At 52.1% G+C, this 56,326-nt stretch carries 61 protein-coding genes and 3 pseudogenes (2 of these 64 only partly in view); 13 read left to right on the top strand and 51 right to left on the bottom strand.

Annotated elements, in window-relative coordinates:
• From traK to GD630_RS02680, 11 genes are all read right to left on the bottom strand, one after another.
• Positions 1–419: the 5' portion of a conjugative transposon protein TraK gene (gene traK / locus GD630_RS02730; protein WP_021824925.1), read on the bottom strand. 205 nt of this gene lie to the left of the window's left edge; only the first 419 of its 624 coding nucleotides appear in the window; its start codon is at positions 417–419; its stop codon lies beyond the left edge, outside the window.
• Positions 420–461: 42 nt separating this feature from the next.
• Positions 462–1,466 carry a conjugative transposon protein TraJ gene (gene traJ, locus GD630_RS02725; protein WP_143867808.1) on the bottom strand — a complete coding sequence of 335 codons (1,005 nt, stop codon included), beginning with the start codon at positions 1,464–1,466 and terminating at the stop codon, positions 462–464.
• A 3-nt stretch (positions 1,467–1,469) separates the two neighbouring features.
• Positions 1,470–2,099, bottom strand: coding sequence for a DUF4141 domain-containing protein (locus GD630_RS02720; protein ID WP_117795414.1), 630 nt, complete (start codon positions 2,097–2,099; stop codon positions 1,470–1,472).
• A 6-nt stretch (positions 2,100–2,105) separates the two neighbouring features.
• On the bottom strand, positions 2,106–2,459 hold the full coding sequence (locus GD630_RS02715; protein ID WP_117795412.1) for a DUF3876 domain-containing protein: 354 nt from the start codon (positions 2,457–2,459) through the stop codon (positions 2,106–2,108).
• A 78-nt stretch (positions 2,460–2,537) separates the two neighbouring features.
• Positions 2,538–5,045: a TraG family conjugative transposon ATPase gene (locus GD630_RS02710; protein ID WP_143867806.1), complete on the bottom strand. Its 2,508-nt coding sequence runs from the start codon at positions 5,043–5,045 to the stop codon at positions 2,538–2,540.
• On the bottom strand, positions 5,042–5,374 hold the full coding sequence (locus GD630_RS02705; RefSeq protein ID WP_143867804.1) for a DUF4133 domain-containing protein: 333 nt from the start codon (positions 5,372–5,374) through the stop codon (positions 5,042–5,044). Before GD630_RS02705 ends, GD630_RS02710 begins: the two co-directional genes overlap by 4 nt.
• 33 nt (positions 5,375–5,407) lie before the next feature.
• On the bottom strand, positions 5,408–5,719 hold the full coding sequence (locus GD630_RS02700; protein ID WP_117795406.1) for a DUF4134 domain-containing protein: 312 nt from the start codon (positions 5,717–5,719) through the stop codon (positions 5,408–5,410).
• Positions 5,720–5,930: 211 nt separating this feature from the next.
• Entirely contained in the window at positions 5,931–6,647 is a 717-nt protein-coding gene (locus GD630_RS02695) for a conjugal transfer protein TraD (RefSeq protein ID WP_143867941.1), read from the bottom strand.
• Positions 6,644–6,952 (bottom strand): DUF3408 domain-containing protein, encoded by a 309-nt coding sequence (locus GD630_RS02690; RefSeq protein ID WP_117795402.1) that lies wholly within the window; start codon positions 6,950–6,952, stop codon positions 6,644–6,646. Before GD630_RS02690 ends, GD630_RS02695 begins: the two co-directional genes overlap by 4 nt.
• A gap of 31 nt (positions 6,953–6,983) precedes the next feature.
• On the bottom strand, positions 6,984–7,391 hold the full coding sequence (locus tag GD630_RS02685) for a DUF3408 domain-containing protein (protein ID WP_143867802.1): 408 nt from the start codon (positions 7,389–7,391) through the stop codon (positions 6,984–6,986).
• Positions 7,392–7,393: 2 nt separating this feature from the next.
• Positions 7,394–8,155 carry a ParA family protein gene (locus GD630_RS02680; RefSeq protein ID WP_021825156.1) on the bottom strand — a complete coding sequence of 254 codons (762 nt, stop codon included), beginning with the start codon at positions 8,153–8,155 and terminating at the stop codon, positions 7,394–7,396.
• A 697-nt stretch (positions 8,156–8,852) separates the two neighbouring features.
• On the opposite strand from GD630_RS02680, the gene mobA reads away from it, so the two are divergent.
• From mobA to ltrA, 4 genes and pseudogenes are all read left to right on the top strand, one after another.
• Positions 8,853–9,281 (top strand): conjugal transfer protein MobA, encoded by a 429-nt coding sequence (gene mobA / locus GD630_RS02675; RefSeq protein WP_169757404.1) that lies wholly within the window; start codon positions 8,853–8,855, stop codon positions 9,279–9,281.
• Entirely contained in the window at positions 9,260–10,531 is a 1,272-nt protein-coding gene (mobB, locus tag GD630_RS02670) for a conjugal transfer protein MobB (protein ID WP_103004145.1), read from the top strand. The genes mobA and mobB overlap by 22 nt, the downstream gene beginning before the upstream one ends.
• 36 nt (positions 10,532–10,567) lie before the next feature.
• Positions 10,568–11,488 (top strand): annotated as a pseudogene (locus GD630_RS02665) (YWFCY domain-containing protein); the annotation flags it as partial.
• A 638-nt stretch (positions 11,489–12,126) separates the two neighbouring features.
• Positions 12,127–13,767 carry a group II intron reverse transcriptase/maturase gene (ltrA, locus tag GD630_RS02660; RefSeq protein ID WP_182505691.1) on the top strand — a complete coding sequence of 547 codons (1,641 nt, stop codon included), beginning with the start codon at positions 12,127–12,129 and terminating at the stop codon, positions 13,765–13,767.
• Between the two features lie 86 nt (positions 13,768–13,853).
• On the opposite strand, the gene GD630_RS02655 is transcribed toward ltrA, so the two are convergent.
• From GD630_RS02655 to GD630_RS02550, 22 genes and pseudogenes are all read right to left on the bottom strand, one after another.
• Entirely contained in the window at positions 13,854–14,714 is an 861-nt protein-coding gene (locus GD630_RS02655; RefSeq protein WP_007562461.1) for a DNA adenine methylase, read from the bottom strand.
• On the bottom strand, positions 14,711–15,349 hold the full coding sequence (locus GD630_RS02650) for a thymidylate synthase (protein WP_007562465.1): 639 nt from the start codon (positions 15,347–15,349) through the stop codon (positions 14,711–14,713). The genes GD630_RS02655 and GD630_RS02650 overlap by 4 nt, the downstream gene beginning before the upstream one ends.
• Positions 15,350–15,415: 66 nt before the next feature.
• Positions 15,416–15,658: a hypothetical protein gene (locus GD630_RS02645; protein ID WP_007562467.1), complete on the bottom strand. Its 243-nt coding sequence runs from the start codon at positions 15,656–15,658 to the stop codon at positions 15,416–15,418.
• 185 nt (positions 15,659–15,843) lie between these two features.
• Positions 15,844–16,329 carry a DUF4376 domain-containing protein gene (locus GD630_RS02640; RefSeq protein WP_007562469.1) on the bottom strand — a complete coding sequence of 162 codons (486 nt, stop codon included), beginning with the start codon at positions 16,327–16,329 and terminating at the stop codon, positions 15,844–15,846.
• Positions 16,326–17,627, bottom strand: a complete 1,302-nt coding sequence (locus GD630_RS02635) for a reverse transcriptase domain-containing protein (RefSeq protein ID WP_007562471.1) — start codon at positions 17,625–17,627, stop codon at positions 16,326–16,328. Before GD630_RS02635 ends, GD630_RS02640 begins: the two co-directional genes overlap by 4 nt.
• Positions 17,628–18,002: 375 nt before the next feature.
• Entirely contained in the window at positions 18,003–18,236 is a 234-nt protein-coding gene (locus GD630_RS02630) for a hypothetical protein (RefSeq protein WP_007562474.1), read from the bottom strand.
• A gap of 129 nt (positions 18,237–18,365) precedes the next feature.
• Positions 18,366–24,906, bottom strand: a pseudogene (locus GD630_RS02625) (hypothetical protein).
• Between the two features lie 25 nt (positions 24,907–24,931).
• Positions 24,932–25,120: a hypothetical protein gene (locus tag GD630_RS02620; RefSeq protein ID WP_007562482.1), complete on the bottom strand. Its 189-nt coding sequence runs from the start codon at positions 25,118–25,120 to the stop codon at positions 24,932–24,934.
• Between the two features lie 2 nt (positions 25,121–25,122).
• Positions 25,123–25,842, bottom strand: coding sequence for a hypothetical protein (locus GD630_RS02615; protein ID WP_007571287.1), 720 nt, complete (start codon positions 25,840–25,842; stop codon positions 25,123–25,125).
• Positions 25,839–26,126: a hypothetical protein gene (locus tag GD630_RS02610; protein WP_005798244.1), complete on the bottom strand. Its 288-nt coding sequence runs from the start codon at positions 26,124–26,126 to the stop codon at positions 25,839–25,841. Before GD630_RS02610 ends, GD630_RS02615 begins: the two co-directional genes overlap by 4 nt.
• A 13-nt stretch (positions 26,127–26,139) precedes the next feature.
• A complete protein-coding gene (locus GD630_RS02605) occupies positions 26,140–30,120 on the bottom strand; it encodes a hypothetical protein (RefSeq protein WP_143865089.1) in 3,981 nt (1,326 codons plus the stop codon).
• Positions 30,121–30,141: 21 nt separating this feature from the next.
• The gene (locus GD630_RS02600; RefSeq protein ID WP_005798248.1) at positions 30,142–30,606 is read right to left on the bottom strand and encodes a hypothetical protein; all 465 of its coding nucleotides are present in this window, start codon (positions 30,604–30,606) and stop codon (positions 30,142–30,144) included.
• A gap of 1 nt (position 30,607) precedes the next feature.
• Complete coding sequence (locus tag GD630_RS02595; RefSeq protein WP_032569711.1) at positions 30,608–34,255, bottom strand: viral A-type inclusion protein; 3,648 nt, start codon at positions 34,253–34,255, stop codon at positions 30,608–30,610.
• A complete protein-coding gene (locus tag GD630_RS02590) occupies positions 34,252–34,458 on the bottom strand; it encodes a hypothetical protein (protein WP_007562496.1) in 207 nt (68 codons plus the stop codon). The genes GD630_RS02595 and GD630_RS02590 overlap by 4 nt, the downstream gene beginning before the upstream one ends.
• Positions 34,459–34,496: 38 nt before the next feature.
• Positions 34,497–34,985, bottom strand: coding sequence for a hypothetical protein (locus GD630_RS02585; RefSeq protein ID WP_005798252.1), 489 nt, complete (start codon positions 34,983–34,985; stop codon positions 34,497–34,499).
• 3 nt (positions 34,986–34,988) lie between these two features.
• Entirely contained in the window at positions 34,989–35,564 is a 576-nt protein-coding gene (locus GD630_RS02580) for a hypothetical protein (RefSeq protein ID WP_005798256.1), read from the bottom strand.
• The gene (locus GD630_RS02575) at positions 35,561–35,887 is read right to left on the bottom strand and encodes a hypothetical protein (RefSeq protein ID WP_224205180.1); all 327 of its coding nucleotides are present in this window, start codon (positions 35,885–35,887) and stop codon (positions 35,561–35,563) included. The genes GD630_RS02580 and GD630_RS02575 overlap by 4 nt, the downstream gene beginning before the upstream one ends.
• Entirely contained in the window at positions 35,853–36,332 is a 480-nt protein-coding gene (locus tag GD630_RS02570; protein ID WP_007562503.1) for a hypothetical protein, read from the bottom strand. The genes GD630_RS02575 and GD630_RS02570 overlap by 35 nt, the downstream gene beginning before the upstream one ends.
• A 28-nt stretch (positions 36,333–36,360) precedes the next feature.
• Positions 36,361–36,750 (bottom strand): hypothetical protein, encoded by a 390-nt coding sequence (locus GD630_RS02565; protein WP_007562505.1) that lies wholly within the window; start codon positions 36,748–36,750, stop codon positions 36,361–36,363.
• Between the two features lie 15 nt (positions 36,751–36,765).
• On the bottom strand, positions 36,766–37,230 hold the full coding sequence (locus GD630_RS02560; protein ID WP_007562507.1) for an N-acetylmuramoyl-L-alanine amidase: 465 nt from the start codon (positions 37,228–37,230) through the stop codon (positions 36,766–36,768).
• A gap of 6 nt (positions 37,231–37,236) precedes the next feature.
• Positions 37,237–38,436, bottom strand: coding sequence for a BACON domain-containing protein (locus GD630_RS02555; RefSeq protein WP_117737026.1), 1,200 nt, complete (start codon positions 38,434–38,436; stop codon positions 37,237–37,239).
• A gap of 7 nt (positions 38,437–38,443) precedes the next feature.
• On the bottom strand, positions 38,444–39,484 hold the full coding sequence (locus tag GD630_RS02550; RefSeq protein WP_022199168.1) for a head maturation protease, ClpP-related: 1,041 nt from the start codon (positions 39,482–39,484) through the stop codon (positions 38,444–38,446).
• A gap of 203 nt (positions 39,485–39,687) precedes the next feature.
• On the opposite strand from GD630_RS02550, the gene GD630_RS02545 reads away from it, so the two are divergent.
• The 6 genes from GD630_RS02545 to GD630_RS21650 are packed head-to-tail and all read left to right on the top strand — an operon-like array spanning position 39,688 to position 45,030.
• Positions 39,688–40,131, top strand: a complete 444-nt coding sequence (locus GD630_RS02545; RefSeq protein WP_117833822.1) for a helix-turn-helix domain-containing protein — start codon at positions 39,688–39,690, stop codon at positions 40,129–40,131.
• A gap of 11 nt (positions 40,132–40,142) precedes the next feature.
• Positions 40,143–41,675 carry a hypothetical protein gene (locus GD630_RS02540; RefSeq protein WP_007562515.1) on the top strand — a complete coding sequence of 511 codons (1,533 nt, stop codon included), beginning with the start codon at positions 40,143–40,145 and terminating at the stop codon, positions 41,673–41,675.
• 21 nt (positions 41,676–41,696) lie between these two features.
• On the top strand, positions 41,697–42,122 hold the full coding sequence (locus GD630_RS02535) for a phage protein Gp36 family protein (RefSeq protein ID WP_007562516.1): 426 nt from the start codon (positions 41,697–41,699) through the stop codon (positions 42,120–42,122).
• A gap of 12 nt (positions 42,123–42,134) precedes the next feature.
• Positions 42,135–43,487, top strand: coding sequence for a phage portal protein family protein (locus GD630_RS02530; protein WP_143865088.1), 1,353 nt, complete (start codon positions 42,135–42,137; stop codon positions 43,485–43,487).
• A gap of 38 nt (positions 43,488–43,525) precedes the next feature.
• On the top strand, positions 43,526–44,281 hold the full coding sequence (locus GD630_RS21655) for a hypothetical protein (RefSeq protein WP_455550315.1): 756 nt from the start codon (positions 43,526–43,528) through the stop codon (positions 44,279–44,281).
• Positions 44,248–45,030, top strand: a complete 783-nt coding sequence (locus tag GD630_RS21650; RefSeq protein WP_455550314.1) for a toxin glutamine deamidase domain-containing protein — start codon at positions 44,248–44,250, stop codon at positions 45,028–45,030. Before GD630_RS21655 ends, GD630_RS21650 begins: the two co-directional genes overlap by 34 nt.
• Here the strand turns inward: GD630_RS21650 and GD630_RS02520 are convergent.
• On the bottom strand, positions 44,992–45,240 hold the full coding sequence (locus tag GD630_RS02520; protein WP_007562519.1) for a hypothetical protein: 249 nt from the start codon (positions 45,238–45,240) through the stop codon (positions 44,992–44,994). The two genes, GD630_RS21650 and GD630_RS02520, sit on opposite strands and share 39 nt — an antisense overlap.
• Before the next feature lie 68 nt (positions 45,241–45,308).
• On the opposite strand from GD630_RS02520, the gene GD630_RS02515 reads away from it, so the two are divergent.
• Together GD630_RS02515 and GD630_RS02510 are read left to right on the top strand one after the other, a co-directional pair.
• Positions 45,309–45,932 (top strand): hypothetical protein, encoded by a 624-nt coding sequence (locus GD630_RS02515; protein WP_182505654.1) that lies wholly within the window; start codon positions 45,309–45,311, stop codon positions 45,930–45,932.
• Positions 45,933–45,936: 4 nt separating this feature from the next.
• A complete protein-coding gene (locus GD630_RS02510) occupies positions 45,937–46,398 on the top strand; it encodes a hypothetical protein (RefSeq protein ID WP_007562523.1) in 462 nt (153 codons plus the stop codon).
• Here the strand turns inward: GD630_RS02510 and GD630_RS02505 are convergent.
• The 15 genes from GD630_RS02505 to GD630_RS02435 form a co-directional block, all read right to left on the bottom strand.
• Complete coding sequence (locus GD630_RS02505) at positions 46,381–46,650, bottom strand: hypothetical protein (protein WP_007562525.1); 270 nt, start codon at positions 46,648–46,650, stop codon at positions 46,381–46,383. The two genes, GD630_RS02510 and GD630_RS02505, sit on opposite strands and share 18 nt — an antisense overlap.
• A gap of 110 nt (positions 46,651–46,760) precedes the next feature.
• A complete protein-coding gene (locus GD630_RS02500; protein WP_007751532.1) occupies positions 46,761–47,423 on the bottom strand; it encodes a DUF3164 family protein in 663 nt (220 codons plus the stop codon).
• 18 nt (positions 47,424–47,441) lie between these two features.
• The gene (locus GD630_RS02495) at positions 47,442–47,639 is read right to left on the bottom strand and encodes a hypothetical protein (RefSeq protein WP_007562529.1); all 198 of its coding nucleotides are present in this window, start codon (positions 47,637–47,639) and stop codon (positions 47,442–47,444) included.
• Positions 47,626–47,811, bottom strand: coding sequence for a hypothetical protein (locus GD630_RS02490; protein WP_007562531.1), 186 nt, complete (start codon positions 47,809–47,811; stop codon positions 47,626–47,628). Before GD630_RS02490 ends, GD630_RS02495 begins: the two co-directional genes overlap by 14 nt.
• A 6-nt stretch (positions 47,812–47,817) precedes the next feature.
• Positions 47,818–48,240, bottom strand: a complete 423-nt coding sequence (locus GD630_RS02485; RefSeq protein ID WP_007562532.1) for a hypothetical protein — start codon at positions 48,238–48,240, stop codon at positions 47,818–47,820.
• Position 48,241: 1 nt separating this feature from the next.
• Positions 48,242–48,475, bottom strand: coding sequence for a hypothetical protein (locus GD630_RS02480; protein WP_007562534.1), 234 nt, complete (start codon positions 48,473–48,475; stop codon positions 48,242–48,244).
• 18 nt (positions 48,476–48,493) lie between these two features.
• On the bottom strand, positions 48,494–48,964 hold the full coding sequence (locus tag GD630_RS21560) for a DUF4406 domain-containing protein (RefSeq protein ID WP_007562536.1): 471 nt from the start codon (positions 48,962–48,964) through the stop codon (positions 48,494–48,496).
• The gene (locus GD630_RS02470) at positions 48,964–49,185 is read right to left on the bottom strand and encodes a hypothetical protein (RefSeq protein WP_007751522.1); all 222 of its coding nucleotides are present in this window, start codon (positions 49,183–49,185) and stop codon (positions 48,964–48,966) included. Before GD630_RS02470 ends, GD630_RS21560 begins: the two co-directional genes overlap by 1 nt.
• Entirely contained in the window at positions 49,166–49,828 is a 663-nt protein-coding gene (locus tag GD630_RS02465) for an AAA family ATPase (protein ID WP_143865086.1), read from the bottom strand. The genes GD630_RS02470 and GD630_RS02465 overlap by 20 nt, the downstream gene beginning before the upstream one ends.
• Positions 49,797–50,054, bottom strand: a complete 258-nt coding sequence (locus GD630_RS02460; protein WP_007751518.1) for a hypothetical protein — start codon at positions 50,052–50,054, stop codon at positions 49,797–49,799. The genes GD630_RS02465 and GD630_RS02460 overlap by 32 nt, the downstream gene beginning before the upstream one ends.
• A complete protein-coding gene (locus GD630_RS02455) occupies positions 50,051–50,932 on the bottom strand; it encodes an AAA family ATPase (RefSeq protein WP_143865085.1) in 882 nt (293 codons plus the stop codon). Before GD630_RS02455 ends, GD630_RS02460 begins: the two co-directional genes overlap by 4 nt.
• Positions 50,933–50,968: 36 nt before the next feature.
• Positions 50,969–53,074, bottom strand: a complete 2,106-nt coding sequence (locus GD630_RS02450; protein ID WP_032558185.1) for a hypothetical protein — start codon at positions 53,072–53,074, stop codon at positions 50,969–50,971.
• An 11-nt stretch (positions 53,075–53,085) separates the two neighbouring features.
• Positions 53,086–53,466, bottom strand: a complete 381-nt coding sequence (locus GD630_RS02445; protein WP_007758937.1) for a hypothetical protein — start codon at positions 53,464–53,466, stop codon at positions 53,086–53,088.
• Between the two features lie 61 nt (positions 53,467–53,527).
• Positions 53,528–53,794, bottom strand: coding sequence for a hypothetical protein (locus tag GD630_RS02440; protein ID WP_143865084.1), 267 nt, complete (start codon positions 53,792–53,794; stop codon positions 53,528–53,530).
• Between the two features lie 146 nt (positions 53,795–53,940).
• Positions 53,941–54,150, bottom strand: coding sequence for a hypothetical protein (locus GD630_RS02435; RefSeq protein ID WP_117878785.1), 210 nt, complete (start codon positions 54,148–54,150; stop codon positions 53,941–53,943).
• Between the two features lie 133 nt (positions 54,151–54,283).
• On the opposite strand from GD630_RS02435, the gene GD630_RS02430 reads away from it, so the two are divergent.
• Positions 54,284–54,967: a S24 family peptidase gene (locus GD630_RS02430; RefSeq protein ID WP_143869356.1), complete on the top strand. Its 684-nt coding sequence runs from the start codon at positions 54,284–54,286 to the stop codon at positions 54,965–54,967.
• Positions 54,968–55,379: 412 nt separating this feature from the next.
• Here GD630_RS02430 and GD630_RS02425 read toward each other — a convergent pair whose 3' ends face one another.
• Together GD630_RS02425 and GD630_RS02420 are read right to left on the bottom strand one after the other, a co-directional pair.
• Positions 55,380–55,622: a hypothetical protein gene (locus tag GD630_RS02425; RefSeq protein ID WP_007751495.1), complete on the bottom strand. Its 243-nt coding sequence runs from the start codon at positions 55,620–55,622 to the stop codon at positions 55,380–55,382.
• 397 nt (positions 55,623–56,019) lie between these two features.
• Positions 56,020–56,326 (bottom strand): annotated as a pseudogene (locus tag GD630_RS02420) (MFS transporter) (its annotated part continues 458 nt past the right edge of the window); the annotation flags it as partial.

Raw genomic sequence — 56,326 nt, 5'->3', positions numbered from 1 at the left:
ACGCTGTCCACTTTCAGCACCTGATTGATGTTGCCTGCGATGATGCGGTTGTAGTAACCCTTCTCCGCAAAGTCCGAATAGTAGTTGTACACGCTGCGGTCGGCCAGCAGCAGCGCCCGCTTCACGTTGTGCTCAATTGCGCTCTTCTCCGGCGAGAGCGTGAAGAACAGCTCATGGAAGCGGCGCACATGCTCCCTCGCCTCCGCCGGACGGTTCTGCGACAGGTCCTGCGAGAGGGCCAGCATCAGCGACTTCCCGTTGTCCAGCACATAGATTTTCTCCCGCTGCTTCTCCGCAAAGCGGTAGGAACTCCACACGCTCCACACCGTCACCACGGCACACAAGGCGAGGAACACCATGCTGAACAGGCGAATCTGCCTGAACGAGGTCTCGATGTTCTTTAATGACTTGAATTCCATTTTCTTGTTTTCTCCTTGTTTTGATGTTACACATACTTTTCTTTATCTCAGCAGTTTCCCGACACGTCCTGCCACATTGCCAGCAGTAGCACCCGCCACACTGCCGGCGAAGCCGCCAGCCTTGCCAGCCGTCTGGTTCACGTTGCGCCCATAGTTGCCCATGCCTCCGGCTTGGATAATCCAGCCCGACACGGTGGGGATGGTGAAGTAGCCGATGATGCCGATGATCATGAACACGATATACACCCCGTCGCTCGAATCCAACGAGAAGTTCGGGTCGGCCTGCATCCGCTCGATGTCGCTCTGTAGCATCAGCACCTGTATTTTGGCCAGTATGGTGCTGAACATGTCCGACACGGGCAGCCACAGATACACCTGCACATAGCGGCATATCCACTGCGTCAGCGTGCTCTGGAAACCGTCCCACACCGAGATGGCGAAGGCTATCGGCCCCAGTATCGACAGCACTACGAGGAAGAACGTCCTCAGTGTGTCTATCACGAGGGCAGCGGCCTGAAACAGCAGTTCCAGCAACTCGCGGAAGAAGTCGCGCACGCCCTTCTTCATCTGGTACATGCTCCGCTCGATGTACATCCCCGCCATGGTGACAAGGTCGTCGGGCGACCATCCCAGTTCCTCCAGCTGCTTGTCGAACTCCTCGTTCGACACTAAGTAGGCCGTCTCCGGGTTGCGCTTCATCGCCTCGTACTCCAGCTTGTCCTTCTGCTCCCGGTACTCGTTCATGTCCAGCGTCTCCGCCTCCAGCATCTTGGCCGTGCCCTGCACAATCGGCGAGAGCACTCCGCTGAGCGTGCCCAGCACCACCGTGGGGAAGAACATGATGCACAGCCCTATGGCAAACGGACGGAGCATCGGGAACACGTCTATCGGTTCGGCATGCGCCAGCGACTGCCATACCCGGTAGGCCACGTAGAAGAGTGCGCCCAGTCCGGCGATGCCTTTCGCCACACCCGCCATGTCCTCGCACAGCGGCATCATCTCGTCGTAGAGCGACCGCAGTATCTGGTGAAGGTTCTCGAAGTCCATAGGCTACCAGTATCTTTCGTTGGCACTGCCGTAGAGTCCCATCACGCGGTCGAGGTCGTTTTTCTTCTTCGCCCGCAGGTAGCTCACGCTGATGTTCTTGTTGGTGTAGTAGCTCACGAGGTTGCGGTACCGCTTCATCTTCTGGTAACAGCCCTCCACCACGTCCATGCGGTCCTTGTCCGTCATGGAGAGCGTGGTGATGTTCACCACGTTCTTCAGCTCCGTCAGCACGTCGTTGCTCTCCTCCAGCAGCTTGGTATAGCCGAAGGCGATGGCTGAGAGTTCCTCCACCGTGAAGTTCTCGTCGCGCATCATCTTCTGGAAGCTGTTCACGTAGATGTCCGTGATGTCGCCCACCATCAGGATGGTCTGCTGCACCTTGCGGGCATCCTTGACGAGGTTGTTCACCGACTTCAGGGCATCGTAATACTTCTTGCCCTGCTCGTAGATTTTCACTGTCTCCTGAAAGTTCTTGACCATGTGGGTCGCCGTTGTCGATGTGTGCGCCACGTTCTTGGAGGTGTTCACGATGCTTTGCGCGATGTTGGACGGGTCGATGACCGTCCACTGTGCGCTTGCCTTGCCCGCCGTCAGCAGGCACAGGCAGATAAGGATTGTCATTCTTGCTTTCATTGCTCGCTATTGTTTGGTCTGTTCCTGTCTTACTCTTACATAGTCCCCGTTGGGCGAGAAGGTCAGCACGTCCGTCTCCTCGTTGTAGGATACGTCGATGCGGAATCCCGTATTCATGAAGAGGTTGCCGTTCTCCATCTGCAGGAGGTAGGTCTGCGGTTTCAGCTCGCGTCCCAGTCCCTTGCGCTTGAACACCGTCACCTTGTATGCCTTGCCCTCCTTATAGATGAGCACGTCGGGCTTACCCTCCACGCTCTCCCAGTTGCCGCAGAGGGCGGGACGGTCGTCCCTTGCCGCCTCACTGCACGACTGCATGGCCATACTCGCCATTCCCAGCACGATGCCGCAAAGGAGCAGCATCTGCCTGCTTGTTGTCTTCAATCTTCTTCCCATGTTCTGAATCATTGTTGAATGTGATAAAATTGGTTGTGATAAATGTCATGTCTTGCTTGTCCTTCTTTTCTCCGCCAGTTGCCGGATGGCGGCTTCGATGTCGCCGCCCAGTTGCTCCGCCAGCCGATAGACCTCCACCTTCTCCGTTTCCTCGGTGGTGTAGGCAAGGTATTCCTCCGCGCTCACCTCGGTGGCATAGACCGCCGACTGCGTGCCGCCCAGCCCGATCCACACCTCCTTGTAGAGCCGTGACGGGTGGTTGGCCATGTTGATGGAGAGAATCTGCGACTTCTCCTTCTCAGTCAGTCCGAGCAACGCCTGTATCTGGTCGAACTTGTTCATGTACTTCCGTTGGTCGAGCAGTATCTTGCAGTCGGAGTTGTTGATGATGCTCTCCTTCACCACGGGCGAGGATATGATGTCGTCCACCTCCTGTGTTACCACGATGGCCTCGCCGTAATACTTGCGCACGGTCTTGTACATGTACCTCAGGTATTCCGCCATGTTTGCCGAAGAGAGAGCCTTCCATGCCTCCTCCACAATCAGCTGCTTGCGCACGCCCTTCAATCGGCGCATCTTGTTGATGAAGGCTTCCATGATGATGATGGTCACGACTGGGAACAGCTCACGGTTTTCCTTGATACTGTCAATCTCGAAGACGATGAACCGCTTGCCGAGCAGGTCGATGTTCTCTGTGGAGTTGAGCAGGAAGTCGTAGCGACCGCCCCGGTAATACTGCCGCATGGTGGTGAGCATGTTGTCGATGTTGAAGTCGGACTTCTCCACCTTTATCTCCCGCTCCGCCAGCTCGCGGCGGTAATCGTCGCGCATGTACTCGTAGAAGGTGTTGAACGAGGGCGTGATGCTCCTGTCTGCCCTGATGCGCTCGATGTAGGCGTTCACCGCACTGCCCAGCTCGCCGCTCTCCGTCTTCGTCACCTTGTCGTCCTCCGACTTCCAGAGCGTCAGCAGCAGCGTCTTGATGCTGTCCTTCTTCTCCACGTCGAACACATAGTCGTCGGTATAGAACGGGTTGAACGAGATAGGCTTCTCCTCCGTGTAGGTGAAATACACGCCGTCCTCGCCGTGTGTCTTGCGCCGTATCATCTCGCACAGCCCCTGGTAGGAGTTTCCCGTATCCACCAGCACCACGTGCGTGCCCTGCTCGTAGTACTGGCGCACAAGGTGGTTCATGAAGAACGACTTGCCGCTGCCCGACGGACCCAGCACAAACTTGTTGCGGTTGGTGGTGACGCCCCGCTTCATGGGCAGGTCGCTGATGTCGAGGTGCAGGGGCTTGCCCGTGAGCCTGTCCACCATCTTGATGCCGAAGGGCGAGAGCGAGCTGCGGTAGTTGGTCTCCTCCGTGAAGAGGCACACGGCCTGTTCGGTGAAGGTGTAGAACGACTCCTCCGCAGGGAAGTCCGCCGCATTGCCGGGCATCGCCGCCCAGTAAAGCGTGGGGCAGTCGATGGTGTTGTGGCGCGGCATGCACTCCATGCCTGCCAGCTGACTGCCCACGTCGTTCTTGATGTGGCGCAACTCCTCCGCATCGTCGCTCCACGCCATGACGTTGAAGTGCGCCCTCACTGAGGTCAGCCCGTAGGAGTGCGCCTCGTTCAGGTATTGCTCTATCCACTCACGGTTGATGCTGTTGCTCCTACTGTATCGGGAGAGCGACTGCATGTTACGGGCGGACTTCTCGAACTTCTGCAGGTTCTCCTCGCTGTTGTCCAGAATCACATACTGGTTGTAGATGTGGTTGCAGGGCAGCAGCAGTCCCACGGGACTGGCGAAGGAGAGGCGGCAGTCCGAGCGGTCGGTGGAGAGTTTCTCGTACCTGACATCGGTCGCCACCTTGCCGGGCAGGTCTTCCGCATCGGATAGGGTGTGCAGGCACAGGCGGTTGTCGCCGATGCGCATCTCCCTTGCCGAGAGGCCGATGTCCTGCAGTGTCCTGTCGCCTTCGGGCATGAGGGAGAAGTAACGCTCTATGAGTCCGGCCTTGTCCCCCGTACCGACAAGCTCATCGGTGGTGAGGCGGCGCAGCCTGATGAAGCCGCTGTCGTTCATGATGCGGGCGAACTGTTCCGTAGCCTCCATGAATTTCTCCGCCGTCTCCCTGTCCAGTTCCTTCGGGATGATATGCCCACGGCACAGCGTGCTGAAGTTGCTCTGCATACGGTTGCGCTCCTTCGTGGTCTTCGTCAGGAAGAGGTAGCAGGTGTGCTTCAGGTAGGGACGCTCGTTGAAGTGACGCTCAAACGAGCGGCTCAGGAAACTCATGTCGTCCTTGTGCAACTCCGGCTTGTACTGTTCCTTGATGAACCAGTCCTGCTTGTGGACGATGGAGTAGTCGGGCAGCACCTTGATGGCCTTGCACCAGCAGCCGTGTATGGCCTCGTATTCCGCACCCGTCACGGTGTAGAGTTCCGGCAGCTCCACCTCGTAGGCGACCGTGAGGTCGGCATCCTTCGAGACGATGCAGCCGTGCTCCACCGCCAGCAGGGGGAACTTGTTTTCCAGTGTCGTCATTTTGGATATGTTCCTCATTCTTGTTTCGTTTTCTGTTTGTTCTTGAATAATCGGATTATCCGCCGTCGGTTGATAAGGTATCGGGGATGGTTGCGTGCCGCTCCCAGCTTCATCAGTCCGTGCTCGCCGTACCGGGCGTTCAGTGCGAAGGTCTGCCATACGAGGATGGACGACGATGCCGCACCGAAGCCGATACATATCCACTGGCCGATGCCGACCATGTAGAGGATGACGAAGAGGATGAAGAGAGACAGCAACCCACCCGCGAAGATGAAGAGGTATTGCGCCTTCAGACCCTTGAACTCAACCGGACGGCCGATGCCCTTGTTGATGGGGTATTCAGCCATTGTGTGTTCCGTCTTGTTACGCCTTATTATATATTAAAGGAAGAACGAGCGCAGGATGGTGGCTGCCACGATGAGGAAGATACACGCTCCGAACCAGCTTGCGGCGGTCTTGGAGGTGTCGGGGTCGCCCGACGAGAACTTGCCATAGACCTTCACGCCGCCGATGAGTCCGACCACTGCGCCGATGGCGTAGATGAGTTTCGTGCCGGGGTCGAAATACGAGGTGACCATGGAGGTGGCTTCGTTGATGCCTGCCAGTCCATTGCCCTGTGCGAATGCGGTTGTGCTTGCAGCGATGAGGAGTGCTGCCGAGAGGATTGTTCTGATACTGTTGTTCTTGTTCATATTGATGTTCTGTTTTGTGCCCTTGAAGGGTGGATAGTCCTTGTCGGGCGGGTTGATAATGATTTACTTTATTCGGATATAGTGGTGTCGCCCTTTTGTTTCCACGGACTTAGGCTGTCCGTTTGCTGTCTGGCTGTACCTTGTACCGCTCTGCCGCTTTGTTGTTGCATTACTTTCTATTCATTCTTTTTTTCGTTGCAATGGTTATACGTTATACATAGTCCCGGATGTTGAAGTCCTCCAGTTTGTCGGGGATGACGAAATCCTTCTTCGGTTTCTTCAGGCGAATTTCCATCAGTCCCTTGATGCGGATACTTACTTCCGTACTTCCGGCCATCAGCTTCTCATAGAGTTCCGTGTCCTCCAGTTCTGCGAAGACCTCCCTCGCTTTCTGCTGTTCCTTGCCCGACGGGTTCTTCTTGGTGGCTATGTGGACAGCCTCACCAATCTCGTCAAAGCTGAAACCAGAGGCTCGCGGACGGTCGCTTTCCTCTTCCGGCTCATCATCCGAATAACCCAGCTCGTCTGGTGAAAGGCTATTGAAAGCCTCGTCGAGTTTCTCGTCCGGGATGCGAGCGGAGTCCGTTTCTTGCTCGCTGTCTTCGTTTTCGCTTTCAAAGGTAATGTCGTTTTCCGACATATCTACACCTTTTTCGGGAGTGGAATCCTTTGGCACAGGGGTGGCAGCGGTTGGCCTCGGAGGCTGCATCTTGAACTTGCTTTTTCCAATAATCTCATTGTCGGAAACTGGAGAAGGGGACTTCGTTGGTCTTTCCTCTGACGTTTCATGAAGCGACATCCATACATCGGCAATGCCTCTCAGGAGTCTTGCCGCCTTGGTGTCGGCTATGCGGTCTGCAAGAAGCAGCAGGACAAACCAGACATTGCAGACAATGGACACGGAAAGCAGGATATAGGTGATGCTCATAATCTTGCCTTCAATGCTTCGTTCAATACTTCGTTGAAGGTCGTCCCCATGTATGCGGAAGTGCTCTTCCCGCACGATTCTTTAGATGTAAGGCACTCCGCTTGATTGCTCTCACGGAATTTGAGTTCCAGCACATTCTCCACGAAATCGTCCACGGTACATTTACCGTCTCCCATGACTTGGATGATTTGCTCGAGCTTGGCATAAGTCGTCGGACTGATGGCCACAGGCATGGCATTCTCCTTGTTGATGCCATTGCTCTTCAAAAACACGTTACGGTAATTGCTCACTTGATTCTTCTTCATTGTCTTGAAATTTTAGATGTTAATACTGTTGTTAAATCAAATTGTCTCTTTGTTTCTTGTACAGTTCGTTGATGCGGTCCTTGTGCTGTTGCAGGTGGAACCGCAGGACGGTGTCGATGTATCCGCCCACTGTCGTGTCCTCCGGGGCGATGCTGTTGACTATCTTCAGGATGACGCTGTGGACATCCCTGCTGATATACACGCACTGCCGGGTCTTGATTTCGTTGCGACCGAGATATAGCCCGATATAGTCATCGTCCTGCTGTTTCTTTTTGCCGCCCGCATCGCGCCTCGTTGGAGCGTAGGACTTTTCTTTCTGTCCTTGCACGGACTGTTCTTGTACGGGAGGAGGCATCTGTTCCTCGCTTCTTTTCTTTCCGATGGAGGCAATCAACAGTTCCTCGTCAATGCCTTCCGTATTCACTTTTCTGCTTGCCATAATTACGGGTTGTTTATGATGTTACTGATTTCCTCTGCAAATTCCTTGATGCCGCTCCCCTTCAGCAGGGCGGAGTCCATCGGGAAGATGGTGGAACGGAACACGCCCTTCCGTTCTTCCGAAAGGTCACGGCGGTATTTCTTGCTGTCGGGCAGTCGTGTGGATAAGACTGAAAGCCCCATCTCCGCCATCACGTCCTCATAGACCTCATACAGCCCGTTCTTCTCCCTGCCGTCAACCATCGTCCAGAACAGGTGGAAGGCTTTTGTCTTCGCCCTGCCTGTCGTCATCAGGTTGTCCTTGAACATGGTGGCGAACTGGAGCGTGCTCTCCACCACGAAACGGTCTGCACTGACTGGGGCGAAGATGTAGTCCATCTGCGAGAGCGTCTTGACCACGCCATTCGCCTTCAGCGTGCCGGGCATGTCGAAGAACACCACATCGGGCTTCACCTCCTCGTTTGCCAGCAGTTTCTCCGCATCGTCCAAGGCGTTCACCGCATCGCTCTCCACTATCGGATAGGCATGCTTCTTGATTTTGCGGAAATGGTCGCAGGCCAGTGCCTTGAAGTAGAGGCTTTCCTCTATCAGTTTCAACTCGCGCTCACGCAAACCGTGAATGCTGTGCTGCGGGGCATCGCAGTCCACCACCGCCACATTCAGCCCCATCACATTGTGAAGGTAACTTGCGGCAAGGGCAGTGACGGTGGATTTGCCGATGCCTCCCTTCTGTGTCGCAAAGGCGACGAAGATTTCTTTACTCATGTCTTCTCGTTTTTGAATGATTACTTACTCGTTTTATTGTCTCTCTATGGGATTGCATCCCGGTGTCTTCATTTATGCGGATGATTGGTTTGTCGCTTCAACGGCTTTCCCCTTATCCGGTTCTTCGCCTGTTTGAATCCCCACTGAATGACGGCATGAAGTCATTGCGTCATTACATATGCGCTTCATCGTATCAGTGGATTGCCGGACCTTTGAAAATCCGCTTTTCCGCTTACCCGTCAAACCGGTTACGCATGGATTTGAACAGTCGGTTTTCTACGTCCGCAAATCATCCGTGAACTGAATCACGATGCAAAAGTATAGGCATTTTTTCATATCCGTATCACTTTCGGAATGAGTGGCAGCGAGTGGCACAGGGTGGTAGCGGTTGGCACAGCAAAAACGCTGATTCAGAGGCGAAAATAGCCGTAATTTTGCACCCAAGCGACAGGGCTTGCCCTTGGAACACTACCACTGGGTTATCAGGCAACACACCAATCCGTCCAGAGGCGGATTTTTATTGGCATTAGCCAATAGCAAGATGTCTTTTCAGTTACTCAAAAGGATTTGAGTTACCCGAAAAGCTCTTGCCCCACTGGCGGGGGACGGGCTCTTCCTCCGAAGTCGGGAAGCCTGATGAAAACCGATGCTTGGAGTTGGGAAAGGGGTCTTGACGTGAAACCACTAAATCCAATCAATGATGCAGAAAGAGAAAAGAAGGACGGGGCGATGCCCCAAGTTGGACACGAAGACGCACTGCGTGATGGTGCGTTTCGACGACGGCGAGTGGAACAGGTTCCTCGCCATGTACGAGAGATCGGGTGTCTATGCCAAGGCGGTGTTCCTGAAGGAGCAGTTCTTCGGCAGGACATTCAGGGTCGTTACGGTGGACAAGGGCTTGGTGGACTACTACACCAAGCTGTCGGATTTCCATGCGCAGTTCCGTGCCATCGGCACGAACTACAACCAAGTCGTGAAGGAACTGCGGTCGCATTTCTCCGAGAAGAAGGCTATGGCGTTGCTCTACAAATTGGAGAAATGCACGGAGGAACTGGCGGCGTTGAGCCACAGGATTGTGGAACTCTCAAAAGAAATGGAGGCGAAATGGTCACCAAAATCAGTTTAGGAAAGTCGCTCTACGGTGCGCTCGCCTACAACGGTGAGAAGATCAACAAGGAGCAGGGACGGCTGTTGGCCACCAACCGCATCTTCAACGACGGGAGCGGCACGGTGGATATTGCCAAGGCGATGGAGGGCTTTCTCGCCTTCATGCCCGCCACGGTGCGCACGGAGAAGCCTGTGCTGCACATCTCCATCAATCCGCATCCCGACGATGTGCTGACGGACACGGAACTGCAGGAGATAGCACGGGAATACCTCGACCGTCTGGGCTACGGCAACCAGCCTTATATGGTCTATAAGCATGAGGACATCGACCGCCACCACCTGCACATCGTCACCATCAACGTGGACGAGAGCGGAAGGCGGCTCAACCAGGACTTCCTTTTCCGCAGGAGCGAGCGCATACGCAAGGATTTGGAACGGAAGTATGGGCTTCATTCAGCAGAACGGCGAGGCGAGCGCATAGAGCGTCCGCTGTGCAAGGTGGACGTTGCGGCAGGCGACATTAAGAAGCAGGTGGGGAACATCGTGAAGGCGGTGAACAGGCAGTACCGCTTCCAGTCGCTGGGCGAATACCGTGCGCTGCTGTCGCTGTACAATGTGACGGTGGAGGAAGCGCGGGGCATCGTGCGTGGACGGGAATACCACGGGCTGGTGTTCTCCGCAACGGATGATGCGGGCAACAAGACGGGCAATCCGTTCAAGTCCTCGCTCTTCGGCAAGTCCGCCGGATATGATGCGCTGCAAAACAAGTTTGCACGCTCCAAGAAAGAGATAAAGGACAGGAAACTCGCTGAAATGACAAAGCGCACCGTATTGGCGGCTTTGGAGGCAACGCACCACCAAGACCGCTTCATAGCCCTGCTCAGGGAAAGAGGCATCGACACGGTGCTGCGCCATACGGAGGACGGGCGCATCTACGGTGCCACCTTCATCGACCACCGCACGGGCTGTGTGCTCAACGGCTCACGCATGGGCAGGGAACTTTCAGCCAATGCCTTGCAGGAACACTTCACGCTGCCATACGCCAACGAGGAGCCAATAACGATGACTGTACCTGCGGAAGAGAGTGTGCCTACTGAAGATAGAAATGCAGTCAGGCCAAAGGCAGAAGAATACACCGACGACTTCCACATCTCAGGTGCAGGGCTTTTCTCGCCCGACGGCTCGACCATCGATCCCGAAGAAGAGGCGTTTATCCGTGCCATGCAGCGGAAGAAGAAAAAGAAGAAGCGTAAGGGACTGGGAATGTAACATCGTATTTTTTATTCACTTCAAAACAAAGGAACAATGTCACAAGAAGACGATTTGAGGGCACTGGCGAAAATCATGGATTTTCTGCGTGCCGTGAGTATTATACTGGTAGTGATGAACGTGTATTGGTACTGCTACAGTGCCATACGGCTGTGGGGAGTGGACATCGGTGTGGTGGACAGGATTCTGATGAACTTCAACCGCACGGCGGGGCTGTTCCATTCCATCCTCTACACAAAGCTGTTCGCCGTACTCCTGCTTGCCCTTTCCTGCCTCGGCACAAAGGGCGTGAAGGGCGAGAAAATCACTTGGAGCAGGATTTGGACGGCACTGGCCATAGGCAGTGTGCTGTTCTTCCTCAACTGGTGGATATTGGCACTGACACTGCCCACGGAGGCGGTGGCTGGACTGTATATCGCCACCATCGGCACGGGCTACGTATGCCTGCTGATGGGCGGGCTGTGGATGAGCCGTCTGCTGAAGCACAATCTGATGGAGGATGTGTTCAACACCGAGAACGAGAGTTTCATGCAGGAGACAAGGCTGCTGGAGAACGACTATTCCGTGAACCTGCCCACACGCTTCTACTACCGCAAGCGTTGGAACAGAGGCTGGATCAACGTGGTCAATCCCTTCCGTGCCTCCATCGTACTGGGCACGCCGGGCAGCGGCAAGTCGTATGCCGTGGTGAACAACTTCATCAAGCAGCAGATAGAGAAGGGGTATTCGATGTATGTGTACGACTTCAAGTTTCCCGACCTCTCCATGATTGCCTACAACCATCTTTTGAACCACCCGGAGGGTTACAAAGTAAAACCGCAGTTCTACGTCATCAACTTCGACGACCCTCGCCGCAGCCACCGCTGCAACCCCATCCATCCGGACTTCATGACCGATATTTCGGATGCCTACGAGAGTGCCTACACCATCATGCTCAACCTCAACCGCACGTGGGTGTGACCTGTAAAGTCACGTAATTGATTGTTAGACAGTGATATTAATTGCATGATTTAACCCGCTGTTCCGTCAGCGGTAGCCTACTATAAGGTGCATCTCCAGTGATGGGTTGTGCCAAGCTTATAGGACAAAGTACACTTTCCGAAAGGACAAGACTGAACCGTGAGGGAATGTCAAGGACGGTTAGTATCATACCGTTGAGTGGCGAGGCTGGATAGCATGGTTAACGTAAGTGAACTGACTTTAGCCGTCGTAAGGTTTGAAGGAGCGCAAGATACTTTAGCTCTCACCAAAAGGTAAGCAGTCGGATAACCCTTGCCCATGTTGGGGTTACACGGACACAGCACTGCCGGCGGACTTGGCAGAACCTAAACTATCCGTTTGTCAATTACGTGGAACAGGGCAAGCCTGTATCTCTCTCGTAAGAATGCGAGTAAGCGAACCGCAAGGCAAGCCGAATGGGTGCAGGTATGAGATAACGGAAAAAGCGAATGCCACCCTGTAATGGGGTGGATACGGATTGAATCAACATCACGGGTTGTTATTGGTGACATCATCCGACACGAAAGTGGGCAGACTTCCGTATATGGTAACTCTTTACAAGATAACTTTTAGAACTTTCAAAAGGAGGAAAGCAAATGAACGAAACTAAAACATCGTGTGCGCCTGCTGACAGCAGGAATCTAACTTGGGACGGCATGGACTGGTCCAAGTGTGAAGCCTATGTCCGAAAGCTACAAGCGCGTATTGTAAAGGCTCAAAAGGAAGGCAGACATAACAAGGTGAAAGCCTTGCAGTGGATGCTGACCCACTCTTTTTACGCCAAGGCATTGGCGGTAAAGAGGGTTACTTCCAACAAAGGGAAGAAAACGTCTGGAGTAGATAAACAGCTTTGGGATTCTCCCAAGCGCAAGTACAAAGCAATCGGTGAACTGAAACGTCGTGGTTACAATCCGCAGCCGCTTCGTAGGGTTCACATCAAGAAAAAGAACGGTAAACTCCGACCGTTGGGAATACCGACAATGAAAGACAGGGCGATGCAGGCATTATATCTCATGGCATTGGAACCGATAGCCGAAACGACAGGCGACCGCTTTTCTTATGGTTTCCGCAAGAAACGCAGGACAATGGACGCTATCCGTCAGATTGATACGGTTCTAAACCGCCAGCATTCCCCCGAATGGATTTTGGAGGGAGACATTAAAGGCTGCTTCGACCATATCAGCCACGACTGGCTTCTTAATCATATCCCTATGGATAAGACGATACTCAGAAAATGGCTGAAATGTGGAGCTGTATTCAATGGCAAACTATTTCCGACAGAAGAGGGTACACCACAAGGAGGTATCATATCACCGACACTTGCAAATATAGCACTTGACGGACTTCAACCACTCTTGGCTGAAAGATTCAAAAGATTATGGCGCAACAATAAGACATTCCACTACAAGGTAAACCTTATTCGTTATGCGGATGACTTTATAATCACAGGTCGAGATAAGGAGCTATTGGAAAACGAAGTCAAACCTATCGTGATAGAATTTCTCAAAGAAAGAGGGCTGACCTTATCCGAAGAGAAAACTACCATTACGAACATATACGACGGTTTTGATTTCTTAGGTTTCAATGTGAGGAAGTTTGGCAAAAGGCTATACACATCCCCGTCCAAAGATGCACAGAAACGCTTCAGGGCAAAAATCGGTGACATCGTTAAAGGACATAAAATGTGTAAGCAGGAATCGCTGATACGAATGCTTAATCCTGTAATCACAGGTTGGGGCAACTATTACCGATATGGTGCATCAACCGATGCTTTTCATGGTTGTGACAATCACATTTACAATCTCACGAAGAAATGGGCTTTACGTCGCCATCCAAAGAAACGCAAGTCTTGGGTTGCAGACAAATATTGGCATGAAATTCGGGGGCGTAAATGGACGTTTGCATGGAAATATGAAACCAAGAGCAAGAAAGTGAACTACCTGACCCTTAAAAGGTTGTCGGATATACATTATACCCCGTACAAGCAAATCAAAGGTGAGGCAAACCCTTTCGACCCGGAATACGATGATTATTTCTTTCAGCGAAAGGAGCAACAAATGCTGGAATCTCTCAAGGGACGTAAGTATAATCCGCAAATCCAAATTTCCGCAGAATCCGAAACGAAGCGTTCGATTTTCAGGGAAAAGGACAAAACGAAGCGTTCAAAAAAGGAAAGCGCGCAACACTCAAAAAGCCGAAACAAAAGTTTTGTAATGACCTCTGTTTCGGCTTTATAATTTCATAAAAAATGGCTTTATAACGGCATTAAAATAAGGCTCAAAAGTTTGGCCTTCTACTTGAAAAATTGTATCTTTGTTCAGTGCTAAGCAGCTGTTTTATGAACTAATTTTTCCTGTTTCTTATACAGCATCATGTCTGTATATTCGGCAGAATAATTCATGTGGGCATTGAATTCCTTTTTTGTACAACCCTCAAAAGGATTGCCAATGGTTTTGTTTGCTCCAATCCATTCACACAGTTCAAGTATGGAGGATTTATTGGATGTGAAATAAACGAAGGAATGCTTTTCGAGTATCTTTAAAACATCCAAATAATCAGACAAGCGCCAATACATATTGTACGTACCAACATCAGTGGAAAGATAAGGCGGATCAATTAAAAAGACGACTCCGGGAACATCCTTATATTGGTTGAATACTGCTTTGTAGTCGCATGATACAATTTCAAGCCCTTTTAAGTAGTCAGAAGACTCCGGATAACCGGTCTTGCGAATGTTGTTATAAAGGACTTCCTTGCGCATTTCGGCTACAGACAATTTATACTTCATGGAGAACATAAGTGAGGATGATAAGGTTATAAAATCCACGTACCCAACATTTAGTTCTTCTTCCTCGATACGTTTAAAAATGCGTTCTCTAAGTTCCCCTTTAATTGGTTTATGTTTGGGTATCGAATTACCCACCAGCTCCCTAATATCGGCAAGCAGTTTATTTGTCTGTGGGATATTTTTCAGTCTGAACCGGTAGTTGTCGAAGTCATTGTAGACAACAGTAGCATCGGGCTTGCTTCTTTTGGCTATATGCGAAAGAAGTCCGGAACCGCCAAACAAGTCCACAAACACGGTATCTTCAGGGAACTGTTCCAAAACTTTAATAAACTCTTTAGCAAACATTCTTTTTTGGCCTACAAATGGCAGTGGTGCAGATAAATTCATATTCTTCATACGTTCAAGTCAAATTTAATGTTTTCAACTCCGGATAACAGTTCCAGAGTCCGGTCAATGTTATTTTCATATATATGCACATTTCCAAGGTCAAGGGTTATGGACTTCAGGGGAAGCTCCACCTGCCTTGCCATCAGATAAAGATGATAAATATCAGCCGGAAGCCCAAGGTTCGCATCAGAACTACGCTGATATGCAGATAGCACCAATTCTCCCTCATCAATTTGGAACTGCACAAGACTCAGGCAGGGTGCCTGGTTGCTTTCCACCCCGGTTTCTCCAAGAAACAGGACATAATTCTTGCTGTTGCGCTTTTCCCGGTTAATCCTGGTTATGAGGGGTGGAAGCTTTTCAAAGTAAGTTGGATAGCTGTTTACAAGGGTATGGCCGCAATAATCCCACCAGGTAATCCCTGCCTCTTTGTATTTTTCCACATCCCGGACTCCTTGCATAAACAGTTTCAATTCCTCTTTCAGCTTTTTCCTGGCTATCCCGTGGCTTTCAAATATGTCAAGTAAATCAGCGGGGGTTAGCATGAGCCTTTCGTTTAATAGATACTTGATACGCCCTTTCCTATTGGTCTGGATTTTGCCCGTTTGGAGTATCTTGTCTAATGTCTGGTAATACTTATTCATGAGCTTTATTTTTGGTTGTACAAAGGTAGCTCTACCGGACAACACAAGGCATCCCCGGCACATCAATCACACTGCACCGAGCGTGCAGTGCTTTCCAAACCGTTTGATAACATCATACACCTTACGTTCGCTTACCGAATATTTATTTGCCAAAAACGCCACTGCATAAGTGGTCTTTTCACCTTGTTTTTTCATGACCTCATACTCCGTATATAAGTCTATGAATCGAAGGTCATCCTGCTTGCCGCCCAAACTTATAAGCATTTCAAGCGGTTCTCTGTTAAATTTAAGTGCTTCAAACAATGTCATATCCAATCATTTTTGTACTTTTGCAATGCCAATCATTTATTTAATGCGTAAAAACGCCACGAGAGTGCGGCAGAGGGCATTGCCCCCGGTCGCGCACTCTCGTGGCGTTTTGTGTTAATAAATGATTGGCGTCTATATTAACAGGCCGGGGGCTTTTTTTATCCCTCCCCCGAAGGGATTGTCAATCACTCAATCCGATATAATTCCAAATTGAACTTGTCCTTTTTTTCCCAGCCTTCAGCCAGAACTGTCTGAATGAATCCTACTGCTTTTGTATAGAAATCTTTCAGTTCTTCTAACTGAGTAAAAGTATGGTATTCCGGTTGTTCATCCGAACCAAACTTAAACGTCACTGGCAGGGTTTCTCCGCCCGTCTGAACGGCCAAATCGTATGCTGCCTTATAGTTGTACTGGTTCTCCACAGAAAGCCATACATGGGCACCATTATAGGCGAATCCGGATAGGATAGCCGCATCAGTCTGGCTGTTATACCAGGACATAACCAATGTGTGGATTTCCTCATCAGTAGGCTTATGCCCGAACTCCTCTTCCATGTAGGAGGCAGAGCCGTTCTCTTTTTCCTGCACATCCCATCGGATGCGCCATTTGTCTTTAACCGGGTTCGTGCATTCCATCAGCGAAACCCCGGAACTTCCTTCAACTCTTCTCATGTAAACACGTATTTGGTTCTACCTTTGCCGAATGTCTCTGTCTTGATGGTCGTTTCAAACGGGAAACCATCCGGCATTTCCTTTACTTGTGCGAGAATATTCTTCATTTCCTCGCTGTTGGTGAAGAACTTCTTTGCCTCGCCGTTCACTTCGATGGCCACAATACAGCGGTCTTCTCCCTGCTCGGTTTTGATACCGGTCTCAAAGTCCTTCACTACAATGGGTAAGTTTACCAGTTCCCGGATGCTTACCACCACTCCGGGGAATCGCTTTTTACCGTCTTCCGGCTTGTAAGCGACATTCAAGTCTTTAAAACTTCTCATTTCTTTGCCTGTTAATTTTTTAAACAACTTATTACAGTCGGCGTGCTTCGTCATGCCGTAGAAACTGGCAATCAGTTCCCGCCGTCTTTTTCTCGATTTTACCTCGTGCATTTTCCGGGCAAACTTCTGTTTGATGCGTTTCCGCAATCTTACATAGTCGGGACGGATAACATAGCCAAGGAAATCAATGCCTTCTTCCACAGGGAACACCCGTTCATTCGGCTTTATTTCCAAGTCTATTTTTCCCATTTGCCCGTGAACAGCATCACGAATCTTCCACAATTCCGCTTTCGTTTTACCGAGTACCAGTCCGTCATCGCAATAGCGATAGTAATAACGAACCCCGTACTTATCCTTCAGATAGTGGTCTAAAAATACAGACAGAAGCAGATTTCCTGCCCCTTGTGAACTGCGCAGTCCGAAACTGATACCTTCCGGCAGCAGCTTAACAAACCGCTCCAACAAGACCAACAGCCTTTTGTCCTTGAACACCCTCCGGAAGCACCACATAACAAAGTCCTGCCGCGCATTGTCATAAAACCTCCGGATGTCAAATTTGTATGCGTAAAGCGTGCCTTCCGGATTTTTTTGCAAATCGGTACGTATGCAGTTCATCAGGTCATGAGTACCGCGCCTTTTGATGCTTGCACCGGTTGTCCGGATATAACGTTTTTGCAGGTGGCGGTCCACCACATTCATGATGGCAAACACAGCGATGCGGTCTTTCATGGACAGGATCTGCAAAATACGTTTTTTACCGTATTCTTCAATTTCCCTCTCATGGTAGCCGCCCAGCCGGAATGAGCCGTCCGCAATGGAAGCCGTCAGTTCGGTGATAATCTTCTCCCTATGGGCAAGCAGGAATCGTCCCTGCCTTGACCTCTTACGATCGGTTCCGCGAAGTACCGAATCGAATGCCTCCGACATATTGGAGTATTCGATGATTTCCTCGATAATATATCCTTCCCTGCGCATAAGCTATTGGTTAATAAACATGGAAGATGAGGGCCTTCCTTTCCCCGGGTCTGACTTCTTCGAACTGATAACAGCCTACCAAACTCCACCCGACGCGTGATTTTTCAGCTTTCCACCTTTTCTGGTGCTGTTGCTGTGGCTTGCTCCCCTCGGCACCGCTTCGGGGACACGTCCCCGCTGCTGTACGCCGATTTGTTAGATTTCCAGACGCGAGCCGACATTCGCATTCGTATTCGAAGCATCGTTATTCGCATTCGCATTCGACACACCGCCATTCGCATTCGCATTGTTGTACCCGCGATAGACCACACGGACTATTGGGGAACTCTACCGCTTGCAAAGTTACTGATTTAACAGGCAAAACAGATAAACGAATTACACTATCATCCAAAATAAAACGGATATACTGCCACCCGCGACGGTGAGCCCCCAATCAATCCAGTCCCAAGGACTTCCCCGAAGAGTATCTTTCAGTTCCAGACAGGAAGCTGCAATGGCCGCAGCATAAAAGGCCGTCCAAGGAGTAAATCCCAATAGACCTACCATCAAACCACCGATAAGATGCTTGTAACGGTTACTCATTTTTAAAAATGCGATAATCTTTTTCATATACCTCAAAATTCTATTTTTTCGACCGGCTTCGCCGGTATTTGAATACCTTTTAAATGGAATTCGGAAACCATCCGAATCCCGTTCTTTCGTTTTAGTCGCTTCGCTCCACGCTTTGGCGCTTTGCGCTTACGCCACCTCGCGTATCGCCTTGTACGCTGCCACGCTTTGCGCCCGGACGATTTTGCCGCGGAAGGCCAGACGCGAGCCGACATCGCACCGTATCGAAGCATCGTATTCGCATCGCATCGACACACCGCCACCGCATCGCATAGTACCCGCGATAGACCACACGGACCGTAGCGGTGCTTATCCAGTACATGTCGGTATAGTAAGTAGAAGATGATCCGTTCAGATTACCTACCGGAATCATGTCCATATACTTGCCGTGCGCCACGCCTGTAATCCACTGACCGCTGTCCTTCTTGCCCTGTACCATACGGATACTGCCGTCAGGCATCCAGATGCGCCATTTGCCCACGTTACCGCTGTCGTTCGGCAGATCCACGCCGTCCATCATGTCATACTTGTTGCCGTAGATGTCCTCATAGCCCAGGCAGCAGATATTGTTCACCTGCACCACAGTCGCCTGTCCGTATTCGTCCCGACTCTTATACCAGGCATACTGGTGCACCAGGCCGTCAATCAGCGAATTCGTGATTTTGTTGTTAATGACATACGCTTCATCGTAGCCGATGGTGTCTGTCATCCCGTGTTCGGCCGTTCCGCCTGTTGTGCGGTTATTGTTATGCTGACCGGCACCGCATTGTTCCTGCATATCCCTGCGCCCGTACTTTGCATAGCTCAGGTTCGCGATGCGGCTGTGCATCAGCGCATCTATCTGCTGCATACCCCGCTGCTGGCTGTAGTAGTGGAAGTCCGTCCAGGTCATACTTGCCGTGGTCGAAGCTCCGGTGATGCAGGCACGCAGTTTACTGCCCACCACCGAACTGCCCACAACGGCACACAGATGCTCCTCATTGGCCACCCAATCCGGTTCCATGTCCTCTATCTTGTCGCTGTGGCTCAGTACCACGCAGTCAAACTCTGCCGTGTTCAGAATGGAGAAATGCAGGGCTGTAGCACGTTCCGGAACGTCTGCTATCAGATACATGCCGGCTTCAAATTTCAAGCCGATGGTCGGCACCACAATACTCTTCAGGATGTTTCCCTCCGCATCAGCAAACACACTGCCGATAAGCCCTGTTCCTGGAACGCTCGGGAAGCGGACACGTCTGTAACCCGACACGTCCACTTTGCACACGGAATAAGCCTTGTCCGTCGTATAGGATTCCATCAGCGTGGGCTTGCCGCTCATGATCTTGCGTTCACCCAGCCAGCCGCCCTGTGTCTCCTTGATGGCATCCAGTGTCAGTACCGTCGCCTCAGGCACCGGGGGCATTTCGTCCTCCGGATAACTGCTGTAGCAGGCGTACTTCTTGTTGTTCAAATAATCGTTGATGCCTTTGCTCCAGTAAAACGGCTCATACATCATCCAGTCTCCCTCGCTGCCGTCCAGCTTCGCCACCGTACAGTCGTTCATATCCTCCGCATCGGCATAGAAGTTCGAGCTTTCGTCATGCAGGGGGAAATAGGTCATCTCCCCGTCCGGGTTGTTCACTTCCACCTGCTGCCCGGCTATCTCCACCTTCCGGCTCGTGGGCATCTTCGTCACCTTGGCCAATACGCGGTGGCGCTTGGACAGGATGGCATTCACATGCCCGCTCATTTTGTACGTATTGCCGAATTTGTACCCCGTCTTGTTGTCCAGGTTCGAAACATTGGCATCGTCGGCCACGCTGTCGTCAAACTCGATCATCGTATAGGGCGGCTGCTTGATGGTCAGTTCCGGATAACGGGCGGCATACTTCTCCAGTTCCTCATCGGCCAGATACTTCGTCAGGGTCAGCTTGCCCCTCAGTCCCGAATGCCGGTCATCCACGGCACCCGTCTGTGTATACGTTCCGTAGTCGTAATACTTCTTCAGCAGGGTTCCGTCGTCTTCCCGGTCTATCTCCAGCACGAAGCGCTCCAGCTTGCCGCTGCCGTTCAGTCTGGCCTGGTGCAGGCGTTCCAGCATAGCGAACCCGTCGATGCCGGGGCAGTTGGTGTAGCGGTAGCCCCGCACATTATTGATCCCTTCCAGTATCAGGCCACTATCGGACAGCTTGGTCAGATATTCCAGGAACAGTTCCTCAATCGTGTCCGGCAGGCATAACTGCACAACGGGCGCACCGGTGGCCAGTTTCACACGGGTCAGCCCCGTACCCCTCACGTCCAGTTTCTTCAGGCGGCCCTGCCAGCTCAAGTCCAAAGTGGCCACATTCCCGTTGTCCCCGTTCCGGGCCAGCCGGTTGTTCCGCATGTTCACTTCTTCCAGAAGCAGCATACCATTGGTCGAAGCCATGAACGAGCCGTTCCGGTAACCGCTGGCTTTCTCCACGCTCATGTCGAGTTTTACCAGTGAGGTCAGCAGACCGAAGTTGAAGCCGATTGCGAACGCATCCTCGTGCCATACCAGCTCCTTGATTTTGGCTGCACCGATAATCTTCAGCGGGTCGTTCTCACCGAAGGCACGGGTCAGCTGCAGGGAATGGAGCACGTCCGCATCCACCACGCCGCTGTCGGCCTGCACGCCGTTGCTGGTGGAGAGCTGCACACGGTACGGGATGGTCAGCCGGTACTGCATCGGTTTCAGTTTATAAGCCTTGTCCAGCGATGCCGTACTCTGGTAGAACTGGGCACCCAGCGTGGATACATAGCCGTACTCCACCTGCTTCAGGTCATACCGGCGTTGGATGAAGTAGTTCCGGTGTGCTTTCAACGAACCCTTCAGACCGTAGATTTGCGGATAGGTCTGTTTGGCACCGTCAGCACCCACCGGCATTTCGTTCAGGAACGGGTAGATGTATTTGAAGATGCCGGACTTGTTATAGAGGCGCGAGCACCACTTCTTCATCTGTTCGGTATCGAAATGGTCAATGGCTTTCTGGATACTGAAGGCACTCATGAAGCTTGCGCCCCCGTTCCATCCGCTCACCATAATCTCCACAATCATGTCCCAGCAATTGGCCACGATGAGGTTCCACAGCCACGAGTTATGACCCTGCATCACATAAGCCCCGTCGCGCTTCGTCTGGCGGTTGTCGTCATACTTCCCGGTCAGGAACGACTTGTTGTCAGAACCGAGCTGGCAGTCGCCGTCATAATAGTCAATCGACCATTTCACACCGTCCCATGTGCGGATAAGCATGTTCTTCGCAAGCTGGTCCACGCCGAGGTTGAACTGCACGTACAGATAGTAGGCAATCAGGTGGGGAAGGTCGAAATACTTCCCGGCCTCTTTCCTGAACGTATCGCTCTGCCACTTGGCGGTAGGGAACTTGTCGCCGTCGTCCTCATAGTCCACCCCCTCGAACGAATGGGATTCCGTGCTGTAAACCATGTTCCTGCCCGCAGGCGTTTCCTTTACGCACCGGTAGACGAAACTCATCATGCGGTCGGTGGCCTTGTACATCTTGTCGTACTTGTCACCGGTACCGAGGTGGTCTTTCAGGTTCGGTTCTTCCTCCGCGTCACCGCCTCCGTCCGACCAGAAGGTATCTTTCGGATGATTAAATTCCAGTCCTCCGTCAAAGTTGTAGTCCATGAAATCCTTATGCTCCGGTTCGGTACTCGGCAACCAGTGGAACAGGCACAGCGGATTGGAGTTGTTCAGCGTCTCGAAGCAGACGGGCAGGTACTGCTTGTGTCCTTCCTCGTCGGCTTCCAGGTAGTTCAGCGTGTCGCCCTCGCCCCATTTCTCGCCGCCGATGGTCTCATCCTGCCCGAAGATGGGGTAGCTGTCGCTCTTCTCGTTGTTCATGTTGTACTGGCCGTAATAGGTCAGGTCTTCGTCGGCACTCTTCGCTACGAACAGGTCGCACGGCAGGCCGTCGATGGCCGAACGGTAATCATCCTCCAGCCCATGGTCTTTGGCGTAACGCTGGGCAGGCGTAAGCAGCCCCATCTCTTTCAGTCCGTCATTGATAAGCTTCGCACCTCCGGTATTGGTGGTCATGGACGAGTCCGAGAAGTCGCATTTGGAACATGCCAGCTTCGCGCCTACCGAGTTCCTGCGTAACTTGAAGAGATTTTTTTTGCCGGTAGTTACCACCGGATTCTTCTGCCTGCCGTTTCCGTCAATCTCCCCGTAGCTCAATGTAACCGTCCAGCCGCTTGCCGTCTTCTGGAAGTAGAAACGGAAGTTCTTTCTGGCATAGTTCACGGAAGAAGTACCCTGAATACGGACATATACGTTGGTAAGGATAAAGTCAAGCGTCCTGTCCTCTCCGTTATAGAAACGGACCTCCCTTACCAGTTTATTGGCCTTCTTGTCGTTCAGCTGGGCCAGTGCATCCACCACGTTCAGCGTGTCGCTCTCGCTCGGAACCTCACTGCCCACGCTGCCCGTGCCTATCAGTACCAGGATCGAGTTCCGGCGCTTCTTCATCAGCCCCATCAGCTTCTCCATGCTCACCGTATCTCCTTCATTCAGCACGCGGTTGTCCTCATCCAGTGAGCGCACGCCCGGTTCCCCGTCGGCATCCTCCAGGTGGTTGCGGTCCACGATGTAGTTGTTCAGCACCTCGTCCGAGGTCAGCGCCTTGTTATAGATACGCACGCTCTTCACGTTCAAGTCGGCACCTGCCGACTTAAATTCCAACTGGCTCTGAATGTCAAAATTCACCTTGTCGAGCCACTTGGAAGCAGCCGACTCTTCACCGTTCACATAGAAACCGATCAGCGTGCGCTGTTCGTTGGTCTGCACGTTCGGATAGAACACGTAGGTAATGCGGATATTCGTACCCGGCTGGAACTTGGTACCCACCGAGTCTTCATAGCGCAGCACCTGTCCGGCATCCATCGCCTCGGTCACCACACCGGTCAGGAACTTGGCCTCTTCCGGAGTCACAATCAGCCCGTACCGGTTGCCGTTGTCCAGCTGCCCCAGGCAGGTGATCAGCTCGGCATCCGTATCCGTCACGTTGGCCGTGCTGTATTCTATCTCCAGCGTCATGCCCACGTCACGGATGGCAAATCCCTCGGGCTTGTCCGCCTCGTTGAAGGGGCGGTAACCGCCGTCAGCGGTCAGGGTCATACCTGCACCACCGGCCAGCAGCAGGCGGTCCTTGTGCCAGCCGCTACCGGCACCATATTCGTTCACGCTCCACAGCACGTCCCGGAACTCCATACGCTTGTCACCGCTCACCCAGCTTGCCGGGTTGTTTTCCGTGTTGCTTCGCCCGAAGGCGTCAAACGTACACACGGCATCCGGTGCCAGCGTGGCTTCAATGTCCGGGTGCGATGTGGTGTTCACCTGCACCTCAAGCACGGCATCGCCGCATGACACACGGTAGTCCAACGGTTCCACGTTCACGTTCGTCCGTCCGTAGCTGCCGGTCTCACCGCGTTGCAGCAGGTCTTCCTTCACCACGCTGCCCCGGTCGGTCACTTTCACACGGGCCGTATACGCATCGCGGTCATAGCCGGCATACGTGAAGTTCCATGCCGTGAACTGCTCTGCCTCCAGCACCGGGTGTTTCCAGTCACGCTGGAACCCCGCTGCCCGGTGGCTGAACATCAGGCCGGCATACGCTGTCACACCTCCGCCTGCCTTCAGCAGCGTAATGTAATGCACCCGGCTCACCACACCGGAGTTCTCATGCTGCGCGTAGGCTTCCACCACGTTCGTACCCTCCTGCATCTGTGTCAGGGGGATGGTCACGTTCTTCTGCTGCACACCGCTGCCGGCCGAAAGACCGAGGGTAAAGGCCTGTCCGCCGTTCACGCGGTAGTAGATGTTCTTCTCACCGCTCGTGCCCTTGGCAGTAAAGGGGATGTTCACGTCATTTTTATATCCCCCGTCGGCCAGCCCGTTGCCCGCCGAGTAGGTGGTCTCCAGCTCCATGGCCACCATGGTCACCTTGGCCGTGGCCGTCTTCATCAGCGTGCCGTCCTGGTAAGTTGCCTGCGCTTCCACCTGTACGGTATAGGCAGTGGCATCCTTCAGGTAGGGCGAAGCGTCAAAGGTATAGCTCTGTCCGGCTGTAACACCCACAAACTCCGCATCCCGGAACTCACTGATGACGGTCGAACCGCGTTTCACGATCACGCGGGCTTTCAGGTCGCTGTAGCCGTCCACCGTACCGCCACCGGCAGTGCCCACACCTACGGAGTATTTCACCACAAAGCCGCTGCCCAGTGCCAGATACTGCGAGGCGGGAAGTCCCGCACCGCCGCTGTCCGTCAGGTCGATGTTCACCACCACCTTGTCATCGTCCGTGTACTTGGAAAAGCGCACTTCCTTCGAGCTCTCGCCGCCCTGGTTGTCCTTCTGCTTGACGGTCATCACGTACTGGGTGCCGTCCTCGCTGTCCTGCACATCCACGTCCGTCACCGTACCCACCATCGCATCGAACACCGTTCCGGATGTAGGAGGTTTCGTCTCGCCGCTCACCAGTTCCTCGGTAGGGGTACGGTTTGACAGTTCCTTCTTCAGGAACGCTTCGATGTCATCGCCTGCATAGGCATGATAGGTGCCGTCCGGCTGTTTCTGATTCCATGGTGTTTCAAGATTCATCGGATGTTCAGTCGCGTTGATGATTCCGCTTATTTTCCTTTTTGCCATAATACTGTCCTTTTATAATAATCATTCATTTATCAGTTTTACTGCTACCGTTCCATGCGTCCGATCCGTTCCACGGCTCGTCGCCTTTCCAGTATCCAAGTCCGAAACAGCTGCTTATCGCAGACCACACCAGTCTTGCCCCGGCATAGACTGCCGACAGGGCACGTTTCCCCACATACGCAGCCGTTATTTCCTTACCGCCTATGGTTATCATCGTCAATCCTCCTCATAAATCAGATACAGCGTATTCGCATCCTTGTCCTGCAGCGCCTCGTAAGCTTCCCCGCTCATCACCTCATGCCGGTAGGCCAGCAGTCTCAGGCTGCCGCCTGTTCCGGTATATACGGCATCACCCAGCAGGTAGAGCTTGTCCGGCAGGATGGCTGTCCGGTCCGCATTCATGAATATGCCGGCAGGAGGCACACCCGCCACATCCCAGTCCCCGTACAGGGTGGAGTCCATGTGGTAGGCGAACTTCCCGGCATCCGCTACATACACTACGCTGCCGCCCGGTTTGGTACTCTTGTCAGGTAAAACGTTGCCTGTTTCCATCCATGAGGAAAAGCGTGCGGTAGCCCCGCCGATGGCTGCTGCCGTAGTCTGTTCCACCTTGGCAGCGGCGTTTTCTGCCTTGGCTGCCGCTTCGTTGGCCTTGGTGGCCGCTTCCGTGGCGGCCTGGGTCTTTTCCTCCAGTCCGGCTACGGCTCCTTCCGCTTTCTTGGCGGCAGCCTCGGCACGGGCGGCGGCATCGCTCGCAGGCTTCCCTATCAGTTCCAGGGGGACGTTCACCATCTTGCCGTCCTTCTCCCCGGGCAGTGATTTCACACCGCTCAGCGAGGTGACGGTCTCCAAGTCCTCCACGCCGGTAGAACTCTGGAGTACACGGTCCAGCACTTCCTGAACCAGTTCTTCTTGTGTCATTTCTGCCATACTCATTCGTTTTTATCGGTTTCTGACCCGCCCAGGATTTCGTTCAGGGCATCTATCACATTGGGAAGACAATAGCGTTCCACCGCCATGTGTATCATCCCGGTTTCCTCATCGCTGAACTCGGTCTCGCCGGTACTCTCGAAAATCTTGAACGCAAGCCGATGGGCCTTGATGCCACTGACACGCGTATACAGCAAATCGGCTATCTGCTCACGTGCATCGAAAACCTCCCTCGTCTGACGGGTTATTCCGGTGGGAACGCTGAAATTCCTGAAATCTAACTTTTTCATATATATCTGTTTTTTAGGATGAATGATTCAATATCTGGTAACGGAATCCGTCCGCTTTTGTAATAAGTACCGTTACGGAGTCCCCGGATGCCATCTCGTAGTTTTGCAAATCTTCATTGTGGTTATAGATACCTTTTAGTATGATATTCTTTGAACCGGGTCTGACCCTGAACGTGACAATGGCTGCAAAATCGGTAGGCAAGTAACTCATGCCGAACTTGTATGTCACAGAACTTTCCGACGGCAGCGTAACCTCTACCTTACTGTAGTTGGGTTCATTGTAATACATCAAAATGATATTGTGTTGTGAGAAATCCACCGTGTAGTTTCCACTTCCGAAGGTAAGCAGCTTGGCTTTCGTATTGATAAACGCCGGGGCAAGTAATGCCGCATTGCTGCTGATACCGTAGTTCTTCGTACCGCCGGTAACATCTATAAACAATCCATAGTTCGCTTGGTCGAAGCCGTAATTCCCGTATATATTGGGGGCTGAGTTCACGATACGACCGACAGCGGTAAAAGCTCCTCCTGCAGAAGACGGTATCACATCATCACCGAACATCACATATCCTTTGCTGCCGCCGACACGGAAAAAATCATCATAAATGGCAAGACCGCCACCGCTCCCGTGAGAGTCGGCCACAGAACCGATACGGCCGTTCCCTATCTCAAAGCCGCCGATTTTCCCTTTGCTGCTGTCTATCTCTCCGGTAAACTTACCGTTGGTCGTTTCAATGCTGCCGTCTTCCAGTATCTTGAAGTTGCCGTTGGCCGTTACCAGTCCCTCCAGCTGTATATGGTCGGCTGTCAGCTTGATTTTGCTCACGGTATTTCCGTACTCGTCCTCTTCCTCCACGCTCACCCCGATAAGGGCAATCTTTCCTGTATTGTCCTGCGCATACAGACCGGAACCTTCAGGCTTTATGACAAGCCCGGTCTCTTTCAGCGCATTACCGTCCTTGTCGAAGACCGCCGCTGAAATCTTTACCAGCCGGTCGCTCTGTTCGAACAGTGTACGGTACTTATAGGCCAGTGCGTCCGCCTTGTTGGTGCTGAACACCAGCAGCGAAATGTAAATCACGCCCGTAAACGACAGCTTGAAGTCGCCAGTGCCGTTCCAAAGTCCGTCCAACGTGAACATCTTCTCACCGCCAACGGGCAGGTCCTCTTCATGGCCGAACATGTTGAAGTTCTCAAACCCGGTCTTATCAGCGTTCACAAATTCTATTTTCAACCTTCCGGCCTTGATAACCCGGTAGCTGAACGACAGATACACCACGCCGGGCACCCGTTCGCCCTGGCTGTTCGTCTGCCGGTACTCCGGTACCAGCCGGAAGTCCTCCAGTTTCTGCATGATATAGCTGTTCCGGATATAGGCATAAGGCACCTTGCCGTCGGTCCGTATCTCGGCATGGCCGTCCGGCTTCGTACCGTAAGGACCGCCGTTCGCCCAGATCCAGCGTCCGCCCAGGGTGAACAGCGTAGCCTTGCTGCCCGTCTTCCATTTGTCCATGCCGTCGGCAAAACTGCTGTTGTCCAGATAACTCTGTTCTTCGCGTATTTCCTTGCGCAAGCTTTCCACGGCTGAATGGATTTTCCCCTCGGTTATCTCAAACCGCGTCAGGATGTCCTCGCCCGTCATCAACACGAACGTACCCTTCAGCCACACGTTGTCGGCATACAGGCCGTTTCCTTTCGGCTGTTTGTCTGCCGGGAAAGCGCTGCTCCTGATGCCGTCCAGCTTACCCAGCCGGCAACGAAGGCAGCCGTTGAAGTTCTTGGCCTTCACACCGTCCAGAATGTCGATACGGGGCTGTCCGTCCTCCGTGGCCGCAATGGATATAAGGTTCTGCCGGAGCGGGGTTTCGGTGTTGCCCATCAGCACGCACTCATCGCCTGCCTCCGGCTTCACCCCGCCAAACTCGCTTACCGGGACCAGTACACCGCCGGCTATCACCGAAGCCACCTCCACCCAGTATGCTTTTAGTTTCTTACCACCCGTAACCGCACAGCGCATCAGGTCATGGGCCACAAAGCCCGATTCCTGCTCAAACACGATGCGGTAGTTGTCGCCCTGCTTCACCACGTCCTTGATCTTGCCGTTGGCAGCGGACACCACCAGCTGGCCGCACACGCTGCGCACCTTCTCGATCAGCAGTTCCAGCGCCACCAGGCTTTGCCGGGCAGTCACTTTGTCCACCGTCAGGTTTGTCAGTCCGGTCAGCTGGTCAATCCACAGCTGCCAGCCCTCACCGGTCAGCCCGTCCACAAACTCCGTGCTGCGCAGCAGTTCGCGGATCACGGCAGTCAAGTATTCGGCATTGCCCTCACCATCCACGATGCCGCAGGGCTTGCCGCCAGCAGCCTCGCCAAAGCTCACACCCTTCAGGAAGCGGATGGACTCTTTGGCTGTGTCCGGCTGGTTCTTGCTCAGGAACTCTTTCTGGCTGCGCCGGGCGGAAAACAGGTTGTTGTCCGTGGGCAGCGTCTTGTCCCAGCTTCGTATGATGTCCGGAAGGGCAGCGCCTTCCGTCTTTGATTTCGTATAGCTTTTCAGCGCACCGATGCTGTCCGTCACCTTGTCGAACTTGCCCACCTGCAGCGCATCGCTTATCTCGATGTCCATCTGCCCGGGTTCGTTCACCTTGCGGCTGATCTTGGTGATACGGCTCTGACGGTAGCCTTTTTCCGGGAAATACTTCCGGCTCTCCAGCTTCACCCGTCTGCCCACAAACAGGTCTATGCCGTGCTCCTCGATGTATACCGGGTCTGTCGGGGCTTTGTAGGCGGCAATGTCCAGCCAGTGGTCCCGGTTGTACTCGTCCACCGCAACCGCAAACTCCTCTTCGGCCAGCCGGTAATACTCATCCGGCATCCGGATATTCCACAGGATATAGGTGTCGCCTGCTCGGGGCACCAGCTTGCCGCCCGGCAGCTGGGTGTCGTCATCGTAGGGCCAGATGGTGATCAGTTCGAATTCACGTGCCGCGCTGTCGTAGTTCACCTCAAAGTAGTGGTCATCGCTTTCTCCCAGTCCGGCAAGGTCGCCCGTCTGGAACGACACACGTTTGGTTTCTCCGGCCAGCTCGTACAGGTTAGGGTCAAAGTCCAGTTCCCCGTCCCGGAAATAATAGACGGTGAATTTGTTTCCTTCATCGTCTGCCACCTCCTCGCTGCGAACCGAGCTCACCGTACCGACCCGACGGGGGAAGATGCCGCTGAAAGCATCCTGCTCGTAATGGTCATAGATGCCATATTCCTCCACGCCCTGCTCGATGTACTTCCTGCCGCCGGGAAGCATCAGACGCGGGCTGCCGTATTTCTCCGCATCGATGTTGCGGGTCGAGCCTACCGGGAACAGGCGCGTATAGAATTTGGCCGTGTTGCTCGTATCTCTTTCCAGGGAGGTCAGCCCCTTGCCATAGCCAAGGGTGATTTCTTCCCCGTGTTCGCAGCGGCACACGTTCACAGTCTGCCCCTCAACCCACCATTCCACCTTGCCGCCTGCCTTTTCCGCGATGGCTTTCAGCGCTTCGTCGCAGTACATCCCCTCGTAGTCTATCGTGATCAGCTCCGTACCTTCCACCGTACCCGTCTTCCAGTCAGTAATGTGGCCCATGCCGTTATTGATAGCCTTCACCACCATCGCCACATGCTCGCGGGGCGTGGCCGTCAGGGTAAACAGGGGGTTGGTGTCCCCGTCCGTCGTCTCCAGCACCAGGAACCGCTTGATTAGGCTCTCGATACCGTACAGCTTCAGGTTATACTCCCATTCACCATCGCTCACCTGCTTCGGCGTGTAGCGTTCTGTCAGCCAGTACCGTTCGCCCAGATAGTCCGTGTAGTCGTTCACGTCCAGGGGCAGGAAGGCATAATAGCTGAACGACAGGGAAAGCACATTGTCTCCCTGCACTTCCTTGCTTTGCGTCGAGCTGTCGTTCACGGCCACATCCGCACGCTTGGTTCCGGCTTTATCATATATCGTTATAAGCATATTCCAATAGCGTTTGAATGGTTATATAATCGGTTTCGGTTCCCGGAACTTTACCCGGAACTTTCCGGCATGCACACCTTCCGTCCACAGATAGGTCAGCGGGGTGAACTTCGTACAGTCGGCATACTTCACCCGCAGCTGCAGATCCAGCTGGGGGAAACGGATCTCCAGCCAGCCGTCCTTCCCTTGCTTCAGGAAATTCACAAAGGCAAAGTACTGCTTCATCCAGCCTGCCTGGGTCTTGTTGTAAAGCGCAAAATGCAGCGTCACGTCACGCGCTTCATTCCGTGGGGTCAGCACGGGGCTGTATTTTTCCCCGTGCTCTTCCCGTATGTCCACAGCCGTATCCTTCTTGGCCTTGCTCGGGGTCAGGATGGCCGTCAGGTTCTCCATGCCCCCGCGCCGGTCTTCCACCAGGAACACGCCGTATTCCGTCCAGATGTCCGTGCCGTTCACCAGCACCAGTCCGCTCAGTATATTGCCCATATCACTTCACTTTTAGTCCGTCACGTATCATTTTCTTTATCACTTCCTTCAGTTCGCCCAGGTGTCCGGCGCTCACACCGGTGTTCTCGGCTATCCGGGCCAGATGCCCTTCAGCCGTGTCCATCTTCTCCACCACGCTTTCCAGCCGGTCGTCCATGCTGCTCCAGTGCTGCAGCCCGCCGGTGAACATGCCCTCCAGTTTCGTGCCCTGGTCCTGCGTCATGGCCGTAAAGCCGCCCGCTTTCGCACTTTGGCTCGTACCGCCCTGCTGCGTCTTGTCATAACCGGTGGCTGCCGCCAGGTTGTCACGCAGGGCAAGGGCTTCATCCATATACTGCATGTACTCTTCCATCAGCGCGTTCCGTTCCGCCTCGGTCAGTTCGTTGTCCTCCATGGCCTTGCCGAACTTCTCCCACCAGCCTTTCAGTTTGTCGCTGTACATCTCACCGATCTTGTTGCTCAGCATCGCCCGCATGAAGTACTCGGATATATCCTCCGCCGCATCCTTGGCACCGTACTTCATGTTCATCAGGTTGTCGATGAAGCTGCTGTACATACCGTCGAACGAAATGCCCGTCAGCCCTTCATACAGCTGGTCGGTCAGTTCCTCCAGCTTGCCGGCCTGGTCTATGTAGTCATCCAGTTTCTCGGTCAGTCGCCCGCCATAGCCTCCCTTACCGGTATTCTGGATTTGCGTCCACATATCCACGTTGCTGCGCAGTGCCTTCATTTCCTCCGGGCTCAGGCTCCACAGGTTCCCGTCCCACTGGCGGCCGATCTGTCCGCTCAGTTTGTCTATCTGTGCCTGGTTGAAACCGCCCCAGTAGTAGTTCCAGCTGTGGTGACTTCCGCTGTAGCGTGCCTGTTCCTTTGCTATCTGCAGATAGTTTGCATTCGTTTCTTTTTGGTATTTGTAAGCATCCCGGTAAGCTTCCACCGATTTTGTCCCCTTGCTTGCCTTAATGGTATCGGTCAGGTCTTCGATGGAAGTCTGCAGTTTCTCGTTCCGGTCCGTAAGACGGTCTATAGCCGCCTGCACTTCCCTGGCGTTCCCGCCGATGCCGAACAGTTTGTTGAAACCTCCGAAAGACACCGTGTTCAGCAGTCCTCCGATACCATTCACAAGGGAACCGCCTATCTGTTTGAACAGGTCTCCGCTGAGGATATTGTCGAGTATTCCGGTTATCGCATTGAAAATGGTATCTATCAATGATGAGATAATCGGGCCAATACCGTCTTTCAGCAAATCCAGTATGGAGAGAATGGCCGATATGATTTGTCCGATGACTCCGGCACTTGACAGGGTTTCGGACATCCGGCTGATGGCATCGCCGACCTTGCCTCCGATATTCAGTTTTGAAAGACCGGTAAGCATGTTCTGGATTCCTTCAAATGATCCCTGCAAGGTTCCGCTCGCAAAGCCGTGCAACCCGTCGGATACCATGTTCAACCCGTCAACCGTGTCCCGGGAGGCACTTTTCACCTCCCCGGCAAGCGCCTTCATTTCAGAGGTGGCGTTCAGGTATTCTTCGTCAGCTGAAATGCTGGACGATTGGGCCATTTGAAGAGCGATTTTAGTACGTTCTATTTCTGCCTGGTTACCGCTTTCAAGAGCCTTGTTGTAATCGGTCTGCGCTGCTTTTAACCGAATGAATGCCGCTTCCTGCTGCAGTTCCGCATTTTGCACGCGTGTTACGGCATCCCCCAAAGCGTGCATCTGCGTTTGCAGCCGGGCAAAATCCAATGTCCCGTTGCCACCGGGGAGCATGCTTTGAATCCGTTCGATGGCATCGTAAACGACCTGCTGGTCTGCGGCTCCCGTTTTTTTGAACTCATCCGTCTTGACATACTGTTTAAGCTCGCCAAGCAGGTTCTTCATCTGGTCTGCAAGCAGACCGGTCAAATCCCCGAACGCTGCTCCCCAGTCTATCTTCTGGGTAAGGGCTTCCATGTCCACTTTGTGCACAGCCGCATCACGCTGCTTCTCCAAAGTCAGCCTTTCGCCCTGGGACTGTGCCTTGCGGATTTTCTCGGCATATTCTTCAGCGATGGCCAGTTTCTGCTGCTGGAAGGTCCCGTATTCCTTCAGATAGTCACGCATGGCTTCCGCCTCTTCCCTGTACACGTCCGCCTCCGCTTTTTTCCTTGACTCGGTGTTTGAGGCACGGGCTTTTTCAAGTTCATCCTGTTGCTCCCGGGTAAGTCCGTTATCTCCGGTGGAAAGACCGGCTTCCTTGTTCTCACGCTTCCAGTCGGCTTCCTGCCGGTTTATTTCTTCTTTCCGGGCGTTATAGTCATATTCGATTTGTGCCAGTTTCTTTTCGGTACCGGCTTGCATACGGTCTATCTCTTCCTTCCGGTTCTCGGCCTGCAGGGCGGCAAGATCCTGCGCCAGCCTGCGCTCTGTGGCAAGCCGTTGCTTGGCTTCCGCTTCCGGATTCTTCCCGGACTGTTCGGGGTCGGTATGTCCGCCGATATTTCCTTTTTTGGCTGCTTCTGCCGCTTTCTTTACCTCTTCCTCCGCTTTTTTCAGATAACCGTCGCGTTTGTTTTCGGCATTTTTCAACAGTATGTCATAAGCTTCCTGATCATGTTTCTTAATGGCAGCCTGTGCATCATAGAACTGCCCGGATTCTGCCATGCTTGACTGCATGATATATTGTCCCCATTTCCCGAAAAAACCCATGGCGCTTTCCGCCTCTTCCGGTTTCTGCGCCTTGATTTTATTCACCTCTTCATCGGCTTCTGCAGCTTTTTTTACAAGGTTCTGGACATTGGCCTGGTGCAGCAGGACCTGTACATAGTCCTCGCTCTTTTGGATAAGGGTATCATACCATTCGGAAAGTGTTTTATAATACCCGAAAGATTCCCCGTACTTGCGGTTCAGTTCCTCTACCTTCGCCTTTTCCTGTTCCTTGCTGCCGGTGAAGTTCTTTATTTCATCGATGACCGATTTCAGTTCGAAGCGGGTACGCACCATCTGGGCACGGCCGTCCTTCTCTATCTCGGTCATTTCCTTGACTGATACGTTGAATTCATCCACGCCTTTTTTGGCACTGAACAGGTTTTTCGTCCAATCCCAGATTTCATCACCGTACATTACCAGCAGCATGATGCCGGTGGTCATGGCCGTCTGCCAGGAAAAGAGCGAGGACAGGACCTGTTTCCATACCGGTGTGCCTTTCTTGCCTGACTTCTGCAGCTCATCATATTCCTTACGGGCACGGGCCAGTTCGTCCGTAAAAATCGGCAGGTTGTTGGATATGGCCAGAAAGAACATCTGCGGTCCCATGGCCAAGGAAGGCATTTCACGGGCCATCTGCTGGATGCTGTTGTGAAGCCCGTTGAACTGGCGCTGTGCATTGGGCATGTCTGCAGGGGTGACCTGCACGGATTCCGATTCCTCCTGCAGCAGTTTCAGTTTGCCGCGCAATTCCTCAAGCTGCTTCTCCAGTGCATGGATCTGCGCGATATTGGCACTCTGGTCCAGATTGGGGGCAGCCGTCTCCCCGGCAAGGCGCAGCCTTTCCAGTTCAGCCTCCAGCAGCCTGACGGTATTACGCAGTTCCAGCGCCTCACGTTCGGCCTTGTTCATGCCGGGCGTGAGTTTGTCCTTCATCAAAAATTCAACTTCTACAGGTTTGCTCATTCCAGTTTGCTTTGAAAAAATCCTACTATATCGTTCGCTTCATCCTCGGCGCTGTGTTCCGGTCTGGGAGCACCGTTTCCGCCGCCTTGCTTTTTCCGCACATACCGCGGCGCGTCGCTCAGCATCATGATCAGCGTCTGGTAATTCACCCCATCAAGGATGTAATCCACGCTCCAGCCGGTCGCCGATGCAATCTGCCACACGAAGCCGAAAGGGCTATGGGAACCTTCATACCGGGTTCTTAACTCCCCTTCCTTGCCTGGCTCAGTCTCGGAGTCATCGGGTTCGCCCGCGCTGTCGAGCTGATAATACGCATAAAATCCTTCGTGCCCATCAGACGCTCGAATGTTCGGAACATGGCCGTCAGATAACGCCACTCCACAAAGTTCCGCAGTACCCACGCTGTCACCCCGATGCCCACGTGCCGCGACACGTATCCCCGGCATACCGTATAGGCCAGCAGGCGGCTCACAGCCTTACCATGCTCCGCCACAAAGGCCAGTTCCTCGGTCTTGTCCTTCGGTTGCCAATCGGGTTTGACACCCGTCTTCAGGTATTCCCGCGCCAGCAGAATCTGACCCCGCAGCCTCGGACGCTTCATCGTCACACGCACCTCCACCGGGCGTTTCAGCCACGGAAGCTTCCACCTTTTAAGAGGTACGGACACGCCGCTGTCAAGCAGCGCGTCCGCACACTCCATCTCTATCAGTTGTTCCAAACGGTCAGCCATACGTTAGCCCTCCTCACTTTGGAGCGATGCTGCAGCCGCGGCTTCCGCCGGCGGCAGCTTGTACTGCCCCCACTCGTCCGGTATTGCTTCCGTATCGAACACGCCGTAAGGCTGCGAACCGTCCTCCGGCATCGCCACTTCGAGCGTAACCTCTATCTTGGAGGTTTCTGTAAGGGTCAGCTTGCCTGCAGGATTGGAAAGCAGCGTGGCGTTGGGAATCAGTACACTCTGTCCGGACACGAGGGAGAGTTCCCATGGTCCCTGCATGACAAGCACCTCCGACGGGGCTGTCCAGCCGATCGGAGTTTTCTTTTCCGAGTCTTCTTTCTTATAATGCAGGCTGCCGCCAAGCAGTTTGTGCAGGTTCGAATAGTTCATCTGGATCACATTGAACGTCGGGGCGATGCCGCCGTTACTCTGTGGGATGACCAGCACCGGGGCACCCTGCACCTGTTCGGCCTCGATCTTCGCGGCCTCGGGTTTCTTGCCGCCCAGGTCAAACGAGTTCTTTTCAATATACCCGATTGTGAAATCCTTATACTTTACGGCTCCTATGCCGTACATGAAATTCTTGTTCATCGTTTATAAAGTTTGATGGTTAATAACACACCGGCCAATAAGCCGGCCAATACACCTGTGATAAACGTCCGCATCCGGTTCGGAGGGCGTTTTTCTACTGTTTGAACGTCATTTGAAATTTCGCTCTTGGTTTCGCTACGGATGCGCGCCAGCTCTTCTTCATACCATAGCACCAGCTGCTGCAGACTGTCACACGAGGCTTCGGCCACGATGTTCCCGCTGTCGTCGCTGCCTACGGTCAGATTCGCCTGTCCGCTCTTGCCACGGTACACGGCACCTTCAGGAAGTTTACGGAGGCTGTCCGCAGGTATAGACAGCTTCACCGAACTCGCCGGTATACCCGCCATCACCAGTCCCGCCCGTCGGCTTCCGCTCGCGCTGTCGGTGCTTGCCGATTCCGTCTGTATCTTCTCCACCGTCGTGCTCTTCCTGCTGCTTGCGCAGCCCGCCAAGCACAGGACAGTCATCATGATGGCGGCAACTGTTGGCAGTGTCAATGGCCTTGCGCAGTCGCGCCATTTCGCGCTTGTTGGCCTGCAGGTCTTTTCTTGTTGCATTCAGTTCTTCTTTTAAGGGTACCACAATATTGCTCACCAAAACGCGGGTGGCATGTTCTGCGTTATCCACACGCACACCCTCTGCGTCGGCTTCGGCTTTCATCGCTTCCGCTTTCGCTTTCCTCACCGTAGCACGCAGGGAACCGATGGCTGCTGCAGTGCCCACAAGGCCGCCGCTAAGAATAATGTTCATGATCTCGCTAAAGTCCATACCACCCGTTTTTTAGTCAGTCAACCTTTTATTCTGCTTCCTCGCGTTTCTTTCGGAATAGTCCGATAACCCATTGCACCAGTCCCGTGTCGGCTACCCCATTGGCTACAAGTGAGGCACCAAAACCATAGAGCAAGGCAATGTCCCAGCTCACATCACTCACAAATCCGGCATCAAGCCACCACAGTAGCATCGCGCACACCAAGCCCACACACCAGCTCACCAGCTGCGTCACCCAGCCTTTCATGTTGGGGAACAAACCTTTCAACCCTTCAGTAAGCACCACCACACCGCCGACGAAACCGGCAAAGGTGCCAATCATTGCGTCATAGTCCGTTGCCGGAACATCGGCCCCTTGGGCCATCACAGCCGATACTGTTCCCAGCATCAGCATCATAAACAGCATAATTCGTTTCATTGATTGCTTCTTTTATTATTGGTTAATACCTATTTCTTTCAGCCATTTCTGTACATCGAAACTGGGGCAGGCTTTGGCCGCCAGCTCGTTGTGTCCCACAATGCGCACATCCGGGAATCTGCGATGGAAGTCCTTCACATACTTCTCCAGTGCCTTTTTCTGGCAGCCGGTGCGGGTGTCCTTCGGGGTCTTGCCGTCCTTGGCCACACCGCCGGCATACACAATGTGGCGGCTCACGCTGTTGTACCCCTTGGCTCCGTTGGTCACTTCCCAGGGATCCACCTGCGCATCCTCGTTGTTGTTCACCAAGCGTTCCACACCGCCCTGCAGGTGGAACAGGTCGGTGTAGCCCACCTGTTTCCAACCTCTGCCACCCTGGCTTACGGGCGAAGTGTGCCACTTCCGGATGTCCGCCGATGATACCTCACGCCCCTCCGGGGTTGCCGTACAGTGAATTACCAGATACTTCAATTTTGCCATACCATCTTATTCTTTCTGGTTTTGGGTAATGGTAATCTTGGCCGTCTTGCTGCGGTCGGCATTGAGCGTAAGGGTCAGTGTACCGGTTTTCTGACTGCCACTGTTTGCACCGGCCGAAATCTTCACGCCTTTATCCGTCGCTTCCACCTTGAAGCCGGCAGGGGCACTGCCTATCTCATATTCTCCGCTGGCGGTCACGGTCACTTCTTCACTGCCACCGGTTGCCTCAAGGGTCACACTGGCAGGGTCAACTGAAATCTTCTTCTCGCTCGCCTTGAACACGGGGTTGCTTCGCTTGTCCAGCACCACCACTTCTTCACCGAAGGCAATGTTCGTGTCAGCCTTCATCAGCATCTTGAAGAAGTACAGTTCGCTCGCGTTCGAGATCTTGTCAATCTGAATCACGTCTTCATCGTCCTGCAGGTTCACAGCCGCAAACAGGTTGCCGCCGGCATCGGGCGAACAGAGGGTGCACACAATCAGATCATCGGGCCAGGCCGCAAGCGTCTCAATGGTAATGCCCTTGTAGCGACGGGCATTCACATCGGTTTCGCTCGTGTTCTTGGACTCGCGCTGGGTCAGCTCGTCATCATACTTGTCAAAGTCGTTCACGCTCATCAGAATGCGGAGGTCCGGGTTGTTGCGGATGGCCACGGGAATCTTCGCACGCATGGCTTTCAGTCTGCCCAGCATGGTCGATTCTGCGCTGTCCACCACAATCACCTCAGTATCCTTGGCCATCTGGGTCAGGATGCCGTTAAACAAGTGGTCGTCATCATCCCCATATTCACCGTTCACATAGTGGTCACCCAGTTCAAACTGTACCCGCTTGGCCAACTCGGCAAGCAGGGCGTTCTGCGCTTCGGGCGGAAGTTCCGAGAATACCAGGTTGCCCTTCGGCTGCCATTTGCGCCAGATGTTCTCGAACGTGCGGGGGTTAAACACCGTAAAGGCCATGAAGTCCACCGGGTCAAGACTCTTTTCGTCGTAGTTGAAGTTGCCCTTCGAATCCTCCACGCCGGGGTTCTCCTTGCGCTTCTGGAGCATCTTGCCGGTCTTCAGGCGCGGCAGGCTGATTTTCTTCTCCACACCGGGAATCACCATGATCAGCCCCTTTTCCACAATCTCATTGCTCGTAGCGGCAAGCGTCAGCAACTGTTCCAGTACCTCGCCGCTGTAATTCGTGTTTCTTACAATTATTGCCATAGTTCAATCACTTTTTACGTTTGTCCTTAATTTCTCGCATACGCCTGTTCCAGGGGCTTTCTTCACCATTCGGTTCCAGATGCAGGTCTTCCATCACACGGCGCTTTACCGGCAGTTGGGCCAGGGCCTTTTCGCCGTTCTCGCGGTCATTGGCCAAAAGGTTTTCGTAGATGGGGCGGGTAGTCGCATCAATGCGACCGTCCTGCTCGGCTGCGTCAAGCAGCTGCTTGCGGGCGGCAAGGTCTTCGGCTTCAGCCTTGTCTTCGTAGGTCTTCACCTTGGCCTTCAGGTCGGTGTTCTCTTTCGTAAGGATAGGTACCTTGCCTGCCTCTTCCTCCAGTTGGTCCATCAGGCGGAACACATCCGCATCACTCGCGCAGTCCTTGAAGCGCGGGCGTTTCTTTACGTCTTCCAGATTCATGTCTTCTCTGTTTTTTTGTGGCTCAACGAGCCGGTTATTGAATAAAGTATATATCTGCGCCGGTGTACTGTCTGCCGGCACGGGGTCTGCATCATAGATGTCGTCTATGAAACCAAGGTCCAGGGCTTCCTTGGCGGTCAGCCAATGGTCCTCGCCGTCAAAATAGGTCTGTTTCACTTCTTCCTTGCTCATGCCCAGCCGCTCGGCATAGATTTCACTCAAGCTGCCTTCCAGGCTTTCTATCTCTTCCATGCAACGCTGCAGGTCCTGCTTGTTGCCGTAACACCCGCCGCTCACACTGTGCAGCATCAGACGGGCATATTTGCTCATTTCTACGGGCTTGCCGCAAAGGGCTATCACACTGGCCATGCTGGCGGCTATGCCATCCACATAAATGCGGATGTCGGCCTGGCTATGGCGCAGGGCGTTGAATATCGCAATGCCGCTGTACACTTCCCCGCCGTTGCTGTTGATACGCACATGGATGCGTCGGCTCACGCGTTCGGCTTCCATCAGTTCCTGGGCTATGCGCCCGCTTTGCACCTCCGTATAGTCTCCGATGTCCCCGTACAGGAATATCGTACTGGTGCCGTCGTCACTCGTTGTAATATTGAAAAATCTGCTCATCGTCATGTCTTTACCAGCGGTTTCCCCGCCTTTCGATGGTGCGAAAATAGAACATTCCCATGGCACCAAGAAACCGCGTCCGCATCATAACGTTTTCTGGCGTTATCATAACGCTGTAACCCGTCATCATGCGTACGCGCTTTTACAAACCCCGCTTTTTCATGCAATTTTGTAACGTGATTTACAACTAAAAAGGACGATTTATGGCAGATTTGACGAATGCCCAGAAAAAGGAATGGGCAAAAACTTTGTACCTCAAGGAAAACCTCACACAGCAGGAAATCGCCGACCGGGTGGGCGTGTCACGGGTGTCCGTGTCCAACTGGGTACGGGCCGGGAAGTGGGAGGAACAGAAGGTGGGGCTTACGCTCACAAGGCAGGAACAGGTGGCTAACCTCTACCGGCAGGTGGCCGAAATAAACAAGGCCATCGCCGAACGGCCCGAAGGGGAACGGTTCCCCTCATCCAAGGAGGCTGACATCCTCGGGAAACTGTCGGCGACCATACGCAACATGGAGCAGGAAGTGGGCATTGCCGACATCATCAGTGTCCTCACCGGGCTCATCGACTGGGTACGGGCGGCCGACCTCGAAAAGGCAAAGGAAATTACACGCCTGGCCGATGCGTACATTAAAGACAAATTATAAAGGGATAGACAATGAAACAGACTGACAGACTCGCTCTCCTCGATTGGGAGAAGTACAAAGAAGACATCGCAAGGGCTACACCGGTCGATAGGAACATGACGGCAGCCGAACGGGAAAAACACCGGGAATATCTTGAGAAACATCCCATAGAATGGATCAAGTTCTTTTTTCCGAATTATGTCAAATATGAATTTGCCGACTTCCAGAAAAAGGCTATCCGGCGGATCATTGCACACGATGAATGGTTTGAGGTGCTTTCTTGGAGCCGTGAGCTGGCCAAATCCACCGTCACCATGTTCATCGTCATGAATCTCACGCTTACCGGACGCAAAAAGAATGTGATTCTGACCTCCAACAGCAAGGACAATGCGGTGCGCCTGCTCGATCCCTACCGGGCCAATCTCGAAGCCAACGGACGCATCATGGCATACTACGGCAAACAGGAACTGCCGGGCTCATGGACCGAGGATGAATTCACCACCAAAGGGAAGGTCTCTTTCCGCGCACTGGGTGCCGGACAATCTCCGCGTGGTTCGCGAAACGAGGCCATACGTCCCGACGTACTGCTGGTCGATGACTTTGATACGGACGAGGATACCAAGAACCCGGACATCATCCAGAAGCGCTGGGACTGGTGGGAAAATGCGCTGTATCCCACAAGGTCCATTTCCGAACCTACACTGGTCATCTTCTGCGGAAACATCATCGCCAAGGACTGCTGCGTGGTGAGGGCGGGCGAAATGGCCGACTCCTGGGACATCGTGAACATCCGCGACAAAAACGGTTTTTCCACATGGCCGGAAAAGAACTCGGAAGAGGACATCGACCGCACACTGTCCAAAATATCCAAAAAGGCGGCACAGGGAGAATATTTCAACAACCCGATTTCCGTGGGAGAGGTATTCGAAAACATTGCATACGGCAAGGTTCCGGCACTCTCCAAATTCAAGTTCCTCGTGGTGTATGGCGACCCGGCACCGGGCGAAAGCAAGGGTAAGAAAGGCAAATCCTTCAAGACGGTTTCGCTCTGTGGCAAATTGGGTGGCAGGCTTTACGTCATCAAGACTTTCCTGGCACAGGCGCTCAATGCGGAGTTCATTGACTGGTATGTCCGGATGCTTGAATTTGTCGGGGGCAAGACCAATGTCTATTGCTACATGGAGAACAACAAGCTGCAGGACCCTTTCTTCCAACAGGTGTTCAAACCGCTGGTGGCAAAAGTACGCCGCGAACAGAAGATTGCGCTGTTCATCCGGGGCGACGAGGAGAAGAAGACGGACAAGGCTACGCGCATCGAGGCCAACCTTGAACCGCTCAACCGCGAGGGGAACCTCATCCTCAACGAGGCTGAACGGGACAATCCGCACATGAAGGAACTGGAGGATCAATTCAAGTTGTTCACCCTGACCATGCGCTATCCGGCCGACGGACCGGATGCGGTCGAAGGGGCGAACCGTATCATTGACGAACTGATCAGGCGCATTGAACCGCCCGTATTCCGATCACGGAAGGATGTAAGAAAACGGAATAAGAAAAGATTATGACAACTCTAAAACAATAGGACTATGAGCAAATTTGTTGAACTTACCGATTACGATGCGAGCATCCACCGAGACATCCTCGACGCACTGGTTCGCGAAGACGAAACGGTCATTGAGGTTTGCGAGGACAGGGCCATTGCCGAAATGCGGTGTTATCTGGGCAAACGCTACGACTGCAACAAGATTTTTGCAGCCACCGGCGAGAACCGTAACCAGCTCGTGCTGATGATGGTCATCGACATGGCGGTCTATCACATCTTCTGCATCCACAACCCGCAGAAACTTTCCCAGGTACGCAAGGATCGTTACGAACGGGCGGTGGAATGGATGAAGGCGGTGGCCGACGAGGACATTTCAATCGAAGGGGCTCCGCTGCTGCCCGAGGAACAAAGGGCGGGCAGGTCGGATTTCCGCATTCAAAGCAACCGCAAACGAACGAACCACTGGTAAAAAGCAAGCATCATGAAAAAGAAAAACAGAAAAACTGGCAAAGCCGGCATCATCACCGTAGGGGGAAACTTCACGTTGCCGGGACAAAAGAGACCGAATGTGATTGTGCTCACACAGCCCAAACGCTTCGGGCTGGACATTTCCGACTACATGGCAGCCGTAAGGGTGGCCGAGAATGTCGATTTCTCGCGACGTTACAAACTTTATGACCTCTACGAGGACATTCTGATGGATACCCACCTTTCCTGTGTGCTCGAAAAGCGAAAGAATGCCGTGCTGTGCTCCAACATGGAATTCCGGGTGGACGGGAAGCCCGACGATAAAATCAACGAACAGATACAGTCGCCCTGGTTCAACCGGCTGGTGGGTGACATCCTTGATGCGAAATTCTGGGGCTTCTCGCTCTGCCAGTTCTACAAGCTGCAGGAGTGGGTGGATTATGACCTGGTACCACGCAAGCATGTGGATCCGGTCAGGGAACTCATCCTGCGCCACCAGACGGACATTACCGGCCATTCCTGGAATGAATATACCGACCTGCTGTTTGTGGGTTCACCGTCCGATTTGGGGCTGTTGGCCAAGGCTGCACCTTGGGTCATCTACAAACGTAACACTACGGGCGACTGGGCACAGTTCTCCGAGGTATTCGGCATGCCTATCCAGGAATATATCTATGATTCCGACGACGACGAGTCACGCCAGCGGGCCATGGAGGATGCGGCCAATGCCGGAAGTCTGGCGCAGTTCTTCCATGCCAAGGACACGGAACTCAAACTCACGGAAGCCGGAAACAAAACAGGGTCTGCCGATGTCTATGAACGCCTCTGCGAGCGGTGCAACAACGAAATTTCCAAACTGATACTGGGCAATACGCTGACCACCGAATCGTCCGAAAAAGGCACGCAGGCTTTGGGTACGGTTCATAAGAAAGTAGAGGACAAGGTACTGGAGGCCGACCGGAAGTACGTGCTCAACGTGCTGAATTACGACATGACGGACATTCTGCTGCGCATGGGCATCAACACCGAAGGGGGTACGTTCTGTTTCCCCGAACCGAAGGAAACGGATGCCGGTACCAAAATATCCATCCTCACGCAGCTGAAGAAGAACTTCAACATCCCCATCGACGACGACTATCTCTATGAGGAATTCGGTATCGACAAACCGGCCAATTACGAGCAGCTGAAGGCGGAACAAAAGACGGCTGAACAAGCCGACCAGATTCCAAGCCCGAAGAAGGAGCCGGAGCCAGCGAATAAGGGACGGGATGATGAACCGACACCGAAACAGAAAAGAAACTTCCGGAACTGGCTCAAAGGTTTTTTCGTGAAAGCCCCGGCAGACGGGGCAGCTTTAGACTGGTAGTCGACAGACTGTATGCGGCTGATAATGGCAGCATCTCCATGGAGTTTGACTTCTCCGAAGAGGTGCTGCGGCGTGCCTTGCTGAACATATACAGCAGGGACTTTCATCCGGCAACCGAAATCGAAATCAACCTGTTCAATGAAATATGGGCAAAGATGGACAAGGCGGCAAAGGAAGGGTTCAGCAAATCCAAGGCCATTACTCCGGACGAGGATTTCAGAAATGCCATACTCCGGAACAATGCCGTATTCTCGGCATTCAAGGTACATCGTATGCAGAATGACATGGCACGACTTTTATTGGATTCAAACGGCATTTTAAAACCGTTCGACAAATGGGTACAGGAAGTCTTGCCCATTGCTTCCCATCAGGTTCGTCACTGGCTGCGGACGGAGTATGATACGGCGGTCATCCGGGCGCATCAGGCGGCTGACTGGCAACAGTTCCTGCGCGAACGCGATATTCTGCCCAACCTCAAATGGCTACCGTCCACCTCCATTCATCGGGGGCTGACCACCGCCCGTTCTGGAATACCATCCGGCCGATTGATGACACGTTCTGGAACATCCACCGACCGGGCGACCGGTGGAACTGCAAGTGCGACCTCACTGCCACCGACGAGGAGCCGACACCACTTCCGGACGAAGACGACAAGAACAAGCCCCAGCCCGGACTGGATAACAATCCGGGAACGGACGGCAAACTGTTTTCCGACAATCATCCATATCAGGCAGAAGCCCACAAGGGTGCCCAAAAAGCGGTGGATAAACTTATGGCCCGTATTGACGAGATGATTGCGGAAATGCCGGACTACCTTACCGGGGAGGAAAAAATGGCCATTGCCCGGAACAACCTCGAAATGGAAAAGGCTCTTAAAATCAAAAAAGGAAAACCTATGGATGTGGATAAGGCGGACAAACAGAATGCAAATCCCAAACATGTGGAAGAGTATATTTTGGATTCCAAAGGAATATACCGCGATAAAAGGGGAAACAGATACCGGAAGAACAGCGATTACGATAAAAAACGGGATACTCCATACAGTATCAACTGCCAGACTTGCGCACCGGCATACGCTTTACGATTACGTGGATGGGATATTACCGCCAAAGGCAATGTCGCAGGGTCTAAACTTGAATATCTGAGTAATGGACGTGCTTTTGAAGTCTGGAAAAACACCGACGGTACTCCGGCGCAACATATAAGTATAAACAGCTGGCTTGCGCACAAAGGATACCTGAAAATGACCCCTAAAAGGTACATGGAGTATTTCAATGAGGTATGTAAGGAAGAAGGCGTGTATGAATTGTGCATCGGCTGGAAAAGTGGAGGAGGTCATGCTACAATCCTGCAACGGTTTGCGGATGGTGAACTAAGGTATATCGAACCCCAAAGCGATAATTCTGCCGGTTCAGGAATGGAATGGAAAGACGTAAAATATTTATGTGAAATAGGAGCTGCGACTTCCCACAACTGCAGGGGAGTCCTGAGAATTGACAATAAGCTATTCGATGTCTCCTTCCTCGATATTTTCGATACATGAATCGATAACGTCAAGGGATAACGGACCGGTTATTTCGGTTGCGTCTTTACCGTCATACAGATAGACGAAAGGATAACCGGTACAGGAGTCCCCCGGAAACTTGAACACATAGGCTTCCTGGCCTTCATAAATACCAAGGTATTCGAAGGTGTCACCGTATTGCTCAATAAGTACACGGGCCTCGTTCTTTACTTGTTCCGGTATATTCATAACGCATAAAAGGCATATTGGAAGCCTCGGTTGCAAAGTTATAAATTATTCTTGAATTACTGATGATTATGGACATAAAAGATTTTACGGAAATGATAAAGCGGAAACGTGACAGGCTGGACAGTATGATGCGCCGCAAAATGCCAGTCATGGTAGGACGAATGGCCAAAGACCATTTTCAGGATAACTTCCGGCAGGGTGGATTTGTCAATGGCGGTCTTCACCCTTGGCCCAAAGCCAAACGGCTGTCCTCGGGAGGTTTCGATGCCGCCAGCAATTATGGAACGCTGCTCTCCGGCAGGAAACATCTGTTCAAATCGGTCGGATATACACCTGCAGACTACCGGGTAAGGGTATTCAACGAGGTGGTCTATGCACCCATCAACAACTGGGGCGGGGAAATCGATGTCACCGTCACAGACCGCATGAGGCGCTTTGCATGGGCCAAGTTCTACAAGGCTTCGGGAAAAAGAAAAAAAACCGGCACAGGGCAAAAGAAACGCGTCAAACGACGTTCCAAGCCGAAGGAACTGAATCCGCAGGCACAGTTCTGGAGGAACATGGCGCTTACCCAAAAAAAGAAACTGCACATCCGCATCCCGCAGCGCCAGTTCATGGGCGAAAGCGAAGAATTGAACCGGCGTATCCGGGAAAAGGTGGACCAGGAAATTACCAACATTTTAAACCAATAACGATATGGACGAAATTTTTATCGCAATCATGGAACAGATTGCACAGGAAATGCCGGAACTCTCTCTCATCGACGAGGACTACGGACAATTGGAAATGGGAGCAGAAGAAGACCAGTACCCGGTCACTTTCCCTTGTGTATTAATCGGAAATACAAACTCCGACTGGCACGACCTCGGATACGGGGCACAGAAAAGCGAATCCGCACTGACCGTCCGGCTGGCCATCGATTGTTACGACGATACAAGCTACGCATCCGGCACGTATGACAAGGTGAGGGAAAGGCAGCAGCTGGCCAAGAAATTATACAAGTCGCTGCAGTGTCTGCAATGCACGGACAACGCTTCGCCGCTGGTACGCGAGAAAAGCCGTTCGTATGCCATGCCGCATTACATCAAGGTCTATGAAATGACGTTCTCATTCACACTGCACGATGAATCGGCCATGCCGTCATCTTATGGGGAATAGTTCCAGCTGGGCGGCAGTCAGACGGGGGGCTTTCACCTTGGGAACAGGCTTCAGATTGTAGTCTGTTCCCTCACGTGATTTCCGGCGGATGATGGTCATGATACGTTCCTCGGATATAAAGAATTCGCGCTCCGACAACACTTTTAAAGCATCGTCGAACCGCAACCGCTGTATTTCTGTCCAATAGTAGTAACGACGGCATAGTGCCTCGTCACGCAGCTTGATCAGTTCTTTATCCCGTCCTTTGCCCATACATTTTATTTCTCTTACAAAAATAACTGATTTCCATCTATTTTAAGAACAAAAGCGCCGCAATTATAACAACTGCGGCGCTTTCTGTTTATAGGGTTAACGGGTTTCGGCTACAAACGGCAGAAACTGGGTTCAATGCGGGTCCATACGCCGTTTTCAGGGTTGCGGCGGCTGAAGTAGTAGTTGGTGGCATTGCGCTGCACTACATTAGCTTCCTTGAACAGGCGCATGATGTCTGCATACTCTTCATCGAACTTATCTTCCAGTTCATACAGCTTTGAAATGCTCTTGTAGTCCAGGTCGCCCATCTTGTTGCGCTCCAGCAGGGTCATGGCCATCTGATACATCGGATCATCAGAACCTTTCTCGCTGTTCTGCATGTAGCGCTTCAAATAGTCAATCAGACGGTCGGCTGCCATGTCGGCTCGTTCATCGAAGCCTTTCACCTTGTTGCTTTTCACTTCCAGACGGAAGTCTCCGTCCGTAATGGTATAGCTGCGCTGTTCGTCGCTTTTCACCTGGCCGTATTCCTTCATCACCTTGGTAAAGGCATCGGCTTCTTTTTCCAGCCATCCGCGGAACCCGGTCACGGCATTCACCATCTCAAGAACGTTGGTCTTTACTTCGTGCATAAACTCACCGCGTAATGCCTCGTAAGTTTCACGACGGGCGATGCGGTCTTCTTTCTCTTCTTGCTGCAGCTGGGCCATGAGGGCTGCTCGCTGTTCTTTACTCAGGGACTTGATGTCCACACTTTGATTGTTCTTTTCCATTTTAAATCATTTTAGTTGTTAATCAGCTATTACTTTGTCATCCTTCAGCAGCAAAGCGAATGTCCTGTCTCTTTCTGCTTTGGTTTCAAACTTCTTGTATGTCTTCCAGCCACCGTTTATGCCGGTACACATCTTTATCCTCGGGCCTGGATAATCATCCTTTCGTATTATACAGAACCCCGCTTTTATCAGCTTGTCTTGGTCATCTATCCTCATAATCATCCTGCTTTTCCGGTTCATCGTCTATCAGCATGGCCTCCCCATTGGCATACGCCCAGTCGGCCAGTTCGTTGAAAAACTCCGCTGCATCCTGGTTCTCCATATCGGATGTCGTAAGGGTCACGTCTTTTCTTATGCGCTCAAGCGCTTCATGTGCTTTTTTATCCATATTGCTCTATTTATCGGTTAAACCTCCTTTTCGTTGGATAGCCCGCAGTTTGATGGCCAGTTGTTCCAGCTCGGCTGTACTAACCTGAACAAAGGGCTTGCCGGCTATCCGGGGGTTGTTGCAGAATTCGTTCACCCGGTTCCAGTCGGTGGTGTCTATACCCAACTGTTGCATCAGCTTCAGGCAGACGCTGCGTTTCCGTCGCAGTTCCTCGCGAAGTTTCTGCCGCCATTCGTCTTGTCCGCTCAGTTTCTCCAGAGCAGTACAACAAACTTCATACTCCTTGGCCGTCATTTCCTTCAGACTGTCTGTCCGGTTCCACGTGTACTGCAGCACGATTTGTTTTTTGAATTCCTCCCGATCGCCCTGATAAGGCAGTTTGTTGAACAATGCATAGAACCGGGCGAAATTGGTTACTTCCTGTGCCATATCATCCTTTCACTTTTTTCTCCACTGAAAGAATTGCCAAACTTATCATCATAAGTTTTACAGACTGGCTGTCCTCTTCAAACAAATCAATATCCGCAACCACAGGCTCACCGCTCATGGTGTTCCATATTTGCTCTACCTCTTTCGTCTTCTTTTGATTCATCAAAAAGAGATACGCGTCATACTCGGAACGGTCAAATTCAAATACGACCTGAACTTTCTGTTTTTCTTCCATACATTCACTATTAAAAGGTTATTCAAACAATACTTTAATGCCACACGAACTGGCTACGTCAAGCTCCAGTTTGGCTCCCTTGCTCAGTTCCCAGTCCTTCAGCATGTAGATATAGTCACAAGCCAGCAACAGGGCAATGTCGGCCCGCATGTGGGCTCTCCAATGAGCTTCATCCGGCAATCCGTTCCTGAAAGGGTTTACAGGATCATAGCCTTGTGCCATCAGTTTCTCCTCGGCACGGCTGAAGGCTTCCTTGCGCTCATTCATATCATAGTGCGCGATGGCTCCGCTGATGTACACTTTCCCGGCACCGGTCGCTTCACCACGTTGAAAAGCCTTGTGTCGTTCCCACCGTTCCGGAACCACCACACTGTAGTTGCACGATTGGCAGCAGCAGCCTTCTTCTTTCACCGGGAACGGATTGTATCCGTAGCCCTCATACTCTTTGCCGCAGATGCAGCACACTTTCTTTTCTTCTTTCTTTTCCATCACTTCAAATCTTTAATGTTTATTTGGCAGGACGGATGCCATACCTGAATATTCCGAGCAAACATCACATCCCTGGTTTCTATCACTACGTGTCCCTTTGTCTTGGCCCTGCGCAGACGGAGGTCGCTTTGTATGTTACGTTCTACCCAATCGTCCACCACGGCCTCCGCTTCCTGTTCTTTCAGGAGTATCTGGTACAGCTTATTCTCCCATTCCATCATTCAAATAATCCTCCATATTATCGTCCTTCAATGTTTTGGCAGCACCTTCTTCCCATATCACGTAGGGCTCACCGGGCCGCTCCATAAAGCGGCTTTTGCACCAGGCTTTGAAACAGCTTACCATGATTTTCACATCGGCATCATATTCCACCTTGCGGGCGCTTCTACCTGCCGGATGAAGCCCCTCGGCATGGCTGATGAAGATAAACAGTTTCTTGGGATGACGTTCCTTGAACTCCTTGTAGGTTTTGTAGTTCAAGCCGCTGTATTGGAAGCTGTCGATAATCACGATTCCGGGACTGCCTCTGCGCCGTAACCGTTCCTCCAATTGCTCCATCGGTTCCTGGTCAAGGATAATCAGCTTCTTTTTCACTTCACCCATCTTGTGCCGTTTCAGGCTCATCTGGAACGACAAACCGGTACTTTCTTCCAAACTGTCATAAATTACGCGTCCGAAGCTACACAGGTACTTGGCCAGCTGCATCACAAAGCTGCTCTTACCGTTTCCGCTGGCTCCCCAAATAATCCACACGCCGCTCTTGGCCGGGTTGCCTATCGAGGTTTGCCAGTCCCCGGAAAACTCGAACCGGGGAATCTTCATGTTCAGCACCTCACCGGGACTGTAGGCTCTCTTCAGTTTCACGGTTACCTCCTTTCAATTCTTCAATAAGAGCATCAGCATAGTCCACAGCAAGTCTGGCAACTTGTTTTATAGACATTATACCTGATGAATTGCTTCTTACTACCGGAAGCATGCTTTTGGCAATTTCATATCTGCGCTGTTCCCAGTCTATCTCATTCGCTTTTCTCATCTCGCGATGGATACCGATAACAGCATCCATCGCTTGCATTTCTATCTTGCTTATCATGCCTGCATCCTCCTTAATTTTTCGATTTCGGTATATACGCGCCGCAAGCCGCCTCCGGTGCTATGAACAATCTTGGCAATGTCGGCACCGTCCGGGGCATTGATTTTTGCGACGATGGCAGCCTGTGCCTTCAGAAACTTTTCGCGTTCCTGCGCATCGTCCGGGGTCACCTTGCTGTAGGAGTCACCGTAGCGGCTCAACATTTCGGTATAGCCCACCTTCTTGCCTTCGATGGCGCGGTTGATCTTCTCCTTTAATCCGTCGGCACCCATCATATACCAGGCACAGCAGCGTTCCGTAGCGTTCCAAAGCGCCTTTAACTCCAGGAAGGCTTCATACTGCAGGTCCCCGGCTTCATCCAGGATAACCAGGGGCGTATCAATCGTGCGCAGGTAGGCCACCAGATCCTCATACACGTCGCTATAGCGTCCGTTGCTGGTCACACCGAATTCCTTGGCAATGTAGCGTATCAGCTTCAGTTTGGTCTTCACCTGGCTGCAGTCCACATATACGGCGTGCTTGTGCTGCTTCACGTAAGCTTTCGCTGTAAAGGTCTTGCCGATATTGGGCATATCGCACAGGATGGCACTCAGCCCGCTTCCCTGGCACACTTCCAGCTGCTTGCTCACAAACACGTAGGTCGGGGTCTGTGCTGCCAGCCAAGGTATTTCTGTACGCAGTTGCACGCCTAATCTTCGGGCTATACCTACCCAGTTGGCATCACTGACCTGCTTTTCATAATTGCCCCGCTTGATGGCATTGTAAACGCTGGGGGCTATGCCCAGTGCCGTGGCATGGCGGTTGTCACTGGGATAATTTTCACGGTCGGTGGCTATCGCTGCCACAATACGTTGCTTTACTTCATTTGTTATTTCCATTTGAATGCTGTTTTAAATTCGTTCTAACGTCGTTAATTATATCTTGGCTACTGCATCATGCTCGAAGGCACTGATGTCCATATAGGCTGAGTAATCTTCTTCCTCGGCTTGTGCAGGAAGGGGAACGGCTTCCGCCTGTACCTCTGTTATCAGCTTTGCTTCCTCTTTGGCAAGGATGCCCACACGCTTGATCTTGCCGTCCTTCATCATCTTGTCGAATTGAGCTACATACTTGGACTGTTCGGTATAGGCTGCCTTGTCGTACTCGGTCTGCTCGGCTGTATTCTCATTGTAACGGGCTACGGGCTTGCAGGTGGCGATATATCGTCCGTTCTGGTAGATATATACCTCGTTGATGGTTCCGTCGGCATCGGGCAGATAATAGGCATCTACCTTGTAGTTCCTCGGCTCCAGCTTTTCGATGATTTCCGGGCTGGGCAGTCCGTATTGGTTGTACATCACCGTGCAGTAGGTGTTCTGCCGGATGGTTGTTTCGGTGTGCTGTCCGATGAACCGGTAAAGAACGGCCTTGTCCCAAGGTGCAAGGTTCGGGTTCTGATGGGCGCAAAGCACATCCCAACGGCTCATGCCCGGATAGCGCTTTTGGTTGGGGTGAGGCTGTGCGTTGAAGGTCTCAATGGCGCGTATATCATCGGCTACCAATTCTTCATAACTATAGGTCTTCACCTTGTAGGTGTTGTTCTTTTCGTCATACACCTTTTCTTCCTTCGGGCGGTTGGCCTCCAGCTTGGCATACCATCGGCCGATACCTACCTGCGTGCGTTTCTCCACACCGTATTTCTTTTCGCGGTTCTTGTGCTCGGCACGTTTTTCACGCGAGTTCCCGGGGTTACACCAGCGGATCAGGGGGAAGACGGTACCGGCTTGCATCAATCCGTCGGCAAAGTCGCTTACCAGGTGGTGTTCCACTTCTAACTCGGCGGGGATATACATGCCGTTCCGGTCCAGGGTCTGGAACATGTTTCGCATGCAGTCTAAAAATAACTCGGTAGTCTTGTACCGGTTGTAGGCATATCCCACCACAGCACCGCTCACCACATCGTAGGCATAATAGGCTTTCACTCGGTTGCCATCCTTCATTGGGCGCGGCAGGTCGCGGTCGTCAAGAGAAACCTTACTCAAGGAATATTCACCGATGCTGCGCAGATGATAAGGACGGTAGGCATTGTTGAAATCCCATTGGCTCATGTGCAGCTTACCGCGAAGGGCCTTGTTCTTGGGGTTGTTCAGGTAGTTGGCTACTGTGGCCGGGCTCAATACCAGCGGATTTCCATCCTTGTCGGTAAAGTCTGCCGGATTCAACACCTCGCCGGTTTCGGGGTCATATAGCTCCAGTTCTCCTTGCACAAATAGATTGTACTGTTCCCACACGGTGGTATTGAAGGGCTGCTCCGGTTGGGCATCGATGCTCAGCAGCAGGCGTTCAATGTCATAGGTCACTTTCCGGCGGTTCTGGTTCATGAACTTGCGGCTGATAAGGCTTTCATAGCCGTTGGCCTTGAAGTCATTCACACGCTTCTTGAAGCGGTTGGAACTGACAGGCAAGGTATGTCCGAACTCTGCTTGGTAGTAACTGATGGCTCCTGCCAGTTCGCCCCAGTTCACCGGCCCGGCCTTCATGGCCTTTCGCATAAACGTGGCATCCTCCATGGCACGCATCACTGCCTCAATTACCGAAGCGTTTACCGTATATTCTTGGATGTGTTCCGGTGGCAGTGTATCTCCGTTGTCAAAACGGAACCGGGTGTAAAATTCCCGGGCTTTCGCATCGATGTGGTAATGGCTGCCGAGCCAGTTTCTTATTACGTCTTCTTTCATATCTCCGTATTTTAGTTTTATCCTTTCCTGAAACCGTAGGGGCATGGTGGCTATTTCTACCAAAACGTAACCTCCCAGACCTCTTCCGGATCGAACTACATTGATTTTCTCCTTTGCCGCTAACTTCTTGTAATTGGGTATCGACATGATGGGAGCAAGTTCTTCTTCGGAAAGAGTGGAAGGATGAACTCCTTTCAGCGTGCGGCTTCTGCTGTAGTCTGCCTTTCCGTTCACCATCACCGGTCGGTCATCGTAAGTCAGGTCATTGTAGGATATGCACAATATCTTTCCATAATACTCCATTTCATTTCTATTTATAAGGCAGATGCCATCTGTTGGGTCTCGTGCTGCAGCTGCATGAAATCCGATACAAATTCACATTGGTAGGTTTCAGTCCGTTTTCCGTCCACGTACACATCCACATCATTGGTCTTTCTGTGGACCACGAGTTTTACACGGGGACCGAAAGTGCAGGTCATGGTCTTCTCGCACTCCTCGAAGGTGGTTTCGCAGTTCGGGATGAAGTTCCCGTCAGTCAGTTTGCCGCCTCGCTTCAGGGCAAGAGTGCGTATCCGGCGCGCCTGATCGCTGTCACGGACAAAATTCAGTGCTTGCCACACAGCCTGACGGCTGCATCCGAATGTCTTCATCAAGAAGGTCTTGGTCTCGTTATCTGTCAAAATCTGCTTTCTCATATCGTCATACTTTTTAATCGTTATCGTTCGTTCAAAGGTTTTCAACGGCTTCCGCTATTTCCTAATCACCCGTCAGTATTTCATGAAGGCGTGTCCCTTTCTGCAGTTCTTCGACCAGCACCTGCATCGCTTCCTCACACACACAGCTCACATTCTCTATCACCCGGTAGGCATCCGAGTTGCTTATCTCATCCTCCGTCATGAATTGTCCAGCCAGCTCCATCGCCTGGTCGGCAATATTCTGCGTATGTGCCGTACTGCCTGTCATCGTGCGCAACTTCTGTTTGAACAGACTCTCTGCTGTTCTCGGATTGAAATTCTTTGCCATAACTCTAAATTTTAAAAGTTTATATCGTGGGGCGCGGGGAATCGAACCCCGACGGCTTTCTACGCTTTCTCATTTTCGATTTACCAACTCTCCGGCCGTGCCTGCCGCCCCTGCCCGTCTTTCCGGGCTGCCAGTTATCCGGCAATCTATTTGCCCTCTTTTTTCTTCAGCTCTACCTGTCGAATAGCGCCCAATACCGTATTCTCCAGACACAGACAAGTCATATAAACTTCATCCCCGAATCGCACCTGCGGGTCGGGTGCAGCTGATTTCATTTCACTGGTTATATCAACCAAAGCATTTATAAGGCTATCCAGCGTTTCCGGCTTCACCTTCATAATCAATTCTTCTTTCATTAACTTTAATCCTTAAAATTCGCTAATCACACGCCTTTTTTGTATATTTGGCGCGCTGTTTACATCTTAAACACGCTGCAAATATAGTGATAATTTTCAACCCTCGAAATAAAAACGGGGATAATTTTCAATTATGGGCAATATTTTATCAAGAATACAAGAAATAGCCTCCAATGAGGGGATAACTATTGGCGCCATGGAAAGAACTATTGGCGCAAGTAAAGGCGTGCTTTCAAGAGCAATCAATAACGGGACCGACATTCAAGCCAAATGGCTTAGTATAATAGTTGAAAATTATCCCCGATATTCAACAGGATGGTTGCTTACTGGTGCAGGTAGCATGTTGAAAGATGATTTGAAAGGCATTCAAACAGCAGACGAAGCCAATCCTTCGACTCTGCCTACAACATCTATGAACCCATCTGTCGGCACACCATACTACGATGTTGACTTTATTGGGGGATTCGATGAGGTGTTCAACTCTCAGGTAAACATACCCGCCACCAACATCGTAATAAGGGGATTCGAAAAAGCCAGCCTCTGGTGCAATGTCACCGGCCACTCCATGGAGCCCAAAATAAACCATGGCGACATCATTGCCCTTCGTCAATGCACACTCAACGACATCCAGTATGGCGAAATCTACGCAGTGGTACTGGACACCATCCGTACCATTAAAATCCTGCGCAGGTCTCCGGATCCAGGCAAACTGCGCTTCATTCCTATCAATACAGAGGATTATGATGAGCAGGAATTCGACAAATCGCGCATCGTGAATGTCTTTGAGGTCATTGGAAGCATCAGCAAATTCTTCTAATGAGGAAGCACATGCGTCATATCACCCAACAGGCACAATAAGACGCACGCACACACTTTTAGAGGCATTTACAGGGCATAAGGAAGTAAAACAGCTGTATATCAAAGGCTTCACGCTATATATATAATGTGTATCAATAAAATAAGTGTCGTTTTTCCTATCTGAAAACAGAGAAAAACGGCACTTGCTTTCATTTATAACATAGTTTCCTATTTCGGGCGTACCCTCTGAGAACTGAAAAAGTAACCCCTAAAGTAACCCCTAACTTAAAGAAGTAGTAACCCCTAACAGTAACCCCAATAGTAACCCCTAACCAAATAAAACCAACCGTAGGGGCATAAAAAAAGGGAGCCATAAGCTCCCCAATCAGCATTCAAAGAAATAACGCCTACAAGCCTTTCTAACGGCGCTATTATATCGTTCTAACCATTCCCTTACTACCACCCGAGATGAGCGTAGATTGCTTAATTATAGCCTTTTTCGTGCATATTGTGCCGTTACCAGACAGCCCGGCATGAAGCAGGTAATTCTTGGTTGCCCCCACCTGATCTGCCGTCAGAACCGTATAAACAGCCGATATACTGCTGAAATACCAATCTTTCTGCTTCGTCCCGTCTATTTTATGCAGCAAATGCACATGAATCACTTTTGCCATATTCGTTTCTATTATGCTGCAAATATACCAAATAATACTTATTTGGAAGAATTTTAAGGCAACATCTTTAAAAATAGGCACAAAAAAACGGCCACACAGCCGTTCACACCATCATATAACAAAATCCATCAACCCAGCCATAAAACGGCCACACAGCCGAAAATAAAACCCTTCCAGGCCGTTTTAGCCCCATCTGCAAGCCCGATGTAAAGCAATCCCCCGAATATCCGAAGAAAAGCCCCTCAAACGTAAAGCAGATGTAAGCCATGTAAAGAGAAAAACCGCTTCGAAATATTCAGCCCATTTTCCCGATCATGCCTAAACCCTTTGGTTTTCAAAACCTTTCGCCCATTTTTCCCGACCATTGAAAAAACCGCTTCGTTCTATGCCCCATAAATGCGCCTAAAATGAGGTATGGAAAGCCAAAAATATTTTTCCGGTTGCTATGCCCGCTTTCTTTGTCGTCTGTCGCATTCTGCTCATCCGTATTAATTTCCGGTAAGACAGAATAACGGATACCGATTCCTGCTAATAAAAGCAGCACTCCTAGTATAGCGTACGGAACGATAACACGTTGTATCAGCTCGTTAAGCATGGCATTTTGGGTTGTTGCATCCAATGTACCCGATTCTATCAAGGCAAAAAGTTCACTGTCATCTGCTTTCAGAATCAGTGCAGCGAAAATGAGAGGAGAAATGATTCCG

Source organism: Bacteroides zhangwenhongii, assembly GCF_009193325.2.
Taxonomy (GTDB): domain Bacteria; phylum Bacteroidota; class Bacteroidia; order Bacteroidales; family Bacteroidaceae; genus Bacteroides; species Bacteroides zhangwenhongii.
This window is presented reverse-complemented; position numbering and strand designations above follow the sequence as displayed.

Coding starts and splice junctions, on each gene's coding strand:
- GD630_RS21655 (WP_455550315.1), top strand. CDS start 43,526: ATGGAGTTTGACTTCTCCGAAGAGGTGCTGCGGCGTGCCTTGCTGAAC.
- mobB (WP_103004145.1), top strand. CDS start 9,260: ATGGTCACCAAAATCAGTTTAGGAAAGTCGCTCTACGGTGCGCTCGCC.
- ltrA (WP_182505691.1), top strand. CDS start 12,127: ATGAACGAAACTAAAACATCGTGTGCGCCTGCTGACAGCAGGAATCTA.
- GD630_RS02615 (WP_007571287.1), bottom strand. CDS start 25,842: ATGAGTATGGCAGAAATGACACAAGAAGAACTGGTTCAGGAAGTGCTG.
- GD630_RS02545 (WP_117833822.1), top strand. CDS start 39,688: ATGGCAGATTTGACGAATGCCCAGAAAAAGGAATGGGCAAAAACTTTG.
- GD630_RS02645 (WP_007562467.1), bottom strand. CDS start 15,658: ATGACATTGTTTGAAGCACTTAAATTTAACAGAGAACCGCTTGAAATG.
- GD630_RS02435 (WP_117878785.1), bottom strand. CDS start 54,150: ATGAAAGAAGAATTGATTATGAAGGTGAAGCCGGAAACGCTGGATAGC.
- GD630_RS02470 (WP_007751522.1), bottom strand. CDS start 49,185: ATGATGGAATGGGAGAATAAGCTGTACCAGATACTCCTGAAAGAACAG.
- GD630_RS02430 (WP_143869356.1), top strand. CDS start 54,284: ATGGGCAATATTTTATCAAGAATACAAGAAATAGCCTCCAATGAGGGG.
- GD630_RS02610 (WP_005798244.1), bottom strand. CDS start 26,126: ATGAAAAAGTTAGATTTCAGGAATTTCAGCGTTCCCACCGGAATAACC.
- GD630_RS02580 (WP_005798256.1), bottom strand. CDS start 35,564: ATGAACAAGAATTTCATGTACGGCATAGGAGCCGTAAAGTATAAGGAT.
- GD630_RS02600 (WP_005798248.1), bottom strand. CDS start 30,606: ATGGGCAATATACTGAGCGGACTGGTGCTGGTGAACGGCACGGACATC.
- GD630_RS02500 (WP_007751532.1), bottom strand. CDS start 47,423: ATGGAAAAGAACAATCAAAGTGTGGACATCAAGTCCCTGAGTAAAGAA.
- GD630_RS02635 (WP_007562471.1), bottom strand. CDS start 17,627: ATGCGCAGGGAAGGATATATTATCGAGGAAATCATCGAATACTCCAAT.
- GD630_RS02560 (WP_007562507.1), bottom strand. CDS start 37,230: ATGGCAAAATTGAAGTATCTGGTAATTCACTGTACGGCAACCCCGGAG.
- GD630_RS02480 (WP_007562534.1), bottom strand. CDS start 48,475: ATGGAAGAAAAACAGAAAGTTCAGGTCGTATTTGAATTTGACCGTTCC.
- GD630_RS02555 (WP_117737026.1), bottom strand. CDS start 38,436: ATGGCAATAATTGTAAGAAACACGAATTACAGCGGCGAGGTACTGGAA.
- GD630_RS02445 (WP_007758937.1), bottom strand. CDS start 53,466: ATGAGAAAGCAGATTTTGACAGATAACGAGACCAAGACCTTCTTGATG.
- GD630_RS02550 (WP_022199168.1), bottom strand. CDS start 39,484: ATGAGCAGATTTTTCAATATTACAACGAGTGACGACGGCACCAGTACG.
- GD630_RS02450 (WP_032558185.1), bottom strand. CDS start 53,074: ATGGAGTATTATGGAAAGATATTGTGCATATCCTACAATGACCTGACT.
- GD630_RS02690 (WP_117795402.1), bottom strand. CDS start 6,952: ATGAAGAAGAATCAAGTGAGCAATTACCGTAACGTGTTTTTGAAGAGC.
- GD630_RS02720 (WP_117795414.1), bottom strand. CDS start 2,099: ATGAAAGCAAGAATGACAATCCTTATCTGCCTGTGCCTGCTGACGGCG.
- mobA (WP_169757404.1), top strand. CDS start 8,853: ATGATGCAGAAAGAGAAAAGAAGGACGGGGCGATGCCCCAAGTTGGAC.
- GD630_RS02655 (WP_007562461.1), bottom strand. CDS start 14,714: ATGAAGAATATGAATTTATCTGCACCACTGCCATTTGTAGGCCAAAAA.
- GD630_RS02455 (WP_143865085.1), bottom strand. CDS start 50,932: ATGGAAATAACAAATGAAGTAAAGCAACGTATTGTGGCAGCGATAGCC.
- GD630_RS02565 (WP_007562505.1), bottom strand. CDS start 36,750: ATGAAACGAATTATGCTGTTTATGATGCTGATGCTGGGAACAGTATCG.
- GD630_RS02440 (WP_143865084.1), bottom strand. CDS start 53,794: ATGGCAAAGAATTTCAATCCGAGAACAGCAGAGAGTCTGTTCAAACAG.
- GD630_RS02495 (WP_007562529.1), bottom strand. CDS start 47,639: ATGAGGATAGATGACCAAGACAAGCTGATAAAAGCGGGGTTCTGTATA.
- GD630_RS21560 (WP_007562536.1), bottom strand. CDS start 48,964: ATGGAAAAGAAAGAAGAAAAGAAAGTGTGCTGCATCTGCGGCAAAGAG.
- GD630_RS02700 (WP_117795406.1), bottom strand. CDS start 5,719: ATGAACAAGAACAACAGTATCAGAACAATCCTCTCGGCAGCACTCCTC.
- GD630_RS02510 (WP_007562523.1), top strand. CDS start 45,937: ATGGACGAAATTTTTATCGCAATCATGGAACAGATTGCACAGGAAATG.
- GD630_RS02530 (WP_143865088.1), top strand. CDS start 42,135: ATGAAAAAGAAAAACAGAAAAACTGGCAAAGCCGGCATCATCACCGTA.
- GD630_RS02640 (WP_007562469.1), bottom strand. CDS start 16,329: ATGAGAAGAGTTGAAGGAAGTTCCGGGGTTTCGCTGATGGAATGCACG.
- GD630_RS02425 (WP_007751495.1), bottom strand. CDS start 55,622: ATGGCAAAAGTGATTCATGTGCATTTGCTGCATAAAATAGACGGGACG.
- GD630_RS02570 (WP_007562503.1), bottom strand. CDS start 36,332: ATGGACTTTAGCGAGATCATGAACATTATTCTTAGCGGCGGCCTTGTG.
- GD630_RS02630 (WP_007562474.1), bottom strand. CDS start 18,236: ATGAAAAAGATTATCGCATTTTTAAAAATGAGTAACCGTTACAAGCAT.
- GD630_RS02650 (WP_007562465.1), bottom strand. CDS start 15,349: ATGAATAAGTATTACCAGACATTAGACAAGATACTCCAAACGGGCAAA.
- GD630_RS02520 (WP_007562519.1), bottom strand. CDS start 45,240: ATGAATATACCGGAACAAGTAAAGAACGAGGCCCGTGTACTTATTGAG.
- GD630_RS02540 (WP_007562515.1), top strand. CDS start 40,143: ATGAAACAGACTGACAGACTCGCTCTCCTCGATTGGGAGAAGTACAAA.
- GD630_RS02460 (WP_007751518.1), bottom strand. CDS start 50,054: ATGATAAGCAAGATAGAAATGCAAGCGATGGATGCTGTTATCGGTATC.
- GD630_RS02695 (WP_143867941.1), bottom strand. CDS start 6,647: ATGAGCATCACCTATATCCTGCTTTCCGTGTCCATTGTCTGCAATGTC.
- GD630_RS02535 (WP_007562516.1), top strand. CDS start 41,697: ATGAGCAAATTTGTTGAACTTACCGATTACGATGCGAGCATCCACCGA.
- traJ (WP_143867808.1), bottom strand. CDS start 1,466: ATGGACTTCGAGAACCTTCACCAGATACTGCGGTCGCTCTACGACGAG.
- GD630_RS02585 (WP_005798252.1), bottom strand. CDS start 34,985: ATGGCTGACCGTTTGGAACAACTGATAGAGATGGAGTGTGCGGACGCG.
- GD630_RS02715 (WP_117795412.1), bottom strand. CDS start 2,459: ATGCTGCTCCTTTGCGGCATCGTGCTGGGAATGGCGAGTATGGCCATG.
- GD630_RS02705 (WP_143867804.1), bottom strand. CDS start 5,374: ATGGCTGAATACCCCATCAACAAGGGCATCGGCCGTCCGGTTGAGTTC.
- GD630_RS02680 (WP_021825156.1), bottom strand. CDS start 8,155: ATGAGTAAAGAAATCTTCGTCGCCTTTGCGACACAGAAGGGAGGCATC.
- GD630_RS02485 (WP_007562532.1), bottom strand. CDS start 48,240: ATGGCACAGGAAGTAACCAATTTCGCCCGGTTCTATGCATTGTTCAAC.
- GD630_RS02605 (WP_143865089.1), bottom strand. CDS start 30,120: ATGCTTATAACGATATATGATAAAGCCGGAACCAAGCGTGCGGATGTG.
- GD630_RS02490 (WP_007562531.1), bottom strand. CDS start 47,811: ATGGATAAAAAAGCACATGAAGCGCTTGAGCGCATAAGAAAAGACGTG.
- GD630_RS02685 (WP_143867802.1), bottom strand. CDS start 7,391: ATGGCAAGCAGAAAAGTGAATACGGAAGGCATTGACGAGGAACTGTTG.
- GD630_RS02515 (WP_182505654.1), top strand. CDS start 45,309: ATGGACATAAAAGATTTTACGGAAATGATAAAGCGGAAACGTGACAGG.
- GD630_RS02505 (WP_007562525.1), bottom strand. CDS start 46,650: ATGGGCAAAGGACGGGATAAAGAACTGATCAAGCTGCGTGACGAGGCA.
- GD630_RS02595 (WP_032569711.1), bottom strand. CDS start 34,255: ATGAGCAAACCTGTAGAAGTTGAATTTTTGATGAAGGACAAACTCACG.
- GD630_RS02620 (WP_007562482.1), bottom strand. CDS start 25,120: ATGATAACCATAGGCGGTAAGGAAATAACGGCTGCGTATGTGGGGAAA.
- GD630_RS02710 (WP_143867806.1), bottom strand. CDS start 5,045: ATGAGGAACATATCCAAAATGACGACACTGGAAAACAAGTTCCCCCTG.